The organism is Bacteroidota bacterium, assembly GCA_018266835.1.
GTDB lineage: Bacteria > Bacteroidota > Ignavibacteria > Tepidaquicellales > Tepidaquicellaceae > JAFDZO01.
In genome coordinates, this window is record JAFDZP010000002.1 from 1407190 (window position 1) to 1464860 (window position 57671).

The 57671-nt window shown below is 36.6% G+C and carries 57 protein-coding genes (2 of these 57 only partly in view); 33 read left to right on the plus strand and 24 right to left on the minus strand.

The window, feature by feature from the left end; translation table 11 throughout:
• Both JST55_07890 and JST55_07895 read right to left on the minus strand, forming a co-directional pair.
• A protein-coding gene (locus JST55_07890) for a hypothetical protein (GenBank protein ID MBS1493415.1) crosses the window boundary here: on the minus strand, positions 1-225 show its start. Its footprint begins 237 nt before the window's first position; 225 of the gene's 462 nt are visible here — the first part of the coding sequence; the start codon lies at positions 223-225; its stop codon lies off the left edge, out of view.
• Between the two features lie 26 nt (positions 226-251).
• Positions 252-923 carry a DUF2071 domain-containing protein gene (locus tag JST55_07895; GenBank protein MBS1493416.1) on the minus strand — a complete coding sequence of 224 codons (672 nt, stop codon included), beginning with the start codon at positions 921-923 and terminating at the stop codon, positions 252-254.
• Between the two features lie 129 nt (positions 924-1052).
• On the opposite strand from JST55_07895, the gene JST55_07900 reads away from it, so the two are divergent.
• Together JST55_07900 and JST55_07905 are read left to right on the plus strand one after the other, a co-directional pair.
• Positions 1053-2423, plus strand: coding sequence for a choice-of-anchor B family protein (locus JST55_07900; GenBank protein MBS1493417.1), 1371 nt, complete (start codon positions 1053-1055; stop codon positions 2421-2423).
• Between the two features lie 19 nt (positions 2424-2442).
• Positions 2443-3201, plus strand: a complete 759-nt coding sequence (locus tag JST55_07905; GenBank protein MBS1493418.1) for a hypothetical protein — start codon at positions 2443-2445, stop codon at positions 3199-3201.
• A gap of 54 nt (positions 3202-3255) precedes the next feature.
• Here JST55_07905 and JST55_07910 read toward each other — a convergent pair whose 3' ends face one another.
• Positions 3256-3720, minus strand: a complete 465-nt coding sequence (locus tag JST55_07910) for a hypothetical protein (GenBank protein MBS1493419.1) — start codon at positions 3718-3720, stop codon at positions 3256-3258.
• 258 nt (positions 3721-3978) lie between these two features.
• Here JST55_07910 and JST55_07915 point away from each other — a divergent pair, with 258 nt between their 5' ends.
• The 4 genes from JST55_07915 (at position 3979) to JST55_07930 (ending at position 10844) form a co-directional block, all read left to right on the plus strand.
• Positions 3979-4344: a methionine-R-sulfoxide reductase gene (locus tag JST55_07915; GenBank protein ID MBS1493420.1), complete on the plus strand. Its 366-nt coding sequence runs from the start codon at positions 3979-3981 to the stop codon at positions 4342-4344.
• Positions 4345-4609: 265 nt separating this feature from the next.
• Positions 4610-7585 (plus strand): TonB-dependent receptor, encoded by a 2976-nt coding sequence (locus JST55_07920; protein MBS1493421.1) that lies wholly within the window; start codon positions 4610-4612, stop codon positions 7583-7585.
• 277 nt (positions 7586-7862) lie between these two features.
• A complete protein-coding gene (locus JST55_07925; protein MBS1493422.1) occupies positions 7863-9506 on the plus strand; it encodes an alkaline phosphatase family protein in 1644 nt (547 codons plus the stop codon).
• A gap of 120 nt (positions 9507-9626) precedes the next feature.
• The gene (locus JST55_07930; GenBank protein ID MBS1493423.1) at positions 9627-10844 is read left to right on the plus strand and encodes a T9SS type A sorting domain-containing protein; all 1218 of its coding nucleotides are present in this window, start codon (positions 9627-9629) and stop codon (positions 10842-10844) included.
• Positions 10845-10961: 117 nt separating this feature from the next.
• Here the strand turns inward: JST55_07930 and JST55_07935 are convergent, their stop codons facing one another.
• The 4 genes from JST55_07935 to JST55_07950 all read right to left on the minus strand — a co-directional run bounded on the left by JST55_07935 (position 10962) and on the right by JST55_07950 (position 14143).
• Complete coding sequence (locus tag JST55_07935; GenBank protein MBS1493424.1) at positions 10962-11366, minus strand: hypothetical protein; 405 nt, start codon at positions 11364-11366, stop codon at positions 10962-10964.
• Between the two features lie 220 nt (positions 11367-11586).
• Positions 11587-12081, minus strand: a complete 495-nt coding sequence (locus tag JST55_07940; GenBank protein MBS1493425.1) for a GNAT family N-acetyltransferase — start codon at positions 12079-12081, stop codon at positions 11587-11589.
• Complete coding sequence (locus JST55_07945; protein ID MBS1493426.1) at positions 12078-12596, minus strand: hypothetical protein; 519 nt, start codon at positions 12594-12596, stop codon at positions 12078-12080. Before JST55_07945 ends, JST55_07940 begins: the two co-directional genes overlap by 4 nt.
• Positions 12593-14143: a hypothetical protein gene (locus JST55_07950; protein MBS1493427.1), complete on the minus strand. Its 1551-nt coding sequence runs from the start codon at positions 14141-14143 to the stop codon at positions 12593-12595. The genes JST55_07945 and JST55_07950 overlap by 4 nt, the downstream gene beginning before the upstream one ends.
• A gap of 549 nt (positions 14144-14692) precedes the next feature.
• Here JST55_07950 and JST55_07955 point away from each other — a divergent pair.
• Complete coding sequence (locus tag JST55_07955) at positions 14693-15343, plus strand: dienelactone hydrolase family protein (protein MBS1493428.1); 651 nt, start codon at positions 14693-14695, stop codon at positions 15341-15343.
• Here JST55_07955 and JST55_07960 read toward each other — a convergent pair.
• From JST55_07960 to JST55_08015, 12 genes are all read right to left on the minus strand, one after another.
• Complete coding sequence (locus JST55_07960) at positions 15333-16358, minus strand: amidohydrolase (protein ID MBS1493429.1); 1026 nt, start codon at positions 16356-16358, stop codon at positions 15333-15335. The genes JST55_07955 and JST55_07960 overlap by 11 nt on opposite strands.
• Positions 16355-16873: a 3-hydroxyanthranilate 3,4-dioxygenase gene (locus JST55_07965; protein MBS1493430.1), complete on the minus strand. Its 519-nt coding sequence runs from the start codon at positions 16871-16873 to the stop codon at positions 16355-16357. The genes JST55_07960 and JST55_07965 overlap by 4 nt, the downstream gene beginning before the upstream one ends.
• Positions 16874-16899: 26 nt before the next feature.
• Positions 16900-18672 carry a S8 family serine peptidase gene (locus JST55_07970; protein ID MBS1493431.1) on the minus strand — a complete coding sequence of 591 codons (1773 nt, stop codon included), beginning with the start codon at positions 18670-18672 and terminating at the stop codon, positions 16900-16902.
• 15 nt (positions 18673-18687) lie between these two features.
• Positions 18688-19182, minus strand: coding sequence for a DinB family protein (locus JST55_07975; protein MBS1493432.1), 495 nt, complete (start codon positions 19180-19182; stop codon positions 18688-18690).
• A gap of 11 nt (positions 19183-19193) precedes the next feature.
• Complete coding sequence (locus JST55_07980; GenBank protein MBS1493433.1) at positions 19194-19676, minus strand: DinB family protein; 483 nt, start codon at positions 19674-19676, stop codon at positions 19194-19196.
• A gap of 6 nt (positions 19677-19682) precedes the next feature.
• Positions 19683-21026 (minus strand): hypothetical protein, encoded by a 1344-nt coding sequence (locus tag JST55_07985; protein MBS1493434.1) that lies wholly within the window; start codon positions 21024-21026, stop codon positions 19683-19685.
• A gap of 4 nt (positions 21027-21030) precedes the next feature.
• Positions 21031-21612 carry a DUF899 family protein gene (locus JST55_07990; protein ID MBS1493435.1) on the minus strand — a complete coding sequence of 194 codons (582 nt, stop codon included), beginning with the start codon at positions 21610-21612 and terminating at the stop codon, positions 21031-21033.
• Between the two features lie 9 nt (positions 21613-21621).
• Positions 21622-22206 (minus strand): DUF899 family protein, encoded by a 585-nt coding sequence (locus JST55_07995; protein MBS1493436.1) that lies wholly within the window; start codon positions 22204-22206, stop codon positions 21622-21624.
• 208 nt (positions 22207-22414) lie between these two features.
• The gene (locus JST55_08000) at positions 22415-23737 is read right to left on the minus strand and encodes an NCS2 family permease (protein ID MBS1493437.1); all 1323 of its coding nucleotides are present in this window, start codon (positions 23735-23737) and stop codon (positions 22415-22417) included.
• 4 nt (positions 23738-23741) lie between these two features.
• The gene (locus JST55_08005) at positions 23742-24203 is read right to left on the minus strand and encodes a DUF3368 domain-containing protein (protein ID MBS1493438.1); all 462 of its coding nucleotides are present in this window, start codon (positions 24201-24203) and stop codon (positions 23742-23744) included.
• Positions 24196-24423 (minus strand): UPF0175 family protein, encoded by a 228-nt coding sequence (locus JST55_08010; GenBank protein MBS1493439.1) that lies wholly within the window; start codon positions 24421-24423, stop codon positions 24196-24198. The genes JST55_08005 and JST55_08010 overlap by 8 nt, the downstream gene beginning before the upstream one ends.
• 51 nt (positions 24424-24474) lie before the next feature.
• Complete coding sequence (locus tag JST55_08015) at positions 24475-25416, minus strand: hypothetical protein (GenBank protein MBS1493440.1); 942 nt, start codon at positions 25414-25416, stop codon at positions 24475-24477.
• Between the two features lie 116 nt (positions 25417-25532).
• Between JST55_08015 and JST55_08020 the strand changes: the two genes are divergently transcribed.
• From JST55_08020 to JST55_08040, 5 genes are all read left to right on the plus strand, one after another.
• On the plus strand, positions 25533-26006 hold the full coding sequence (locus tag JST55_08020; GenBank protein ID MBS1493441.1) for a DinB family protein: 474 nt from the start codon (positions 25533-25535) through the stop codon (positions 26004-26006).
• 9 nt (positions 26007-26015) lie between these two features.
• Positions 26016-26657, plus strand: coding sequence for an O-methyltransferase (locus JST55_08025; protein MBS1493442.1), 642 nt, complete (start codon positions 26016-26018; stop codon positions 26655-26657).
• A gap of 28 nt (positions 26658-26685) precedes the next feature.
• Positions 26686-27456 carry an FKBP-type peptidyl-prolyl cis-trans isomerase gene (locus JST55_08030; GenBank protein ID MBS1493443.1) on the plus strand — a complete coding sequence of 257 codons (771 nt, stop codon included), beginning with the start codon at positions 26686-26688 and terminating at the stop codon, positions 27454-27456.
• A gap of 13 nt (positions 27457-27469) precedes the next feature.
• Positions 27470-29203 carry a phosphoenolpyruvate--protein phosphotransferase gene (gene ptsP / locus JST55_08035; GenBank protein MBS1493444.1) on the plus strand — a complete coding sequence of 578 codons (1734 nt, stop codon included), beginning with the start codon at positions 27470-27472 and terminating at the stop codon, positions 29201-29203.
• Between the two features lie 423 nt (positions 29204-29626).
• Positions 29627-30568 (plus strand): NAD-dependent epimerase/dehydratase family protein, encoded by a 942-nt coding sequence (locus tag JST55_08040; GenBank protein MBS1493445.1) that lies wholly within the window; start codon positions 29627-29629, stop codon positions 30566-30568.
• Between the two features lie 47 nt (positions 30569-30615).
• On the opposite strand, the gene JST55_08045 is transcribed toward JST55_08040, so the two are convergent.
• Entirely contained in the window at positions 30616-31653 is a 1038-nt protein-coding gene (locus JST55_08045) for a hypothetical protein (GenBank protein MBS1493446.1), read from the minus strand.
• A gap of 149 nt (positions 31654-31802) precedes the next feature.
• Here JST55_08045 and nuoH point away from each other — a divergent pair, with 149 nt between their 5' ends.
• The 10 genes from nuoH to JST55_08095 all read left to right on the plus strand — a co-directional run bounded on the left by nuoH (position 31803) and on the right by JST55_08095 (position 42561).
• Positions 31803-32837, plus strand: a complete 1035-nt coding sequence (nuoH, locus tag JST55_08050) for an NADH-quinone oxidoreductase subunit NuoH (GenBank protein ID MBS1493447.1) — start codon at positions 31803-31805, stop codon at positions 32835-32837.
• A 45-nt stretch (positions 32838-32882) separates the two neighbouring features.
• Positions 32883-33368, plus strand: coding sequence for a TlpA family protein disulfide reductase (locus JST55_08055; protein MBS1493448.1), 486 nt, complete (start codon positions 32883-32885; stop codon positions 33366-33368).
• A 142-nt stretch (positions 33369-33510) separates the two neighbouring features.
• A complete protein-coding gene (locus tag JST55_08060) occupies positions 33511-35163 on the plus strand; it encodes a hypothetical protein (protein ID MBS1493449.1) in 1653 nt (550 codons plus the stop codon).
• Positions 35164-35245: 82 nt separating this feature from the next.
• Complete coding sequence (locus tag JST55_08065) at positions 35246-36010, plus strand: Omp28-related outer membrane protein (protein MBS1493450.1); 765 nt, start codon at positions 35246-35248, stop codon at positions 36008-36010.
• Positions 36011-36085: 75 nt separating this feature from the next.
• Positions 36086-37009 carry a hypothetical protein gene (locus JST55_08070; protein MBS1493451.1) on the plus strand — a complete coding sequence of 308 codons (924 nt, stop codon included), beginning with the start codon at positions 36086-36088 and terminating at the stop codon, positions 37007-37009.
• A 267-nt stretch (positions 37010-37276) separates the two neighbouring features.
• On the plus strand, positions 37277-38479 hold the full coding sequence (locus JST55_08075; GenBank protein MBS1493452.1) for an efflux RND transporter periplasmic adaptor subunit: 1203 nt from the start codon (positions 37277-37279) through the stop codon (positions 38477-38479).
• An 11-nt stretch (positions 38480-38490) separates the two neighbouring features.
• Positions 38491-39312, plus strand: a complete 822-nt coding sequence (locus tag JST55_08080; protein MBS1493453.1) for an ABC transporter ATP-binding protein — start codon at positions 38491-38493, stop codon at positions 39310-39312.
• Between the two features lie 27 nt (positions 39313-39339).
• Entirely contained in the window at positions 39340-40560 is a 1221-nt protein-coding gene (locus tag JST55_08085) for an ABC transporter permease (protein MBS1493454.1), read from the plus strand.
• 131 nt (positions 40561-40691) lie between these two features.
• On the plus strand, positions 40692-42035 hold the full coding sequence (locus JST55_08090) for a PhoH family protein (protein MBS1493455.1): 1344 nt from the start codon (positions 40692-40694) through the stop codon (positions 42033-42035).
• Positions 42036-42045: 10 nt separating this feature from the next.
• Positions 42046-42561, plus strand: coding sequence for a GNAT family N-acetyltransferase (locus JST55_08095; GenBank protein MBS1493456.1), 516 nt, complete (start codon positions 42046-42048; stop codon positions 42559-42561).
• A 5-nt stretch (positions 42562-42566) separates the two neighbouring features.
• Here the strand turns inward: JST55_08095 and JST55_08100 are convergent, their stop codons facing one another.
• Both JST55_08100 and der read right to left on the minus strand, forming a co-directional pair.
• Complete coding sequence (locus JST55_08100; GenBank protein ID MBS1493457.1) at positions 42567-44093, minus strand: YifB family Mg chelatase-like AAA ATPase; 1527 nt, start codon at positions 44091-44093, stop codon at positions 42567-42569.
• 173 nt (positions 44094-44266) lie between these two features.
• On the minus strand, positions 44267-45625 hold the full coding sequence (gene der / locus JST55_08105) for a ribosome biogenesis GTPase Der (protein MBS1493458.1): 1359 nt from the start codon (positions 45623-45625) through the stop codon (positions 44267-44269).
• A gap of 169 nt (positions 45626-45794) precedes the next feature.
• On the opposite strand from der, the gene JST55_08110 reads away from it, so the two are divergent.
• The 9 genes from JST55_08110 to prfA all read left to right on the plus strand — a co-directional run bounded on the left by JST55_08110 (position 45795) and on the right by prfA (position 52597).
• Complete coding sequence (locus JST55_08110; protein ID MBS1493459.1) at positions 45795-47036, plus strand: T9SS type A sorting domain-containing protein; 1242 nt, start codon at positions 45795-45797, stop codon at positions 47034-47036.
• A gap of 481 nt (positions 47037-47517) precedes the next feature.
• Entirely contained in the window at positions 47518-47934 is a 417-nt protein-coding gene (locus JST55_08115; protein MBS1493460.1) for a DUF1232 domain-containing protein, read from the plus strand.
• Positions 47935-48004: 70 nt separating this feature from the next.
• Entirely contained in the window at positions 48005-48802 is a 798-nt protein-coding gene (locus tag JST55_08120; GenBank protein ID MBS1493461.1) for a TIGR00282 family metallophosphoesterase, read from the plus strand.
• A gap of 60 nt (positions 48803-48862) precedes the next feature.
• Positions 48863-49558 carry a hypothetical protein gene (locus tag JST55_08125; GenBank protein ID MBS1493462.1) on the plus strand — a complete coding sequence of 232 codons (696 nt, stop codon included), beginning with the start codon at positions 48863-48865 and terminating at the stop codon, positions 49556-49558.
• Positions 49559-49699: 141 nt separating this feature from the next.
• Positions 49700-50119: a hypothetical protein gene (locus JST55_08130; protein ID MBS1493463.1), complete on the plus strand. Its 420-nt coding sequence runs from the start codon at positions 49700-49702 to the stop codon at positions 50117-50119.
• A 46-nt stretch (positions 50120-50165) separates the two neighbouring features.
• On the plus strand, positions 50166-50534 hold the full coding sequence (locus tag JST55_08135; protein MBS1493464.1) for a DUF4234 domain-containing protein: 369 nt from the start codon (positions 50166-50168) through the stop codon (positions 50532-50534).
• A 94-nt stretch (positions 50535-50628) separates the two neighbouring features.
• The gene (locus tag JST55_08140; protein MBS1493465.1) at positions 50629-50964 is read left to right on the plus strand and encodes a DUF2752 domain-containing protein; all 336 of its coding nucleotides are present in this window, start codon (positions 50629-50631) and stop codon (positions 50962-50964) included.
• Positions 50965-51044: 80 nt separating this feature from the next.
• A complete protein-coding gene (locus JST55_08145; GenBank protein MBS1493466.1) occupies positions 51045-51407 on the plus strand; it encodes a signal peptidase I in 363 nt (120 codons plus the stop codon).
• 113 nt (positions 51408-51520) lie between these two features.
• Positions 51521-52597, plus strand: coding sequence for a peptide chain release factor 1 (gene prfA / locus JST55_08150; GenBank protein ID MBS1493467.1), 1077 nt, complete (start codon positions 51521-51523; stop codon positions 52595-52597).
• Here the strand turns inward: prfA and JST55_08155 are convergent, their stop codons facing one another.
• Entirely contained in the window at positions 52598-53350 is a 753-nt protein-coding gene (locus JST55_08155) for a class I SAM-dependent methyltransferase (protein ID MBS1493468.1), read from the minus strand. It abuts the gene before it with no gap.
• A gap of 66 nt (positions 53351-53416) precedes the next feature.
• Between JST55_08155 and JST55_08160 the strand changes: the two genes are divergently transcribed.
• On the plus strand, positions 53417-55834 hold the full coding sequence (locus tag JST55_08160) for an immune inhibitor A (protein ID MBS1493469.1): 2418 nt from the start codon (positions 53417-53419) through the stop codon (positions 55832-55834).
• Between the two features lie 79 nt (positions 55835-55913).
• Here JST55_08160 and JST55_08165 read toward each other — a convergent pair whose 3' ends face one another.
• On the minus strand, positions 55914-56711 hold the full coding sequence (locus JST55_08165) for a DUF3298 and DUF4163 domain-containing protein (protein MBS1493470.1): 798 nt from the start codon (positions 56709-56711) through the stop codon (positions 55914-55916).
• Between the two features lie 167 nt (positions 56712-56878).
• On the opposite strand from JST55_08165, the gene JST55_08170 reads away from it, so the two are divergent.
• On the plus strand, positions 56879-57671 hold the start of the coding sequence (locus JST55_08170) for a carbohydrate binding family 9 domain-containing protein (protein ID MBS1493471.1). It continues 1640 nt past the right edge of the window; only the first 793 of its 2433 coding nucleotides appear in the window; the start codon lies at positions 56879-56881; its stop codon lies off the right edge, out of view.

The following is a 57671-nucleotide window of genomic DNA, read 5'->3' on the forward strand; positions in this document are numbered from 1 at the left end:
TCTTTTTGAAAATAGAACCATTACAACATTAACATAGTATGGAAAATTTGCAAGCCAGGCAAAAAAAGCGGATGGATTAAATACCAGAGCCATCCAGCCAAAACCAAGACACATAAATCCGTTCCATGAATTATCACTCTGCATACCGATATACGCAGGACTGAAAATAGAAATTAGATAAAAAAAGATTGATACTAAAACAAGAATTTTTTTAGCTGAAGGCATTGGGGTTAAATTTTATTTCTGAAAAATTAAAGTTTACATCCTTTACGGACGATTATCTCTGAGCCCTCGGCAAGAAAAACAGAAGAAGGGATTGTTTTATTTAAAACGGAAAATCTTTCACCGTAAAGTTTTCCGAAGTCGCAATTTATTTCGTGGTTCTTTACTTCATGCAGCTTCCATTTCGGATGCTCGACCTGATACTCTGATGTTTCGTTTTCATTTACCTTAGTATATCCCCAGTAATGCTCGGTAATAAATTCTTCTTCCGAGCACGGTTCAGCCATAAAGGATTTTTTATCAGCGCCGGTTTTAATATAATTCCATTCGTTTTCAAAATTCCAGAAGTAACCAACATTAATTGCTATATCTGAAATGTTTAATTCATTTTTCATTGGCATAGAATCGTACTTTTCGGCATATAAATTATTCGCAACGAGCTTAATTAAAGATTTCGGTACAATTTCTTTTATAAAAGTTACTCCTCGTTTTATTTCTGCACCTGCATCATATTTCACATAAAATCTTAAATTCACTTCTTCAAAATTTCGGTGAAAAGGAATTGGAAGCCCTAGTACTTTTGTATCTAAAAACATGAAGCCTACAAGACTTACAAAACATCTCGAATTATGGAAATCGAGCTCCGTTTTTTTGGGGACAAAATCTTTTAGCAGCTCCGGGTCAATCTCATAATTTGCCATTACGAGATTTTTCCAAAATGCAGTTAAAAATTTTGATTTTTGCGCCGTTTTTATCACTTATTAATATAATAATTGAGATTGATAATTAAAAAGAACTTACGGATATTAGTAACCATAATTAAATCAAAAATGAAAAAGTTTACAACTATTATTTTACTGTTATTAATAAATGTTTCCTTTGGTCAGTCAATAAGCAACATGACCATGCTGGGGAATAAAAGCGAATTTGTTTCAGGCGGAACACCAACCGGATTTCATTATTCATCAACATGGGGATATACTGCTCCTAATGGCAGAGAGTATGCAATCCTCGGCCACTATGCAGGAACAACTTTCTATGATATTACTGATGCTCCTACATTAATAAGAACATGCGGAACAGTTGCAGGTCCCGGCTCTCAATATAATTACCGTGAGTTCAAGACTTATTCTCACTATGCGTATATAGTATCGGAAGGCGGACTCGGCGTGCAGATTGTTGATTTACAATATCTGCCGGATTCAGTTCATTATGTTAAGAGTTTTACCTTCAGTGGTTACACACGTTCACACTCAATTTCAATCGAAGGAAAATATTTATATTGCAATGGCGGAAATTATAATAACGGCGGAGTTTTTATTCTTGATTTAACTGACCCTGTAAATCCTGTAAAACGCGGACAGTGGGGAACACGTTACGTTCATGATTGCCAGATAAGAAATGATACTATTTTTGCAGCTTGTATAAATAACGGATATTGCGCTATACTTGATGCAAGGAACAAAGATTCAATAAAGCTCATTAAAGAATTTACATATCCGGGAGCAGTAACGCATAACTGTGCTGTATCGGAAGACAGAAAATATTTATTTACAACGGATGAAGGCGGTTCAAATCATTGCAAGGTATGGAATATTCAGGATGTAATGAATCCTGTTCAGGTTTTTGATATTGCTCCTTATGACGGCGCTTCTATGGTTCATAATGTATATATAAAAGGAGATTCGTTATATATGGCTCATTATCAGGCAGGAGTTATAGTCATGAACATCGCTAACAGAAACGCTCCTGTGGAAGCAGGACATTTTGATACATACGTCGGTCAGGGTACTGCATATCAGGGTTGCTGGAATGTCTATCCTTATTTTGCTTCAAAGAAAATTATTGCAGCAGATATTGCCACGGGATTATATGTATTAAAAATGGGAACTGCATCTAATGTTACACCCAATCAGATTTCAGGAATAGCCGATAAATATACAATGTCTCAGAATTATCCCAATCCTTTTAATCCTGAAACAAATATTAAATTTTCCATTCCTGAAAATTCTTCTGTAATGATTAAAGTATATGACTTGCAGGGAAAAATAGTAGCAGACCTTGTAAACGGAAATTATAACAGAGGAAGCTACGAAATAAAGTTTGATGCAGACAAGTTCAATCTTGCCAGCGGAACATACATGTATAAAATTGAAACGAAAAATTATTCAGAAACAAAAAAGCTTACATTGCTAAAATAAATTATCTAAGAAAGTCAGATTGAGAAAAATATTTGCTGTTTTTATAATGTTGGGTTCCATCATTTCTTTTGCCGGAACGAAGGATACTACTTTAAGCGGAGATTTAAATCACGACAATATAATGGATGTTGTGAAAGTCTCCTTTGTTACCAATGACGGAATGTACAGTTACCTTGCAGGGGATTTTACAGTTGAGATAAACGGAAGCGTTTACAAAGATAAATGTGAAGAAGCGGAAATTTTTGAAGTAAAAATCGTTGATATAGATTCCGATACTCCTGCTTTAATGGTATCATGTTTCGGGACCGGTGACGTTGGAGAATATTTTTTTTACAGATTGAAGAACAAAGAAGTTTTTCCTTTAGGCAGCATTAAGCTTTGGGGAAGTGCTGAAGTTCCCGGAAACGGCAAAATCCTGAGCAATGACTTTATGGGATTCTGGACTTTGCACGGTGAATATATTATAGATAAAGGAACCGGAAAAATTGCAATGGTTAAAAAAGATACTTATGAAGTAAATGTTGATGGGACGGTAAAGACTTCGTTTAAGATTTTAAAATCACGGGATGATAATTCTGATGTTGTTGAAAGCGTGAAGCCCGGCACTAAGTTTACTTTGATGAAATGCGATACTTCACCCGTCTGTAAAAACGAAGGCGGCTATGACGATGAATATGAATGTGACTGGTATCTTTTGAAAACATCAAACGGTAAAGAAGGATGGGTAAGATTAAAAGATTTCAGAGAGAAGGTTGGTGATTTACCCTGGGCAGGATAAAAAGAATTTCGGGTTTGAATAAATTGAATTATACAAACCCGAAAAATTTTATAATTATAGAGCAGGGTTATTTATCATTGATAATCCCAGCAGTCTTTCTTCTTCCGGAGTAATGGAAGCATATCCCCACAATCCGCCTGATGATTTTGCTACTGAAGTAGCAAAAGTAAGGTAGCTTTTATATAACTCAGTCGCGAATCCTTTATCTAATTTCGGCAGTATCTCATTCAGCTTTGCAAGTTCTTCGCTTAATATATTTTGTCTTTCAATTAAATCCTTCGGCAAAGTATTTATTTGCTGGGCAATAGCATCGTGAATGAACTTATCTACTTCCAGGTAGTAATCCTGCAGCATAGATTCGTTGTTCCCAGCTCTGTAATGCGCTATTTTTTCCGAGTAATTGATTTCTTTTTCATCAATATTGTTATCAGCGCCTGCTATTAAAACAGCAATTAAGGCCGGTGCATCGAGCAGGGCAGTTTTTTCTGATTCGTTGAGATTTTTGAATTGTGGTATCATTTTTTATAAATTTTTAGCAATTTACCGATTATAGCACAAACACTAAAGATATAATTTTTTCCTTTTAATCTAAACATAGCATAGCTCAATTTAACCACAGAGAACACAGAACTTTACACGGAGTACACAGATTAAATTTGAATAAAAAAGTGAGTCGCACAATAAAGAATTTTCTGTGCTCTCTGTGAATCAACTCTGTGTCCTCTGTGGTTAAATTAGAAGTTGAATTTTTTAAACCAAAACTGAGTTTAATATTTCATGGAATACAACAGACTGACACCCGAAGAAGAAAGGGTAATACTTCACAAAGGCACAGAAATGCCTTTCACAGGAAAATATACAAACAACAAAGCAAAGGGCGTTTACACATGCAAAAGATGCGATGCGCCGTTATATAATTCGGATTCCAAATTCGATTCATTCTGCGGATGGCCGAGCTTCGATGACGAAATTCCGGGAGCAGTCCGCCGCGAGACAGATGCCGACGGTATGCGGACGGAAATACTCTGCGCAAATTGCGGAGCTCATCTGGGACACGTATTTACGGGTGAAGGTTTCACTCCGAAGAATACAAGGCACTGCGTGAATTCAATCTCAATGAATTTCAAACCGCTTGAAGATTAAGATCTGTAAAGTTATAAATTAAGAAAGCAGACTACGGTCTGCTTTTTTTGTATATTTAACACTCCTTTGCTTTCTTAGCAATTCTTTTCTATGCCTCTTTTTTTCTCCATCAATAATTCCTATATTTACAAAATTTCCCACCGTATAAGAAAAATTAAATTTTTACTTAAACTTTATATTAAGTTTAAGAGAGTTCTTAATATTTAAAATATTTCTTATCTAAAAAATTGCAGCTCAAAAATCTTCAAAGGAGAGGAGAAACTTAATGCAAAATTTTTACAAATTTATTCTGGCATTTTTATTTCTGGCAGCAGGATTTAATTATTCTAATGCTCAGGTAGTTTTCACTGTATCAGGCACAGTTACAAGTTCTGAAACGGGTGAAGCCATCAGCGGAGCAGTTGTTGCCGCAGGCACAAAAAAAGCCGCCACTGACAGCTACGGCAAATACAGCATCAGCGGATTAATGGCAGGCACATACACCATTACTGCCACTTACGTCGGTTATGTTACAGGCAGCGAAGAAGTTTCTGTTACAGGAAACACAACGGTAAACTTCAACCTGAAAACAGGTTCAGTTAACACCGAAGAAATTATCGTTGAAATTAACAGAGCGAAGGACAGAGAAACACCTGTTGCTTTCACTGACGTAACACAAAAACAAATTGAAGCCCGCATCAACGGACAGGATGCTCCGCTTCTTACAAAAAATGTTCCTGGACTTTATGCATATTCTACTGACGGAGTTGGTAACGGCGAAACTAAAATGCTTGTAAGAGGTTTCTCACAAAATTATGTTCAGGTATTGATAAACGGTATTCCTACAAACGACCCTGAATCAAACTCAGTGTTCTGGTCTAACTGGGGCGGAGTTTCTGCAAACGCAGGCTCAATACAGATCCAGCGCGGCGCAGGTTCATCACTTTACGGCGCAGGTTCATTTGGCGGTTCATTTAACATATTAACTGAAACACCAAGCTTAACTCCATTCTACGGAGCAAATCTTACTCTCGGAAGTCCTTTAAGTACAATGTACGGAATTAATATCGGTACAGGTCTTGTCGGCAAATTTGCCGGCGCGCTTAATGTTGATAGAAAAATCGGCGAAGGCTCACGTATTAGCGGAAGATATGAAGGCTACAATTATTATACTTCGATGTCTTACTACATGACTTCAAAGCAGACATTAAATTTAGTTTTACACGGCGGACCGCAGGAACACGGATTTTCAAACAGCGGTGATGCAGTTTATTTTGCAAAGTACGGTTACAAAGCAAATCCTTCTTTCTTCCTTCCTGTAGATGTTGTTACTCAGCTTCCTGCTAATGCAACAACAGGAAAAGTAAATTACGGATTGCAAGGCGACTACTCAAGGACTCTCGATGACGGAAAATTTGTAAACATTGCTACAAACTTTTTCCATAAGCCTCAGCTAGAACTTCACTACAACAATGATATAAATAATAAGAGCGTTTTAAGAACAACTGCATTCTTATCACTCGGAAGAGGCGCAGGTTCATCATTGAACGGCGGAAGCATAATTAATATCGGACCCACGCTTACAACTTCAGGAGTATTTCAAATCAAGAGACCTGACGTTGGTTACAACGGAACAACAATAGATACTCTTTTAATCAGCAGATTAAACGCAGACGGTTACATTGCCGATTCAAACACTGCCCGTCAATATTTATTGGCAAATGCAAATCAGAGAATCAGTTACTCACTTCACAGCCAGTACGGATTACTTACAAGTTTTTCACAGGATGTAAGCAAAACTTTCAAGTACACAGCAGGTGCAGAGTTCAGAAACTGGAGAGCTGACCACCCTGGGCAATTTACAAATTTATTCGGAAAGCAAACCATCAATCTTACTTATGCATCGGATACAAGTACAGTTGCAGGAGTTGTAAAGACGGCTACATTTAGTCGTCCTGTATATCAGGGTGATCTTGAAGGACCTGCCGGGGATTTAGGAAGTCCTTTCTCCTATAACCTCGCAACTAACGATCCTACATACAGAACTCAATACAGAAACTACAGAGGTGAAGTGCCTCAGCTTACACTTTTCGGGCAAGGTAATTTTATGTTCAACAAACTGAACATTATGACATCACTTCAGTACGTCTGGTACAAATATACATTGACTGAAAACATGCCTTCAGAAAATGCAATCGGTAAGAAACTTACAGCCGCTCAGGTTTCTGCTTTGGGACTTGTGAATGAAGGACCTGACGGAGCAGGAAAATTTTATATGAAAGGAACAGATAACAGATTTTATGAATTTACTCTGGTAAATAATTCACGTTCACGCGGATTCTTCCAACCGAAAATAGGTTTCAACTACAACGCAACACAAAATATAAATTTCTTTGGTAACTTTGCGCACGTTGAAAGATTTGTTGACCTTGGTGTTTATTACAATCAGGGAAGAATAAATGAAAACGCAGAAGACGAAAAATCAAATCAGTTCGAAGCAGGTTTCGGATTCGGTAATGACGATGTAAACTTTAAAGTAAACGGATACTACATGCTCTGGCAGAATAAGGCTGCAAGCATTCAGGATATCACACAGGCTGGCCAGCCCGGTTACGACAGAAACGGATTTAAAACAGAACTTGTAGGAACATCAGAACACAAAGGTGTTGAAGTTGAATTAAGTATCGGCATTGGTAAATTTATTAAAGTACCGGGACTTGGCTTAACCAGCTCATTTACTTTTATGGATAATACTTGGAAGGAAATTCTTGCAAGCGTAATTAATAATCCTGACGGCTCTTTGAGAGTATTTAACAACAACGCAAGAAATGCTAACGGCGATAAAATAAATGTTTACTATAATGATTTATTAGGAAAGCATCTTGCCAGCGGACCGCAGATGATGATTAACGCAGGATTGAATTATACATATAAATCTTTTTTCACAGGTGTTGATATGAACTTTGCAGCAAGAGATTATTTCTTAGACGGCGAAACATACGGCGCAATTACATCTGTTCTTATCGGAACAAACGGTTCAAAAGAAATTTATCAGACAACTTTTGATAACCAATTACCGACAAGAGCAATTGTAGGAGCATATGCAGGTTATAATTTTAATTTCAACAAGAAATTAAAAGGGCAGCTTACATTACAGTCAGCTAATTTATTTGATAAGGACTATCTTGCATCAGCCGACAGATTCGGTGTAATACCGGGCGAGAAAAGAACTTTCAGAATTAATTTAACTATTGGTTTATAATTGTTATATTATTGCGCCCTTACCTTAGGCAGGCAGGGGCGCAATCTTAAACACTTATCCCAATGTTTAAAGCACTATTTGCTGTTTTGGATTCAGTTGTTGCCTGGTCAATCATATTAATCTATGCCATTGTAATTTTAATAAAACTGGCAGACAAAATTTTTTAATTTGATTTTATCAGGGGCATAAAATCTAATAACAATTGACATAAATTTGATTATACGTTAACACGTTTATTATATACATTTCGTATTGTTGATTTAATTTTCCGATTACATTGAAACATCTACTCCCTCATAAAACAATACTCCTCTTATTATTTTTATTTCTCTGCGCAAATTCTTACTCTCAGACTTCCAAACAAAAATCTCAAAAACCAAAATTAGTTATAGGCATTGTAGTTGACCAGATGTCTAACGATTATCTCTCCCGTTTTGTTAATAAATTTTCCGAGACAGGATTTAAAAGATTACTAAGCAGCGGATTTTATTTTAAGAATTCTTACTATGAATACGTTCCTACCGTTACTGCTGCAGGACATACATCCATATATACAGGTACACTCCCTTCTTTAAACGGAATAATATCAAATGAATGGTACGACAGAGCAAACAATAAAATTGTTTACTGCGCCGATGATAAATCAGTCACAGCAGTGGGGATAGATTCTCCAAAAGAAAAAATGTCACCTGTAAATATTCTTTCTTCAACAGTTACCGATGAATTAAAAAAATCAGACTCGAATTCCAAAGTTCTAAGCATTTCAATAAAAGACAGGGGTTCGATTTTTCCCGGAGGACATCTGGGAAAATCTTTCTGGTTCAACGATGCTTCAGGAAAATTTATTACATCCTCTTATTACATGAATGAGCTTCCTATATGGCTTAATAATTTTAATAACAGAAATCTTAATGATTTTTATTTGAGTCAGTCATGGAATACTCTGTATCCTATAGAAACATATACTGAAAGCACTGCAGACAGCGTGCCATGGGAATCGTTATACAAAGGAATAAAGTCACCGGTGTTTCCCTATGACTTGCCGGCGCTGAGAAGTAAAAATCCTGAGCTGCTTGCTTATACTCCATATGGAAACTCTATTTTAAAAGAACTTGCGCTAACAGTTTTAGAAAATGAGAAAATGGGAAAGGGAAAATCCACGGATTTTCTTTGTGTGAGTTTTTCTTTCCCTGATAAAGTCGGCCATCACTTCGGACCCAACTCAATTGAACTGGAAGACACATATTTAAGATTGGATAAAGACCTCACTGAAATTTTTGATTACATTGATAAAAATATTGGTATGGAGAACACCTTGATATTTCTCACCTCAGATCATTCTGCTGCATCCGCTCCCGGATATTTAAAAAGCATTGGAGTGGAGGCGGGAAATATTAACACAAAAAAATTACAGGATTCAATTGAAACTTATCTTGGAAAAAAATATGGCGACGATGATTATGTGGTATGGATTCAGAATTTACAAATTTATCTGAATAAAAAAGTGCTGGATGCTAAAAACTTATCTTTGGAAAATATTGAAAATGAAATCTGTGACTATCTAAAAAATTATGAAGGTATAAATGAAACTTATACTTTTGCTGGAATAGATAAAGGAATCTACAGCGGTGAAAATTCTAAATTAATATATAACGGTTTTGTTAAAGAAAAATCGGGCGATGTGTTTATGGTTTTAGATTCAAACTGGATATGGAATATGAGCAGAGGCACAACTCACGGCAGCGTTTATAAATATGACAGGAACGTACCGCTCCTATGGTGCGGCTGGAACGTGAAGCACGGAGAGACCGATGAATATAACTCTCAGTGCGATATTGCTCCGACAGTATCGGAAATTTTGAATATACCGAAGCCGTCTAAGAGTGTCGGTAAGTCGCTGAAAAAAATTTTAATGAAATAAAATTCATCTTTCAAAATAATTTTAAATAAATTATTATTGAAGAGTAATAAGTAAATCTACAAGTTCATCCTCCCCGCAAAACGGATAATTTATCCGCCTATAATTTATTAAATTTTTTATATGAAATTTAAATTTATTTTTCTCATTCTCCTATTTGCAAAAATTTCATTTGCGGGATGGTTTCAGCAAAACAGCGGAACAACAAAAAATTTGTACGGAGTAAACTTCAACCACGGTAACGAAAATATAGTATGGGCTTGCGGTGAAGACGGACTTATACTTTATACCTCTAACGGCGGCACAACATGGATTCAGCAGAACAGCGGAACAACGAATACTTTGTATGCAGTTATTTTTATGGAGCAGACTACTTCGCCTATACTTGCTGTCGGTAAAAACGGAACAATAGTTCGCACTACACTTTCTTCACTGGTATGGAATGTAATTCCATCGCCGACAACTAAAACTTTAAAAGATATTTCAGAATTTAATTTTATTGCAGTCGGAGATTCAGGAGCAATGATACGAAGCACTGATCTCGGCTTAACCTGGGCGTTGCTGCCGCAGGTGACAAATGTAAATTTAAACGCAGTCACGGGAATTTTTAATCAGCTGGCAGTTGGAGATAACGGAACAATTTTGAGGTCAGCAGGACTCGGGCAGAACTGGTCATCTCTTGCAAGCGGCACAACGGAAAATTTGTACGGAGTTCCTTTGTTTAACTCTCCAATGATTTTTGTAGGGGCAAACGGACTCATAAGAAAAAGCACTAATGTAGGCGCTAACTGGATGACACTTCCAACAGGTACAACTGCTAAATTAAATGCAATAGAGTACTCGGTAAATAATGACAGCAGAATATATGTTCCCGGTAATAACGGATTGATATTAAAATCAACGAACGGAGGCGTTACATTCGGAAGACAGCAAAGCGGAACGAATGTAAACCTGAATGCAACATTCTTTTATCTTGATGATAACACGGGCTACGTTGTTGGAGATAACGGAACGATATTAAAAACAACTGACGGCGGCGGCACGATAACAGGATTTGAAAATGAAGTTACCGATGTAAAAAGCTTTATGCTTGAGCAGAACTATCCTAATCCATTCAACCCGTCAACGAAAATAAATTTTTCAATTCCTGAAACGGAATTTGTCTCGATAAAAATTTATGATGCACAGGGAAGAGAACTTGAAGAAATTATGAATGAAATGAAGGAGGCAGGAAGTTATAATGTTACATTTAACGGAGCTGATTTAGCAGGCGGAATTTATTTTTATAAAATAACAGCAGGGAAATTTTCAGAGACTAAGAAAATGGTGCTTGTGAAATAAACTTGGATACACATAAACTTTAAATGCAAAGATCGCAAAGAAGTATAGAAAAAAACATCTGAACTTAGCGTTCTTTGCGAAAAGTCTTAGCGTTCTTTGCGTTTAATTTTTTTAAAACTAGCTCCACAACCAGAATTTACTCTTCGAAAAAGTCGGATAGATTAAAGAAGAATCTTTTGCATCTATCTTCACCTGAATTGTATCGCCTTCTTTTATAAATGCAAGCTCGGAGTTATCAATCATCCATGAAGTGGTTGCGAGGTAAGGTTCTCCCTCCGGCGGTCTGACTTCAAGACGAAGGTCAACTCTCATTTCGCTTCTTCCCACAGAATAGGATTTAATCACGCTTACAATTAATGCCGTTGCAAAAATTGCGGATTGAAAATTTTGTTCGTAGTCATCGGCTTTTTTCTGAATGGCTTTTGTCTCGCTTGAGTTGCGTGTAAAAATTTTAATGAAGGCAATCGTAATGGATAAGGTAATTATGGTTGCGACAATTATTATTACGGTCTGTACGGGCATCGGACTTATATTTTAACAGATGTTTTTGATTAAAATAAAAATTAGAAAAAGTAATAAAAATGTTCAGATTTTGTTCAATTATTTTGCTGTTTTAATAAGAGATTATTTTCAGCTTTACATAATGCAAAAATAAAAAACTGTTTTCGCATGGAATTATTTTCACTCTTTAAATTTTTGCGAAACTTTTGTAATTCCGAGTCAAAATCAAAAGATTTTGGCGTTAAATTTCTTTTCTAACAATATAGTCATTCATAAAATATTTACCAATAGGAACATCAATTTCAGAAATGATTTTAAACCCCAGCTTCTCATAAAAAAATCTCGCAGGGTTATATCGGTTTACATTAAGTTCGATAGCCTCATATTTCCCTTTGCAAATCTCTTCGACCTTATCTAATAAAATTTTTCCTAAACCTTTCTTCTGATGTGAAGGATGAACATAAAGCTTCGGAATGCGAATAATATTTTCTACAGGTACAAACGATAAAAACGCAGCAGGAATTTTTTTCTCGTATAAAATAAAAAACCTGTGCCCCTCGGAAAATTGTTTGCGCAATGATTCATCTGAGTACATATCGTTATACATAAAATCAAACTGCTCCTGCGAAACAATTTTCAGATACGTTGCCTCCCATGCGGGGAAGGCAATTTCGGTTATAATTCTTATATCGTCTGTATTAGCCTCAAGAATTTCTATAGGTAAATCTGAACTCATTTAAAAATTTGGTTTAATTCTTTTCTGTTCTTAACTCTTATAATTTTTTTACTCTCTGAATATTGCTTGAGTAATTCCCTTAACTGCGGCTCATATACTTTATGCACCATCCACATTGCCTTTATCATTCTTCTTGTCTTCTTCCGGATGTTGCTGTTGGGCGGGTCATAGGGATTTTGTTTAAATGTATATTGAAGATGTCTCTTCAGCGCATACCAGTAACAAAGCCATATATTGAACTCAAGATATATAATTAAATCCGCTGCATCCGCTCTCATAGGAATTGTAGAATTGAATGACCATCCCTCTACAATCCATTGTTCAGTATTAAGAATACCTTTTAGCTTATCAATAAATTCCTTTTCCGAAATTGCAGTCCAGTTAGAATTAAATGTAAGCTGATCCAGATGATATACAGGAATTTTTAATCTGTTTGAAAGTGTATCTCCGAGGGTTGATTTACCGCTTCCGCCGTTGCCAAGAATAATTATTTTTTTATATCCGGAGATATTCAAGATTTTAACACTGACTGCACCTTTAAATCTTTGAATGATGCATTACTGAACTTGCTTTTTGCCCAGTTAACATAATCAAAAAATCTGAACGAAGTTAAATCTGTTTTTTTCTTCTGCAGCTGGGTTAAATTAAAGTACAGCTCTTCAAATGAATTTGTAATTTCTTTTTTTGTGATCTTATCGTTTATTGTGTTAAAAAAATCAAAGACAATTTTTTCAAACATTGTAAGTTTTTTTCTATCCTTAAAAAATTTATAAGTGCTTTTTACTAAATAGTCCAGATGCTCTTTGTTATCAAGCTCGTAATGAATTGCAAGATTATATAATTTCGAATGCATATACAAATCCTTTCTCTGGTCAGGCTCGCCGAAATTAATTAACTTATTAATCCACTTAAGAGCATTTTTAAAATCACCTATGCCAAAATAACAGCAGGATATAAAAAAATAAAACTGCATTATTTCTGTAGCCCGTAGCTTCGAACGCTGCGCTTCGATTTTTCTTTCAATAGATTCTGCCAGCGTTACTCCGTTCTCAAACTGTCCCGTCTCAAAAAAAACTATCAGCTCTAACTTGAACGAAAGAAACATATAAGTCTTTACGTATTCTGTACTGAGAATTTTATAACGCTCAGGAATAGTACGGAACCTTTCGAGATAATAAAAAAATTCATCATACTTTCCGCAATAAGTGCAGGCCACCATCATGTTATAGGAAACATTCAAAAGATTAGTTGCCTTCCTTTCTATCTGACGCGGATAACTCTCAACCATCTCAAGAAATTGTTTCATGTAAGTAAAAGTCTTCTCGAAATTTGTAATGATTGAATTATATGTAGTATGAATGTGATAGAAAAAAACTTTGAATGTATAGGATTCATTCTCATCCATTTTTTGCAGGTAAGGATGAGCCATTATCGCTTTAGCTTTTTTGAGCGCTTTTTCATCCTGAAGCAAACCGTTGTTAGCCATTAAAGAGGTTATCTGCGAGCTTATATTCTGAATCTCGGATTTTTTCTTTAAAGTATTAAGGCAGTGAAGCTCTTCCTGAAAAATATCGTTCTGAAGTTTTTCTATATTCGGATAAACTTTTTCAAAGTAAAGATTTTTTTCTATCTGAAGAATTGTATAAAGCTTTGTATAATTTTCGTATTCGTACGCAATCTTCTTTGCTTTTTTCAGCATCTTCATACTTTGCTCAAACAAAGTTTTATTCATAAGAAGCTCTGCCTGTGCAATGTACTTATCAAATTTATCATCAAGCGATTTTTCACTCTGTGCATTCAGCAGGCTCTTTAAAACAAGATCATACAAATAATTTTTCGCAACGGAGAGCTGATTAACATTTTGAATTTTATTTAGCTTCTCTTTTATAATATCTTCGTTGTAGTCCTCATCGCCTTCAGTTTGCTTTTCAATTTCTTCAAATAATCTTAACGATAAAGTATCTTCATCACCGAACCTCTTCGCATATTTTTTAAAATACGCCCTTTCCGCCTTAGTAAGCGTTTTTATAAGAAAAAACAGATCTGTGGATGAAGTTTTCAATTAATTTTTAAGTGTTTAATATAAATTATTTTACAAAATAGGCAGTAAAAATGTTAATCTAAATCTAATTTTTAGAGACATAAAAACTTGAAAAATAAGCCAGAAATTCAATATTTCACTTAAAACCCTGGTTTTTGCAATCTAATTTTAGCGAAATTTCGATTTTTAAAACGGAGATATTCTTTATATTTTTGAATCAATAAATTAAAATGATAATGGAATTGCTTTTAGATACGGTTAAGGTGAAAGTCAAGAAGACTCTGATAGATACCATTGTACTGAAGCTTCTGATTATTTTACTTTACATCTTTTATCTTTTGTATTAAAGTTTATAAAAAGGGGTAAGCACCGGAGCATTAGAAACTTAGAGGTTAAATTTACAATTTGTGCGAGGATTGTAAAAACTAGTCTCCGGTAAGCTTAAATCCAAAATCATTCTCTGCTTGCTTTGTATATTGTGCGAGAGTATACAAGCAGGCGGAGAATTTTTATTTTATAAAACCCCACGATTTACACTTCAAAAAAAATCCGTAATTTATAATTTGAATTATGGAAATCATTTCAAAAAATATTTCAGTAAAAAAATCCGCAAGATATTTTCTTTCATCACAGAATAAAAATCCGGATACATTAATGTTCGTTCTTCACGGATACGGTATGCCCGCTTTTCATTTTTTAAAAGAGTTTGAAATGATTGATGATGAAAATACTCTGATTGTTTCTCCTGAGGGACTGTCGAGATTTTATACAAAAGGATTTTACGGCAACATCGGCGCCTCATGGATGACTTCTGAAGACAGGGAGAATGAAATAAACGATTACGTAAATTATCTTGATGAAGTTTTTACAGAGGTATTAAATGATTTAGAAAAGAAACCGGAAAAAATTATTTTGCTGGGATTTTCACAGGGAGGCTCTACTGTCACACGCTGGGCAGCAACGGGAAAAGTATCAGCGAATATATTGATAATTCATTCCTCTGATATTCCAAAAGATATAGATTTTGATTTACTGAAATCAAAATCAGAAAAGATGAAAATTCACTGCGTTTACGGTGATGAAGATAAAAGCGTAAGAAAAGAAAATTTTGAGAGTAGCGTGAATTTACTGTACGAAAAAAATATTAAATTTGAACAGCATATTTTCAACGGCGGTCACAATATAAACATCGAAACAGTAAAAAAAATAACTATAGCTTAACTCCTAAAAACTCCACAGCATTTTTCCATAAAAGTTTTTCCTTCAGTTCATTTGTAAAATCCATTCCTTCAATAAGTTTTCCCGGAACATGTTCTCCCAATGGAAAAGGATAATCCGAACCAAGACAAATCTTGTTTTCTCCCATGAGGTTTACAATATACTTCAGAGCTTCCCTATCATGAACAAGTGAATCCAGATAAAACTTCCCTATGTACTCTCTTGGGTTTACGTTGTTATCGACTGCGCATAAGTCAGGCCTTACATTAAATCCGTGTTCAATTCTTCCGATTGTAAAAGGAAACGAACCCCCGCCATGAGCGAAGCAGACTTTCAATTTTTTTAATCGTTCAAAAACTCCGCCGAAAATCATTGAGCATATTGCTCTTGAAGTTTCAGCAGGCATACCGACTAACCACGGAAGCCAGTACTTCGGCATTTCCTTCTTTCCCATCATATCCCAGGGATGCACGAAGATTGCTGCGCCTAACTCTTCCGCTGCCTGAAAAAATTCAAAAAGATTTTCATCATTAAGATTCCACTCTCCCCTTTTATCATGAGGGTCTGCGCTTGCTTCTATGTGTGAACCGATTTCTATCCCTGCAAGACCAAGCTCCTTCATACATCGTTCCATTTCTTTTATGGCAAGCTTAGGTGACTGCATAGGAACAGTTCCCAGTCCTATAAACCTGTCGGGATAATTTTTTACAATATCCGCAATATGGTCATTTAAATATTTTGAAAGGTCCAAAGCATCTTCCGCCTTAGCCCAATAGCTGAACATAACGGGCACAGTGGAAAGCACCTGCATATTTACCTTATGCGAATCACATTCATGAATACGGGTAACGGGGTCCCAGCAGTTGCTTTCAATCTCACGGAAAAATTTTCCGTCAATCATCATCTTTGCGCAGCACGGTTTGTGGTGCTCAAGATTTACCCATCCGCCGTAGCCGTATTTCTCTTTCAGGTTCGCCCAGTTTTCAGGAAGAATGTGTGTGTGTAAATCTATCTTCATGACAGTTTCACCGGAGGTGACATAACTGTTCCGCAATTTTTACATGTTCTTAATTCTTCCGATGAATAAAACTCTTCAAGTAACGGCGGAAGCTGGTTTACAATATCAGTGAGCTTAAAAAACTTTTCGTATAATTTTTCGTGACAGTTTTCGCAATACCACTGGAAACCGTCGAGCTCATTTTCATTTCTTTTTCTTTCTATTACTAAGCCAACTGTTCCCGCAGGTCTTCTCGGTGAGTGTGGCACTCTCGAAGGTACGTAATAAACTTCCCCTTCTTTTATCGGAACAATTTTCTGAACGCCGTCTTCAACTATTCCAACTTCAATATCGCCTTCTATCTGATAAAAAAATTCTGGACCTTCCTGAAAGTGATAATCTTTTCTTGAGTTCGGTCCGCCCACAACCATCACGATAAAGTCTCCGTCGTAAATACATTTGTTCCCTACGGGCGGTTTAAAAAGATGACGGTTTTCTTCAATCCATTTTTGAAAATTTATTGGAGCGATAGACATTTTATTTCTCCTTATAGTTTAAATTTTTAATTTCCTGTTAAAGATTTTAAAGCACCGGGGATATTGAGCTTGCCCCAGCCCCATGTAATATTCGGAAGCTTGCCCATTTTATCTTCCTGTATTGCCGTATTTTTTATTATACTTTTTATCTGCGTATTGGTAAGAGTTTTATCATACTGAAGCATCAGAGCTATTAATCCGGTTACGTGAGGCGCTGCAGAACTTGTTCCGCTGAACGTCTGGTAAGAAAAATTTTCTCCTGTAGAAAAAGTTGAGTGCCCCGGCGCGCAGATATCAACTCCTAAATCACCTGTGATTGACCTTCCTCTTCCGCTGTAAGTCGCAACATCGCCAACCTTAGCATTGTCCCAAGCAAAATTTACAACATAAGCGCCGACTTTAATTGTGCTGTCAGCAGTTGCAGGAAATGTAAGCGTTCCTTCATTGGAGAATTTATATTTCCAGTGTGTTTCACCGCCCCATGACTGTCCCACATCATTTACATTGCCGCGCATTACAAAATCTTTTTTTGGCTCTATGTTAATCGTCCAGTCACCGTTTACTCTTGCTGAGTCTTTTCGGTAAAAGCCAAGAGAGAGCAGCATATTTCCCTTTTCACTTTTTGAATACTGATAAGAAATTCTGCAGTCTTTTTTTATAAATCCGCTGCCGCTTGTAGGAATGCTGTATGTCTGAAGGTCGGGACCTATAACATCCAGTGTTTTAAAATCACCCGGATTGCCGTTCCAAAGCAAAGACACAAAAACTCCGTCATTTGGCTTTCCGCTTACGCTGCCTGATGCAGAGACAGTGTAAGAATATTTTCCGTTTGTTTTTAATGAGTCATCAAATACACATCGAGCAGCAGCAAGATTTCCCGTTGCAGTTACAACAGGATAGCCTTCTTCGCAATACTGACGCGCAAGAACTTCTTCCGGAGTTGTGCCGTCCATCGGCTCCCATGACCATTCGCCGTCTTCAAATAACATTGTGTTTGCGCCTTCATCTTTTAAAAATTTCATTAGGTCAGGAAAGTTTTTTACAAATCGCGGAGTATAATCATAAGCAATATCTGCCATTACAAGTTCTGCATCGGGTGCAATACCGTGAAGCTTATGCAATCCTCCGATTCCCCCGAGAATTATACCTGCTACACCTGTTCCGTGATTGAAATCATCTTTTTCATTTTTAATAAGGTCAGTTCCTCTTCTTCTTATTGTCCCGTCCTTTTGTCTTACAGAAATTACTTTAGATGTTTTTAAGCCGATTATTTTTTCTCCGGCAACTAATTCTTTAGCTTCAAAGTTTGACGGAATAAAAAATTGTTCGCCGTAAGTGGGGTCGCTTTCGGAAAATCCCGCCTGCTCACCAAAATCTCTTTTGCCGTTTTTGTTTTTATCGTTGTAAAGAAAATCCATATCGGGATTATAAACACTTCTGTCCGATATTCTAAACGGACCAAAAGTCTTATCGGTAATTTCCAGATAATTTAATATTTCGTTGTCTGAAATTTTGCCGTCGTTGTTTAAGTCAACTCCGTCTGTTCCCGCCGTAAATTTCCCGTCCCCGTTTACATCTATCCAGTTAAATTCTCCTCCGTCTGCAAAGAAAAAGAACGGATGAAAAATATCGATGCCGGAATCCATATCTCCTACTATAATTCCTTTTCCCGTTAACGGATTACCTGACTTATCTAAAAATTTATCTTTTAATATAGTCGTAATTTCAGGGTCTTTTACCTGAGCAATTATTGATGAAAATGTTAAAAGAAATAAAATAATTAATTTATAAGATTTCATTTTTGATTTAATATTTTAATACGCAGCTTTGCCTGCTCTTGATACCAGTACTGATAACTGTCCTGCATGATACATCTGATGCAGCTGCCAGAACTTGGCAATATTTTCTTTTGTTTTAAAAAAATCGTTTTCAAATTCATCCACTTTTGCATGCGACTGTTTCAATTCTTCATCGGTAAGCTCTGCATATATTTTTTTATTTTTTTCAATTACTTCTTTCCATTGCTTTCGCAGCAGGGAGGCAGGTGCATAAGCTTCTACCGGTTGTAATTTACTCTTAGCACCGAAAATTTCGTAATACTCAGGAAACAATAAATCACCTTTTCCCATGTAAAGAGAAAAGTCATCATCGCTTACAATTAAATGCCCGAGTATCCATATACCGTGATTCTTTCCCGGAGATAATTCCATTTTTAACTCATCATCAGTAAGCGGGTCAATATTTCCGTTAACCCAGTTTATCATGGAATCGTATTGCGCTGCAAGATATTTTGAAACAGGATTTTCCATTTTAAATTTATCTATGATTTAGATTTAGGCATTAAAACACTTAACTGACCTGTATGATACATTAAATGTACTTGCCAATGGCTAGCGACATCTTCCTTTGTTTTGCAAAAATCATTTTCACCTGTTAATTGTGCCTGCGGTTCATTCAGTTCGGCATCGGTAAGTTCTGCATAAATTTTTTTATTCTTTTCAACCATCTCTTTCCATTTATTTCGCATCTCGGAAACAGGAGGGTAATTATCAACTGATTGCAGTTTTGTATTTTCAGCAAACATATTATGATAATCCATATAGGTTATTTCTCCCTTTCCCATGAATAAAGCAAAATCATCTTCACAAGTAATCAAATGACCCAGCAGCCACACTCCGTGATTTTTACCAGGATTAATTTCTTTTCTTAAATCTTCATCTGAAAGAGAATTTATAATCCAGTCTGCCCAGCCTGAAGAATCAGCATATTGCTTTGCGAGTATTTTTGAAGCCGGATTTTCCAATTTGTATTATTTAATTAAATTTAACATCCATGTAATGCATTCATCTGCATCTACAATTGACCATGAATGCGGATGCCTTAAGCCGTCTAATCTATACCCTTTGCCCAGGGCAGGAATAAATTCTGCGCGAGTGTTCCCGCTTATCTGTAAAAAATTTATCATAGCTGACTGGTCAACGCAGTTCATGTGATAATAATCCCTGGTTTTATATTTCATCTGCCAGGAAATATCGGGGTCAGTATATATTCTTATTGGAACATCAATTAAATATTTTGCATTCCCTCCGTCAGGATGATTCAGCGAGTATTGTGAACCTTCAACATATTTTTCAGGGACTTCCTTTGGCGAGCCGCCGTACAGTTTATCAAAGTAATCTATTAAAAAATAATCTTCGTTGAGTGCAGCTTTTTTTGAATCAGTCAGATTAGCGCTGTCTCTTGTATATAATGCTATTTCCTCTTTGGCTCTGTCATATAAATTTGCCATATCTACGGGAGGATCAACACCAATTGCGGCAAGCGGTTTAATGCTTGTATAAAATTTCCCGCTACGTGAAATCTCAGTATATTGAAGAGCATTTTCTCCTCCGAGAGAAAGTCCGCTTAAAATAAACTTATCAGCAGGCGCATTATATTTTTTTATTATATCGGAAAATGTTGTGTTCAAAAAATTCATCGCAGCAGTATCCGCTTCAAGACCTTTATTATAATTGGTTGAAAGAACCACTGACAAAATATTGTTATCATAACACAGATGCATAAGTTTTTTATTGCAGCTTATTACATTCTCCGCGCCTTCACCTGTTGAGGGCAGGAGAACTAAAACTCCTTTTACATTTTGAGGAGCCAGTGCGTAATAAAAAAGTGTTCCGTTACCTCTGTAAATCTCCTGTGTATCTTCTATTCCTGAATCTATTTTCTTAAGCTTGTTTAAGTAAGAGGCATCTAAATCCAACAGCTCTCCGTCAACAAAATTTCCTTCAAGCTTACCTCCTGTTAACATTAAAATTTTTCCGTTTCCCTGCAGAGTGCCGTTTACGAAATTTCCTTCAGCGCTTCCCCATCCTTCGTAAATATATTTTCCTTTTCCTGTTACGTATCCTTTCTGCATTTCACCGATGTAAGTGGCCACGATATTATTGTTATCGAACCACGTTAATGTTCCGCTGCCGTCTGCGTAGCCGTCTTTACAGCTGCCGCTCCAGGTTACAGTCATTGCTGCATCTACATCGTTCCATACAAGACATCCGGACTTAGTATCTTTTACAAATTGTCCGTTCTGTGCCTGTGAAAAACTATCTGATGAAATTAAAATAATTAACAGGAGTACTACCGGGATTATTATTTTCATTTAATTAAAAATCTTTTTTAATGTTTTCATCGGGAAGAAGTTCGAGGAAACGCCAGACCGAGCAATACATATCCGTTGGTCCGAAAAAATCCTGATTAATTCTTCTTATCTTTCCGTCGTCGGTTTTTTCTAATACAGATAAGCCCGGTTCTATTCCGCCTGCATTATTCTGAAATCCCATTTCTTTTGAAAAATCATTTTCAATTGCGGAGCAGCTTTGGAAAGTCCAGCCACGTGAATTTTTAAATTTCTTATGCGCTTCGATTTCATCACCTGCCATTAATACAAATCCGCTTTTGCCGCGGCTCTCAAGATATTTATACATTCCGTTAAAGCCGTCTGCCCACATAGTGCAGAACGAACACGCTCCTCCCATATTATGAACTACAAAAAGATTTTTATGTCCACCGAACATTTCCGATAGCTTTACTTTGCCGCCATCAGTGGAAGTGAATTCGTAGTCCTGTGAGACAATTGTATCTCCAAGCTTTGCAGTCAGTTCAATTGCTTTTTTTCTCTTTTCATGGATTTCAGTGTAAAGTTCTCTAAGCTCTTTATGTATGGATTTTTTCTCTTCTTCAGTCATTATTTTTATCTAAGAGTTCTCTGTTAAATTTTCATGGGGCAGCAGTTCAAGGAAATGCCATACGGGACAGTACATATCCGTAGGTCCGAACCACTCTTTATTTATTCTTCTTATTTTTCCGTCTTCTGTTTTTTCGAATACAGATACTCCCGGCCAGAAGTTCTCGTCATCGGGACTTTTGAAACCCATCTCCTTCGTAAAATCATTTTCCTTTGCAGAGTAGCTTGTCATAGTCCATCCGCGTGACTCTTTAAATTTTCTGTGAGTTTCCAGGTCATCACCTGCCATTAAAACAAAAGCGCTCTTCCCTCTTCCTTCAATATATTTATACATTCCGTTGAAACCGTCTGCCCACATAGTGCAGTACGGACAGCTCTTGCCCATGTTATGAATTACGAAAAGATTTTTTTTATCTCCGAACATTTCAGAGAGCTTTACTTTGCCGCCGTCAAGAGATGTAAACTCATAATCCTGAGAAACGATAGTATCACCCAGCTTAGCGCCAATCTCTACCATTTTTTTTCTTATTTTCTGAGATTCCTCTTGAAGGGACATTAATTCTTCATTAGCAGATTTGATTTCTTCCTGTGTCATGATGTTTTAGGTTTGGGATTTTTTACAGAAATATTTATAACATACCAATAAGGTAAAATAACCTCAAGAAATAAATTAGTGCGGAGAGAGAAGTTGTTAGTTGACCGTTGGTAGTTGCCGGAAAAGGCAAGGAATACGAATAATGAATTCTGAAATCTTCCGGAATTTGCGATTTTATGTTTTTCCCGATTTTTGATAGTCGGAAGAATTAATTATAAATCAGAAATATCACTGAAACTATATCCAGCACAATAAGCATTGGAGTGAGCTCTTTGTATTTACCAAGGACTAACTTTATAATTGTATAGCTCAGCAGTCCGAAAACAATTCCTTCATTTATTGAAAAAGAGAAAGGTATCATTATCATTGCAATAAAGGCAGGGAATGAAATTTCAAAATCTGTCCAGTCAAGTCGTGTCATCGGAATCATAAACAACGCTCCTACCACAATAAGTATCGGCGCAGTTGCAATGGCAGGAACGATAGAAAGCAGAGGTGAGAAAAACATACAAGGCAGGAATAACAATCCCCCAACAACGGCCGTCAGTCCCGTTCTTCCGCCCTCTCGGATACCCGTAGCTGACTCTATATAAGCAGTGCCTGCGCTGGTTCCGAACACTCCCGAGATAACGGAAGAGAAACCGTCGACAATTAATGACTGCTTTACGTTTCTTGGCTGACCGTCTTTATCAAGCAGGTTGCCCGCTTCGGCAATTCCCATAAATGTTGAAATGCTATCGAACATATCTACGAACACAAAAGTAAATATTACTCCGATGGCGGAGAACTTAAGCGCTCCGATAAAATCCATACTCATAAATAATGAAAAATCGGGTGGGGCGAAAATGCCGTTAAATGTAACAAGAGTCTTTGTCCCGAAGTTAACTGCTGAGGCATCTCCCCATAATCTCCCTATGGGAATTGATAGAATTGTAGTTATTACGATTCCGAGGATAAGAGAGGCCGGGACTTTTTTTATAACTAAAATTATAGTGACTGCAAGTCCGGCTAAGAACGTTGCCGTCATTGCATTCAGAGGAGCTTTGGAAATAAGAGTTGCTTTATTTGCAATAATGAAGCCTGAGTTTTCAAGTCCGATGAGAGCGATGAATAAACCGATGCCCGAAGCAAGACCCATACGAACTGAATGCGGCACTGCCTGAAGAATATGAACGCGTATATTGGAAAACGAGAGCAGCATTATAATAACGCCTGACCAGAATACAGTCCCCAGCGCTGCCTGCCAGCTCATACCCATACCGATAACAGCAGTGTAAGTGAAGAATGCATTTATGCCCATGCCGGGAGCAACGATGATTGGGTTGTTAGCATAAAGTCCCATTGCAACACTTGAAAAGAAGCAGACGAGAACGGTTGCAGTCAGTACGGCAGAGAACGGCATTCCTGCATCTTTTAAAATGGCAGGGTTCACGACTATAATATACATGCATGCAAGGAACGATGTTATTCCTGCAAGCACTTCAATGCGGATGGTTGTGTTGTTCTCGCGAAGGCGGAAGAAGTTTTGCATGGGGTTAAGATAATTCTTCAGATTCTTTTAAAGCGTATGATTCCAGTTCTTCAGATATAAAATAGTTATTGCTTTTAAGTTTTTCCAAAATAGATTTTAAAGATTTTATATGTCCATTCTTTTTAGCTTTTATTAATATTCCCAAGGTTCCGGAAAATTTTAAATCTAATGATTTCGCTATCTTTCTGGCTTTATAATCATCTAAAATTAAAACACTATCTTTTAATTCTATTGCGAGCGCAAGAGAACTTGCTTCTCCTTTTCCTAACTGAATTTCTAAAATTTGCTGTCTCGTTTTATCAATAGGTGACTGCACATTAAACCAGGGTGGAATTTTTAAGCCATATTCTTTAAGCACATCTTCTGTTATGTAAATAGTGTTATAAAGTTTTTTAAGGATTTCCAGCTCATTTATTTTTGATAGTAATATAAGACAACTGGTATCTGAAATTATAATTTCAGGCATTTTTTATATCGTGGGATAAATCAGAAGGGGGATAGTTAAATATAGAAACACCATATCTGCCAAGGAGCTCGGAAAATGTTTTAACCGAAAGACCGGCAAGTTCCGCAGCTTGACCCAGGGAAAGCTTTCCTTGCTCATAAAGTTTGGATGCAAGCATCATGCTTAATTCTTTATCATCTATGTCTAAGGAATCCGGTATATTTAATGTAAGAGATTTCATCTATAGAAATTAAACATTTTTATATATAGGTGCAATTAATGAAAATGTACTTTAGTTATTCTCGCATTGCTTTTTTATGTGCTCTAAAACTCTTGTATGAATTTTATGAACAATATAGTCGCTCCAGAGCGTCCAGTAAAAATCCGGCTTAATTCTGTTCGTGTACCAGGTAGTTCCTTCTAATAATGTATGACCGTTATCTAACTTTGTTAATTTGAACTGGCCTTCTTTAGAAACGAAATATCCATGCAGATGATCTGGATGTATATCGTAAGGGCTAATCTCTTTCATTGCGTCGGGCTGATTTGTAACACTGAATTTTAAAAGATTAGGTTCATTCCAAACAGTAATTGGTTCTACAAAACTTCCGGTAGAAAAATTACAATGTCTTATTGCTCCGACTCCGTTACCGTCAATTTCGGCATTGATCGGGTAAGCTATACCTGTTCTGAACAATAACTCAGTAGGTTCATCTAACTTCGGAAAAATAACTACGTTCTTCCAGACTTTTTCGGGAGAGGAGTTTATTTCAACAGAAGTTGTAACCGAAAAGACATCTTCATTATTAATCAATCTGCTCTCAAGGCTCATAAGCAACGGAATAATGATAATCAGAATCGTTATAATCTGAGGTTTCCTCTTTAAAAATTTAGAATTTGCAATTATATATCCAATCCATGTTCCCATAAGGACTGCAACGGCTGCGAAAGGAAAAGCCATCACGGCACAAATGATTCCTTCAATAGCAAACACAACAATACCGGCTAAAAATATTAACAGTGAAAAAATGGAAGTGCGGAATGACTCCCAGTATTCAGTATCGCTGTTATAGGATATAAGAAAAGATGACAGAGCTCCAATTCCGGTAGGTACTATTGCAAATAACACGACTCCATACTCTCTGAATAAATAAAAAGCAGCAAAACAAAACAGCCAGCCGATTGCTGCGGGAAGAAGAATGGCAAGAAGTTTCTTCGAAGTGAATACATTCATAATAAAAACTAAATAATATTTATTGATAAAGCAAATTAAAATTGATAACTTAATAAGATTATGTCCAAATTTTTTAATTAATTAAATTCATGAGCACTAAATCCGAGTGCAATATATTGGCGGATACTTTTGAATCTGTCCGCGCCCTCTCAAAATCATTCATTTCAAAAATTGAGGAAAAAGATATTCACGAAAACATTGTTGTGAACGGGAAGGAACTGAACTCTCCATACTGGATTGTAGCTCATCTTATATGGGCAGAAAGTTTTTTGCTTGGTAATGCTATTGGAAATCCAATGAATAAATATGAGTGGCTGAATGAATACGGATTCGGAATGAATCCTAAGAAAATAAAATCTAAACCTGAATACAGTGAAGTGCTAAGAGTTTTAGATGAAACTCACGAAGAAGCGATGAAGTATCTGAGAAGTTTACCTGATTCTTTTCTGGATGAAGCAAATAAAATGGGAATTAATTTTTCGGGCAAGACAGATAACAGAGTTGTAATTCACCACGCAATAAGGCATGAGCCTATGCATATAGGGCAGCTAACTTGGTTCATGAAATCAAAAGGAATGCAAACAGTTTAAAATATAATAATGGATTTTTTAGATTCGAAAATACAGGACTACGCCGATAAATACACATCACCTGAAAACGATGTATTGCGCGAGCTTAATGAAGAAACACATGCAAACGTTGCCTCGCCAAATATGCTCAGCGGACATATTCAGGGAAGAATACTTGCAATGATAAGCAAGATGATAAAGCCGAAGTATATTCTTGAGATCGGAACATACACAGGTTACTCTGCCATTTGTCTGTGTGAGGGACTTGAGTTCGGCGGTAAGCTTTATACTATTGATATCAACAGCGAGATGGAAGCTATCAATAAAAAATATTTTGATAAAGCAGGTGTTGCAGGCAAGATAAAAAAGCTAACGGGAAATGCGCTTGAGCTGATTCCAAAGATTGACCATAAATTTGATCTCGTTTTTATAGATGCCGATAAAACGAACTATGCAAATTATTATGATATGGTTTTTGATAAAATTAATGCGGGAGGAATAATCCTTGCAGATAACGTACTATGGAGCGGTAAAATTTTGCTCGATGAAAAAGAAATGGATGACGATACAAAAGCGCTAAGCAAGTTCAATGAAAAAATAATGAATGACAACAGAGTTGAAAATATTCTATTACCTGTGAGAGACGGGCTTATGGTTATCCGTAAGAAGTAAAAAACAAAATAAAAACAGTAAAACTAAAATGATAAAGAAACTTTTAACTTTTTTAATAATATTACTCGCAGTAAAGTTTTCCTATGCGCAGAGTGATACAGTTACAACTGCATCAGGATTAAAATATATTGTAGTCAGTGCAACGGGAGATAAACCTACAGTTGCGGGAATGGTTGCCATTGTTCACTACGACGGATACTTGCTTGACGGAAAGAAGTTTGACTCTTCACGCGATAGAAATGAACCGCTGGAATTTGTTCTCGGAGAAGGTCAGGTAATCAAGGGCTGGGATGAAGGTATTGCTCTAATGAAAATCGGAGATAAATACAGATTCATTATCCCTCCAAATCTTGCCTATGGTACTAAAGGTTCAGGTAATGTTATACCACCGAATTCAACTTTGATTTTTGATGTTGAAGTACTCGGAATAGATAAGGCAAGAAAATCCATCGGCGATGAAATGCTTGGAATAACTTTTGAAAAAAATGTTGACGAAGCTATTAAAAGATACTATGAAGCGAAAGAAAAATCATTTGATGATTATAATTTTAAGGAAGGACAGTTAAATGTGCTTGGATACGACCTTCTGCAGGGCAAAAGAACTAAAGATGCCATAAAAGTTTTAGAATTAAATGTTAAGATGTTTCCTAAATCTTCCAATGTATATGATTCACTTGGAGAGGCATATATGCTGGACGGCAATAAGGAGCTTGCAATAAAGAACTACAAAAAATCACTCGAACTTAATCCCGGAAACGAGAACGCCAAAAACATGCTTAAAGAGCTTGAAGCAAAATAAATGATACGAAAGAATGTCCAATAAAGAAATTATATATACAGGTATCGCAGCATCGCCCGGAATTTCCATAGGGCACGCTTACGTTTACACCCGTAATCAGATAAAAATTAACTCAGGAAATATTGCCGACGGAGACGTTGAGAAGGAGCTTGATGAGTTTAAGAAAGCGATAGATTTTTCGGTAAAGGAACTGAATAAAATTTATGCAATCTCCAAAGAAAGAATCGGAGAGAAGAAGTCGCAGATATTTGATGCACAGCTTGAAATCCTTAACGACAAATATTTTCTTGAAGGAGTTGTAAAACGAATCATAGGAGAAAAGAGAACAGCAGGTTATATTTTTGACGATGAGATATCGAAGCTCGGTAAAATTTTACTAGCTGCCGAAGATGAATATATGAAGGAAAGATTTTCCGATATAAACGACGTGAAGAACAGAGTTATCCGCAATATGAAACGCGAGAAGCTTGTATCAAAAGTTGAAGAGAACTCAATTATAGTTGCTCACGAGCTTACGCCTGCCGATACAATTTTATTCAGCAAAAGAAAAGTCCAGGGTTACATTACCGATGTGGGCGGCATTACTTCGCACGCTGCAATTATTTCCCGCGCGCTGAGAGTCCCTGCAGTTGTGGGTATGAAAAATATTTCCCACGCAGTAACTACCGGCGAGCTTATTATAATTGACGGTTACGACGGAGTTGTAATCCGTCACCCGAAAAATGATACAATTGAAAACTATGTTACAAAACTTGCTGAGTACAAAGAGTACGAACGAAAACTTTTTGAAGTAATCGATTTGCCATCGGAAACACTTGACGGCAAGAAAATTGAAGTAACTGCAAACATTGAGTTCGATGAAGAAATTGATTTCGTTACTACCTACGCGCATTGCGGAATAGGTCTTTACCGAACCGAGCATTTATTTATTGAGAAGGGCGACTTCCCCTCTGAAAAAGAGCAGATTGAAGAGTACACTCACATTGCAAATGTAACGCATCCTAACTCTGTCACAATAAGAACATATGATATCGGCGGTGATAAACTCTTACCTACATCCCACAAGGAAGCAAATCCATTTCTTGGATGGCGAGGAATCAGAATCTGTTTAGACAGAGTTGAAATTTTTAAAGAACAGCTTCGCGCAATTCTTGTTGCATCTGCAAAGAAGAATGTTAAGATCATGTTCCCGATGATTTCATCCATTCCGGAAATCCGTGAAGCAAGAAAGATCTTAAAAGAAGTAAAGAAAGAACTAAGCGAGCAGAAGATTCCTTATGATAAAAATATACCTGTCGGTATGATGATTGAAGTTCCCTCTGCAGTTTTCCTTGCAGAGGAGTTTGCTAAGGAAGTTGATTTCTTCAGCATAGGCACAAACGACTTAGTCCAGTACATACTTGCAGTGGATAGAGGCAACGAGCTTATCTCGGATTTATTCAAAGAGTTTCATCCGGCAGTGCTTAGAGCAATAAGCAAGATTGTAACGGCTGCACACAAGAATGATATTACAGTAAGTGTATGCGGCGAGATGGCATCTAATCCGCTTGCATCGGCAGTGCTTATCGGGCTGGGAGTAGATGAGCTTTCAGTTACACCAAATGTTTTCCCCAAGATAAAACAGATCATCCGCACAATTAATCACAAGGAAATAAAGGCATTCTCCAAAGAGCTCATTACGCTATCCAGCGAGCAGGAAATAAAAATGAAGCTGAACCTTTTCTATAAAGAAAAGATAGGAATTTAAAGTATTTTGTTTAAAAGAATTTAATTTTCATTGTATTAAATTCTGTAAAAACATACTGCGAAACTTTCGCCCCCTCGTAAGTTTATTGCTAAGCTATTGTTTTATTATTTATTGTGTTTTCCCTGGCTTTATGGGTTTTTGAAGTATTGTAAAGAACTTTTGTAATTTAATAATCTAAAAATTTAATTTATATACTTCACACCTCATTACTGCTAATAGTGAAATATTTTTTGAAATGGCATTGACACAAGGCTGAAAAAAATATGAACTGATATGTAATATTTTTCTGCGCAAAAATTACTTTTGCTAAAGCCATCATTTAGCGGTACTGCTTTTCCATAGCTTAAAAGTTATCAATTATCAAATCCCGCTTTAGCGGGACCGTGACAATTAAAACAATAGATGTTATTTAATTTATAAATCATGCAAACAATATTAGGCGGTAACGGAACAATCGGCAGTGTTCTTGCAAAAGAGCTTACTGCTTACACAGATAAAATAAGGGTTGTCGGGCGCAATCCTAAACCAATAAATGAAACTGATGAAATTTTTACAGCTGATGTGACTGATAAAAATAAATTAACTGAAGCTATAAAAGGCTCTGAAGTTGTTTATCTTCTTGTGGGATTTGAATACAAAACAAAAGCCTGGCAGGAGAAATGGCCGGCCCTTATGCGAAATACTATCGAGGCATGTAAAGAAAATAATTCGCGTTTGGTTTTCTTCGATAACGTTTATATGTACGATAAAAATTTTCTCGGCAATATGACGGAAGAGACCCCGGTAAATCCGCCAAGTGAGAAAGGGAAAGTCCGCGCTGAGATTGCGAAGATGCTTATGGATGAAGCGAAGGGCGGAGGCATTCAGGCGCTTATAGCGCGCTCGGCTGATTTTTACGGTCCCGGAAATGACAGAAGCGTATTAGTCGAAACTGTTGTAAAGTATCTTGCGAAGGGAAAGCGTGCGTTATGGTTCGGCAGCGGGAATAAGAAACATAATTTTACTTACACTCCCGATGCGGCGAAGGCAGTTGCAATGCTGGGCAATACTCCCGATGCATTCAATCAGGTATGGCACATGCCTACGGATAAAAATGCGTTCACGGGAAAAGAATGGATTGAGATATTTGCAAAAGAGATGAACGTGAAGCCGTCGACATCGGTAATTCCGAAGTTTGTGATTTCATTCATGGGATTGTTTGACCCGTTCATGAAGGAGTTCAGCGAAATGGTGTATCAGTATCAGACTGATTATGTTTTCAACAGCGATAAATTTAATAAGCGTTTTAACTTTACTCCGACTGATTATAAAGAGGGCGTGAAGAAGACGGCGGAATGGGTGAAGAATTTACCGAGCAGGAAATAAAATGAAGCAAAGTTATTTTTAGACGGAGAAGATAGGGATATTGGTTTCTATATAATTATTCCTTCTTGTTGAGCTTTGTATAAATAAGAGAATGAAGCCTCTCGCTCTTTAACTCGAGTTTTATTTTTTGCTTCAATATATGCTGTCGAAAGTTCAATTCCAGAATTAACACCTGTAGCAACAAGACCGGTAATTGGTTCATTAAGGAGAATTCCTCCAATACTTGCAACACTAGTCTTTGTACTAATAAGTGATTTTAAAGATTTACTTACCCATTCCATATTGTAATCTTTGTGCAATGCTTTTATATCATTTATGCCTACCTGTATATCTTCTTTAAATTGAATAGCTATTTCCTTTAATTCCGTAACGTTAGTTGTTTTTGAAATAGATTTTTCAAAGTCTAGTAATGTTTTTCTGAAGTGAAGTAGATTATCTTTGCGATTTCTCTTAAAATCAATAATTTTTTCAAAAGGTACGTTCTCCTTTGGCGTTGGTAAAATGTTTGTTAGATTACAACTTATAATTGAAAAACTATTTCCTTCAGAAGCTTTTTTAAAATTTAAACTTTCATATTCAATTCGATCTGTTGCAATAACTGTGTGATTTTTGTCTATAAAAGATAAATATTTCGCTATAAGAGACATATATATCAATCCAGTTTTTTCTTCGAAGGAGTAAAAATTATCATTAAAGTTTTCTATTATTAAATTATTGTCTTTAAGAAAATCAATTAATTCTATAGAAGTTTTGTCTTGATGAATAGGAATAGTTTTAGTTCCTTGTTGTATTCTTTTAATATGACCTTCTTGTAAAAAAAAATTGATTGTTTGAATAAATTCATTCTTGAATTCAATAAATTCAGTATTGTAATCACTCATTTGAATGAGGGTTTCTGGGTTTGTTATTGTAAATTGTTTTTCCTCAATCAAATAATTTATTTCAGGTGATAATTCTTCAAAGACTTTATCGTTATAATCCTTGGGAATAATTGAACTAACTTCATCCCAATATAATAATGCGTTGCGGAGCCAACGAGGATCTGAAATTTTTATGGAGGGATAATAAAGAATTTTTCTATTCATTGTTGTGTGTTATTATAACAAATATACTAATTTTTATTAATATTTTTTAAAAAATTACTTCTTATATTCTCTCCTCTTTTTCCATTTTATTTTTCCTTTTTTTAAACAATCTTTGTATTCCCCAAATTAACTAAACTCATTCTATATATATGCCTGAATGGTTACTAAATTTACTGATAATAATTGCTAAAATTGCAGTCGTGCATGGTGTATTGCTTACATGCGTGGCTTATACGGTTTATCTTGAAAGAAAAGTCTCGGCTTTTATGCAGGATAGAATAGGACCGAACAGAGTAGGACCTTTCGGACTTCTTCAGCCGCTTGTTGACGTTGTGAAGCTTTTGATGAAAGAGGACATTGTGCCTGTGAACGCAAATAAATTCGTTCACTCACTTGCTCCCGTGATTTCTATTTTAGTTGCGCTCTCTACATTCGCAGTTATTCCTTTCGGAGACCATATTACAATAGCAGGAAGAAGCATTCATTTACAGATTGCCGATGTTAACGTCGGAGTTCTCTACTTCCTCGCTCTCGGCTCACTCGGTGTTTACGGAGTTACACTCAGCGGATGGTCATCGAACAGCAAGTACTCGCTTCTCGGCGGACTTCGTTCTTCTGCTCAGATGATCAGCTACGAACTTGCTATGGGACTTGCGATTCTTCCTATAATTTTAATGAACGGTTCGCTTCAGTTAGATACGATTGTTATCAACCAGCACGGATGGCACTGGAACATGATCCTTCAGCCTGTCGGCTTTATAATTTTTATTACATCAGCATTAGCGGAAACAAACAGACATCCGTTCGACTTCGCAGAAGCTGAACAGGAGCTTGTTGCAGGATATCATACAGAATACTCTTCCATGAAGTTTGCGTTGTTCTTTCTTGCAGAGTATGCTAACGTTATAGTAATGTCAGCCATTATTACAACATTGTATTGCGGCGGATGGCAGATTCCTTTCATTCATTCAATGGGACTCTCAGAAACTCTTGTAAGTATATTGCAGGTACTGATGTTCTGCGCCAAGACATTCTTCTGGGTATTCTTCTTTGTATGGATAAGATGGACGATTCCGAGATTCAGATACGACCAGCTTATGAACTTAGGCTGGAAAGTTTTCATTCCATTAGGAATTGTAAACTTAGTTGTAACAGGACTTGTAATACTTTTAATGAAACATTAATACACAAGCAGAGGTTAAAAGAGTTATTTAAAACTAATAACAAAATTGAAAAAGTTAATAGCGGGAATTTTCTTAGTAATAATATTCTGTGCAAACGTAAAAGCGCAGACATATTATGAATTTACATCAAACGACCTTGACGGAAACGAAGTTTCGCTTTCGAAGCTTCTTGAAAAAGGTCCCGTGCTCATCGGTTTTTGGGCGACATGGTGCTCTCCCTGCAAAGAGGAAATGAAAGAAATGCAGAAGATATTTGATAAGTACAAAGCCAAAGGCTTCACTTATCTTGCGTTGAATCAGGACAGCCAGAAATCGTTATCGAAAGTAAAGCCTTACATTGAATCACACGGCTATACTTTTCCGGTTGCATTCGATACCGATAAAAAAATATATGAAGGTTACAGCGGCAGAGATGATATTCCTTATTCAATTTTAATCAATACCGATAAAAAAGTAGTTGCAGTTCATAAAGGATATCTTTCCGGCGACGAAAAGAAAATCGATGAAGAAATACAGGCATTAGTAAAATAATTTTTATATGAAGGCGGACTTTGCTCCGCCTTTTTATTTTGTAGTTAGAAATTCTTTCCTTCCTTGGAAAGCGGGAAAATTCCACAACAGGCGTTACAAAAATTTAGCAAACACAAATCATTTTCTTAATTATTTTTCAATAATGAAAAAAATCTTTTTACTTTTTTTTATTCTTTGCTGTGGTATATCATATTCGCAGATTGAAATCCCCAAGCTTACCGTAGATGCATCACTGAACAATTTGCTGCGATATGGAAACGGCTACGAATACACAGGGCTAAATAAAAACTCTAAGGAATATTTTGAAAATCTCACTGACGGCAGAATAAACATTAACAATATTATTCTCGGCTTCAGATATGAAATAAGCGACCCGATAGAATACGGAAGAAATTTCAAGGGCTTTAGAAAAAGATTTGCCGAATATAATCATGATATCGGAATCTCAATCCGCGCCGGTGATTACTGGGATATAGTTTCACGCGGTATGACTATGAATATCTTCGAGGACAGAACACTCGGCTACGATACAGGCATTGACGGAATAAGAGCTTCGTTTAAACACAACTTCGGAAAGTTCAAGCTGAAGACACAGTTCCTCGGCGGTGATATGGAGTACAGCGATTATCTGAACCCGACAAGAATTGAAACATACAAAGTAAGAGATGCAAATATTGAAGTTTCTCCATGGAAAAATGTAACAATTGGAACCAATTATGTTTTTGCAAAAGGCAGAATTCCGGGAGCGCTTGATACTACAAATATAAAAGCGGAACTACCTGAAGTTTATCTCGGTTTTAGCTTTAAAGATTTTAATTTTTATTCATCTTACGCTCATAAAAACGTAATGTCAGAGCCGAATAATTCACCTAACTACAGAGGGTTTTCATCGCAGGGCGATGGACTTTACTCATCGTTGTCTTATTCAAAATCAGGACTTGGTATTACGCTCGATTACAAAAACTACAGATTTGATTTAACAGGTCCCGATAACAGAGGAACAGACAGACCAACGAAATTATTACCGTTCCAGAATCCACCGACTGCGCAGAAAGAACATACATCGACTTTGATTTCAAGAAATCCGCACGTAACAAATTTCAACGATGAAGTGGGCGGACAGCTTGATATTATTTATGTAGGCTCGGAAAAATTCTTTATGAATGTCAATCTCGGCGTTGCATCAGAACACTATAAATACGCCGATGTAGATACGACTGCAGTAATTAATTATCAGAGAGTTGCGCGTGATAATAATTTTATTCCGAATATCACAGATGATGCCTTCAATCCTTTCTGGGAATATTTTGTAGAAGCTGAATATTATGCAACGGAAAAACTTTATACAAAGCTTGCTTTTTCAAGACAGAGCAATGTAGTTTATAATCAGATAAATCCAAATTCATCGGAAAAGATTTTGACATCTACAATTCCGCTTGAAGTAAGATATGAACTGAATGACAACTATGCATTGAAATTCAATTTTGAGCAGCAATGGGAATACAACTCAATAAGAACAGGTGAGAAGAATTTTATGAATGAATATGTATCCGTCAATCTTACAAAATCACCTTTTCTTGGCATAACTGTCAGTGGTGAGTTTACCAATGATAAAGAAGAGCCGACAGGAAAAAGCAGCTGGTTCCTCGGCGAAGTTATTTATAAGCTAAATCAGAAAAACCAGATTACGTTTTCTTACGGAAGTGAAAGAGGCGGACTGAAATGCACAAACGGTATCTGCCGTTATGTAAATCCCTTCGAAGGTTTCAGATTTGCATTACAAACAAGTTTCTAAATAAAATAAGGCATTCCCAAACAGTTCGCCTCGGCGAATTGGGAATGAGAACATAAAATTTTATCTCATAGGAGAATTTAATATGAAGTTCAAATTTTTATTGCCGCTTGCTTTATTGGGACTCTCGGTGTTCTTATATTCATGCGAGTCCAACGATGCGCCTGTTACATACTCAAGCTTTACAGGCAGCACCAATAAAGTACTGGTAGAGCTCTTTACAAATACAAGCTGCGTTCCTTGCGTTGCCGCAAACACATATCTTGACGGCATCACCGATACGAATATTGTTATTATAAGAACGCACACAACATTGTATCCGAACGACCCGTTCTATCTATATAACCCGACAGATAACGGAGCAAGGCAGACATACTATAATGCAGCTAATGCAAATCCTCAGGCGTTTTTATTCGGAACGTATATGGGAATCTTCAATGCAAACAACTGGACAAACCAGCTGAACGCAAAGTTGAACTCATCAAGAAATATGGGTGTGACCATTAACAGAACATACGATTCCACTTCACGCACAGGAAATTTAAACATCTCAATAAATCAGACATCCGGCAGTTCAGTCGGAGACCTTGTTTATTTTATTGCTATCACTGAAAACGATTTACACTATAACGCACCAAACGGAGAGACAGTATTTGAACAGGTACTAAGAGATATGCTTACAGGGCCGAACGGAGATGCTTTAACAATTTCTTCAGGGCAGACTGTAAACCTTTCGAAGAGCTTTACACTTCCTTCTGAAATAAATGACAGAAATGCTTCAGTTGTAGTTTATACTCAGTCGATATCAACTAAAGAAGTTTTCGGCGTACAAAGAGTGAAGATAAGATAAGTTTTTATTTTGATTTTGAATTTTAAAAAATAGAGATATATTGTTCAATATATCTCTATTTTTGTTTAAACCCCTATGAAATACATAGAAGAACAAAGAAAAAAAGCAATAAGAATCCGTGATGAATTTTTCAGAGATCCCGGACAAGGTTCTTATAAAAACAGTGACCGGGAATTCGTTCTGAAAAATCCTTTGCTGAATATATGGGATGGAATAAGAGAAGATGTTCTGCATTATTTCGGGAAAAATGAGATTCAGTTTTGGGATGCAGGAAAAATACCAACGGGACATTTATTGTCATCTCAGATTGCATGTATTAACCACCTGTATTTTTTAAGACAAAGAAAAGATGCTGCCACTGCTGTTTTAAAAGGAATAGACCCTGACATAAAAACGGCAATGGAATTGGAAAACGGATTTGTTGAGTTTGAAGTTATTGGAAAAAAAAATTATCTCGGAGAAATTAGCCATAGACGCGGCGCTAATTCAACTTCAGTTGATGCGGTTATGCTTGCAGAAATGAATGACAACTCAAGGAAGTTAGTTTTTATAGAATGGAAATATGTTGAGAGTTATGGAAAGGAAAGCAAAGCTGCCGGTGAAAGCGGAAAAACAAGACAGAGAATTTATAATTCATTTCTGGATTTTAACAATCATAATTGTCTGTTTAAGTTATGTTCAATTGATGGTCTTTTTACTGAACCTTACTATCAATTGATGAGACAGACTGTGCTTGCTCAGAAAATGGTTGATGCAAAAGAGTATGGTGTTTCTGATTATATTCACCTTCATATAATTCCTAAAGGTAATAAAGAATTGAAAGATGTAAATACTGCCGTGAACAGATTAACCGGCACTACACTTGAAAACACCTGGAAGAATATTTTAAAAGCACCGGATAAGTATATAGTTGTTGACCCGAAGGATTTTTTAACACCCGCAAAAAATTGTCCCGATACACTCGCTATTTTTACCTATTTGCAGAAAAGATACTGGTGATAACTATTGAAAGATTATATTTAAGATAGAAAATTCACTTTATTCTGCGTACCAAACCTTTTATAATTCAAAGCAGTAAAGATAACCACTCTTTACTGCTTTTGTTTTTTCACAGAAAATTAATTCGTTAGAATTAATACCTTTCTCAGTCTACAACAATCACAAATTAATTACATAAACCATAAATTATATTGGTTAACTATTTTGTTTTTAGTTTGTCATACTAAAGTATACCTTTCTCGGTAAAAACATATGTAATTAAAATAAATGAATAGAAAAAAATTAATAACTATAATTATAATTGTAGTTGTACTTGCCGCAGGAGTAACGGAATACTTTTTTTATAAAGGTAAACAGGATACAAAAATTGACTGGGTAACTGCCCGCGTTGAGAAAGGTGATGTGCAGATTCTGGTAACGGCAACGGGAACTGTAAACGCAGTTCAGACTGTGCTTATCGGTACTCAGGTTTCAGGTGTAATTTCAAAGATAAACGTTGACTTCAACAGTGTTGTAAAAAAAGGTCAGGTGCTTGCAGTGCTTGATACAAGAAATCTTCAGGTTGCATTAGACCAGTCAAGAGCAAATCTCACAAAGGTTCAGGCTCAGCTGGAACAGGCAAAATCTGAAATGGACAGGAATAAAATTTTAGTTGATAAAGGACTGGTTACACCAAGTGATTATGATTTACTTACAGCAAATTACAAGGTCGCACAGACAACAGTTGCAAGCGCGCAGGGCGATGTATCGAAAGCCGAAACAAATCTTGAGCTTGCTACAATAAAATCTCCTATAGACGGAGTTGTAATTTCAAGAGCAGTAGATGTAGGTCAGACAGTTGCTGCAAGTCTTTCTACACCTACTTTATTTACCGTTGCTAATGATTTAAGGAAAATGCAGCTGCAGGCTAATGTTGATGAAGCTGATATAGGACAGATAGAAACAGGACAGTCAGTATTTTTTAAAGTTGATGCTTACCCCGATGTAACATTTACGGGAGTTGTTCAGCAGCTCCGCATGTCGCCTATTACAGTAAATAATGTTGTAAGTTATGCAGTTATGATTGACGCTCCCAACGATGAATTAAAACTCCTACCCGGAATGAACGCAGATATTTCCATTATTACAAAGGAAGCAAAGAATGTTATAAAGATTCCTATGGCAGCTTTAAATTTTTCTCCGCCGAAATTACCGAATGTAATGGATAGTGTTACAGTGTTGAAATTAAAAGACAGTCTTGCAACATGGAATAAATCGTTAGTGTTTGTTTTGAACGAAGGAAACATTTCTCCTGTGTTTATAAAAACCGGTTTATCTGACGGAATAAAAATAGAAGTTACTGAGGGAGACCTTGCTCCTAAGTCACTCGTTGTAACAGGGGTGAAACAAAACGGAGTGACAACGAATGCGCAGACAAAAGGACTTATAACTACTCCGCAAAGACAGGGCGGTCAAAGACCTCCGCGTTAATTATTTGAAACATGACTGAACAAAAAAACATAAAAACAGAAATACAAAATATAAATGACGAAGCGCCTTTAGATAAATCTGATAAGAGGCAGCCGGTAATTTCAGTAAGGCATCTTGTTAAGATATATAAAGTAGGCAGTGAAACACTTGCTGCGCTTAACGATGTATCTATGGATGTTTACCAGGGAGATTATATTGCAGTGATGGGAACAAGCGGCTCCGGCAAATCTACCTTTATGAATATTGTCGGAATGCTTGATGTTCCTACTCGCGGCGAATATTTATTTAACGGCGAATCAGTCGGCAATAAAAATAAAGTTGAGCGCGCGCATCTGCGCAGAGACAATCTGGGATTTGTATTTCAGTCATTCAATCTTTTATCAAGAACTTCTGCCTATGATAATGTGGAGCTTCCTTTGATATACAGCAATATAGGCGCATCTGAAAGAAAAGAAAAAGTTGAGAAGGCTTTGATAAGCGTAGGGTTGAAAGAAAAAATGAAGAACACTCCGAATATGCTTTCAGGCGGTCAGCAGCAGAGAGTTGCGATTGCAAGGGCGATTGTAAATAATCCTAAAATGATCTTAGCTGATGAGCCCACAGGAAATCTTGACACAAGAACAAGTATGGAAATTATTCAGATATTTCAGGAGTTAAACGATAAGGGAATTACAGTCGTGATGGTAACACACGAAGATGATATTGCATCAACTGCGAAGAGGAAAGTTATTTTCAAAGACGGCAAGATGAGAAGCAGTGAAGAAGTTAAGGAGAGACTGATTGCTTCGGAGCAATTAAAAATAATCCCGAAGCCGGAAGAACTGTTCGTTTAAAAATTTTAGAAATTATTTTAAGTTGATATGAATATTTCAAGCAGCGCAAAAATTGCATTCAAGGCGCTGGGAAAAAATAAATTCCGATCCTTTCTTACGATGCTCGGCATAATTATCGGAGTTGTATCGGTAATTGTTATGCAGGCAATAGGAAAAGGTTCAAGCGCCGATGTAAATGCGCGTATAAGTTCACTTGGTACAAATCTTATTACCATTAGTCCTATCTCGGCAAGAAGCGGCGGAGTAAATCTCGATGCCGGTTCTGCAGTTTCATTAAAGAAAGAAGATGCAGATTATTTATTGAAGGAAGTCCCGACTATCGATGCAGTCTCGCCATTGGTGCGGACATCGGCGCAGATGAAATACGGAAATAAAAACTGGCGGAGCACAATTAACGGAGTTTATCCCGGGTATTTTACAATCCGCGTTTTGGAAATAAAAGACGGTACGATTTTTACTAAGGAAGATGAAAAAAAATTAAATAAGGTTTGTGTAATTGGAAAAACAGTGCAGGATAATTTATTTGGTCCCGGTGTTGACCCTATAGGAAAAACCATTCGCGTTGGTACAATTCCTTATCTTGTGATAGGAACAATTGTGAGCAAGGGAACAAGCGGCGGGGGACAGGACCAGGATGACATAGTACTTGCTCCGTACTCAACGGTGCAGAACAGAATGCTCGGCAGCGATAACGTAAATCAGATATTTGCTTCGGCAAAAACTGAAGGCGATGTGAACACTGCAGTGAAGCAGATTGAAGAAGCTTTGAGAGTTCAGCATAAGCTGCTGCCCAACCAGGCAAACAATTTTAATATAAGCACACAGCTTCAGATAAGAGAGACTTTGAATACAGTAGTTGATACAATTACTGTTTTGCTTTCAATAGTAGCAGCAATTTCACTGGTTGTCGGCGGTATTGGGATTATGAATATTATGCTTGTCTCCGTTACAGAAAGAACAAGAGAGATAGGAACACGTATGGCAGTCGGTGCAACAGGAATAGATGTGCAGTTTCAGTTATTGCTTGAAGCTATTGTATTGAGTTTAACGGGAGGAGTTACGGGAATTTTGCTGGGACTTCTGACTGCGTTTCTGGTTTCCAAGTTCGGCGGCTACTCAACTATTGTTGCGCCGGAATCTATTATAATTTCTTTTGTTGTAAGTACACTCATAGGAGTTTTCTTCGGATGGTATCCGTCAAGAAAAGCAGCGAACCTGAATCCGATAGATGCGCTAAGGTATGAGTAATAAAATAAATCGTTACGAGGCTTGTGCTTCGTAACGTAACATAAACTTTATATTATCTTTATTTTCAAGATTTATTTTTCAAAAATTTTGATATAAATTCAAATGGAAATAAACCTCTGAAAAAAATTTAGATGCCTCCAAAAAAATCTACTAAGGTTTTCGTTCTCGATACAAACGTAATTCTCCATGATGCAACCAGCATCCAGCAATTTCAGGAACACGATATAGTAATTCCCATAACGGTCATTGAAGAAATAGACCACTTCAAAAAAGGTAATCAGGTTATAAATCTGAATGCGCGTGAGTTTGCGCGCACGCTTGACTCACTTACCGGTGATGCTCTATTTGCAGGCGGAGTTTCACTGGGGAAAAAGATGGGAAAGGTTTCTATCTCGCTTCCGCAGGGATGGAACGACGAAATTAAAAATGTCTTCCGGGAAGATACTCCTGATCATAGAATTTTAAACTCAGCACTTGAGGTAAAGAAAAAGTACGGCGATAAGAGACAGGTGATACTTGTTTCCAAGGATGTGAATCTCAGGATGAAAGCAAAGGCGCTTGGTATTCCCGCCGAAGATTATACAACTGACAGAATTTCTGACCTTGAAGAGCTTTACAGCGGAAAAGAAATTATTGAGGATTATAATGATGACATACTTCAGGAATTGTATTCTCCTCCGTTTGAAATTCCTTTAAAGAAAGCTTTTCCCAAAAAGCAGAAGGATATCATTCCGAACAAATTTTATATTTTAAGAAATTCAGCCCGCTCTATATTAGCATATGTTGACCCCGTCAAAGAAATGCTTTTGAAAGTTGATAAGAATACTGTGTACGGAATAAAGCCGAGGAATGCCGAGCAGACATTTGCAGTTGATGCATTGCTGAACCAGAATATTCCTATCATGTCCATTACAGGCAAAGCCGGAACGGGAAAAACTTTGCTTGCGCTTGCAGCAGCATTACAGATAAGAAAAAATTACAGGCAGATTTATATCGCCCGTCCTATTGTTCCGCTCAGCAATAAAGATATAGGTTATTTACCGGGAGATGTTGAGAGCAAGCTAGCTCCCTACATGCAGCCACTGTGGGATAATCTGAAAATTATTCAGGACCAGTATAAAGAAACTGACCAGGCGCATCAGACTATTAATCAGATGGTGAAAGATGAGAAGCTTGTGATTGAGCCTCTTAGTTATATTCGAGGAAGAAGTTTGCAGAGAATATTTTTTATAGTTGATGAAGCGCAGAACTTAACTCCCCACGAAATAAAAACAATCATCACCCGCGCAGGCGAGGGATGTAAAATTATTTTCACGGGAGATATTTATCAGATTGACCATCCTTATTTAGATACTGAGTCAAACGGATTGACATACCTGATAGATCATTTCAAAAATCAGAAATTATACGCGCATATTAATTTAGTAAAAGGCGAACGTTCAGAGCTTGCCGAACTTGCCAGCAATTTATTGTAAAAATGTAAAAATGTTTGAGATAAAATTATGTAATATAAATGAAGCGGAAGATATTTTTAAAATTTATGATGACTGCAGGAAGGCAATGCAAAGTGCCGGAATTTTCCAGTGGCAGAATGATTATCCAACTTTAGAAACAGTAATACAGGATATAGAGAGTAATAATCTTTATGGATATTATGAAGAAGAAATTGAAGATGGTAAATGCATTGGAGCAATTTCGATTAACACTCATCAGGATGAAGAGTATAAGGGGATTGACTGGAAAGGTCCCGATGAAAATGTGATTGTAATTCACAGGCTTGCTGTAAATCCTGAGTTTCAGGCAAAAGGCATTGCGAGACTCTTAATGGATTTTGCCGAAGACTTGGCAAGAAAAGAAAATTATTCGGCTATTCGGTTAGACTCATATTCTCAAAACAAACGCGCATTAAAATTTTACGAGAACAGAGGATATCAGAAACGCGGCGAGTGTTTTTTCGCCGGAAGAGATAAACCTTTCCATTGTCTGGAATTAATTTTTTAATTCAATCACGTCCAGTTAGTTCTATCCAGACTTCTGTATTGAATAGCTTCCGATATATGTGCTGTAGTAATATTTTCTGCTCCTTCCAGATCTGCAATTGTTCTGCTTACTTTTAAAATTCTGTCATAAGCGCGGGCTGAAAGTCCCAGTTTCATAATTGCAAGCTTCATAAGCTTTTCACAATCTTCATCTATCTGACAAAACTTTTTTATTTCCTTTGAAGTCATGTTTGAGTTTGAATAAAGCCCCGGAATATTTTCAAATCTCTTCAACTGAATTTCTCTCGCCTTAATTACTCGTGCTCTCACATCTTCTGATTTCTCTGCATCTGTCTTGCTCGAAAGCTCATCAAACTTTACGGGATTTACATGTATGTGAATATCAATTCTGTCTAAAATAGGTCCCGATATTTTTGAAAGGAATTTTTGTATCTCATACTCTGAATACATGTCCGTTTCCTTCTGAGTGCCTGCGGGAGTAGGATTCATCGCAGCAACAAGCATAAAATTGCAGGGATACTTTACCGTCATCTTAGAGCGTGAAATTGTTACTTCCCTGTCTTCCAACGGCTGGCGCATAACTTCAAGAACGTTTTTCTTGAACTCGGTCATTTCATCCAGAAATAAAACTCCATTATGAGCGAAAGATATTTCACCCGGCTTTGCATTCTGTCCCCCGCCGACTATTGAAACATCGCTTGCAGTATGATGCGGTGAACGGAAAGGGCGCGTGGAAATTATAGCAGAACCTGAAGGAAGAATTCCAGCTATAGAATGAATCTTAGTTGTCTCAAGAGATTCCTCAAGTGTAAGCGGAGGAAGAATTGTCGGCAGTCTTTTTGCTAGCATCGTTTTACCTGAGCCGGGCAGACCTATCAGAATAATATTATGACCTCCGGCAGCGGCGACCTCCATCGCGCGCTTAACTTCAAGCTGACCTTTTACATCAGCAAAATCTACAGGATATTTCTGATGCTCTTCGAATATTTTCTTAACGTCTATTTTGTAAGTGGTTGGAGCTGACTGTCCGTTTATAAAATCAATTACTCCTCTGATATCTTCGAACGGATACACTTCTATGCCTTCAACTATAGCAGCTTCGGCAGCGTTTTCTATTGGAAGAATTATTCCTTTGTATCCGTTCTTTTTTGCCTCAAGCGCAATGGGAAGTACTCCGTTCACTTTACGGAGCTTGCCGTCGAGCGAAAGCTCACCGAGAAAAATATACTGATTAACAATATCCGGCAGTATCTGGCCAAGCTCACATAAGATTCCTATTGCTATGGGCAGATCAAAACCCGAGCCTTCTTTGCGAACGTCTGCAGGAGCAAGGTTAATAGTATATCTCTTTATAGGAAAAAGGTAGGCGTTATTTTTTATCGCAGCGGCAACGCGCTCTTTGGATTCTTTAACGGCGCTATCGGGCAGACCGACAATTGCGAATGCAAACAGTCCGTTCTCAACGTGCGTTTCTACTCTGACAATATAAGCATCTACGCCGAATGTTGCAGCAGAAAAAACTTCAGTTATCATAGGAGGAAAGTAAGATGATAAAAGTTATTTAATTGGTGTCTTAATTTTGTGACACTCTCGTTCCGATGCTCCAGCGTCGGAATGTACAAACCGATTTTATGATTTAGACCGCCACCTCAGTCCCCCTCCTTCGTAAGGAGGGGGAAGCAATGTTTAAATGAGGGTGGAAAAAATTAATTTTTCTTCTTAAATATTAATGATATCGGAACTCCGCCGAAATCCCAGAAGCTTCTTATTTTTCTCTCAAGAAATTTTTTGTAGTTCGGCTGTACGCCTTTATCATCATTGGTAAAAAATGCAAATACAGGCGGAGCAGTTTTTACCTGAGTAATATAATTTATTTTTATTTCTTTTCCTCTTAAAGAAGCGGGAGGAGATTTCTGAATTTCCGGAAGAAGTTTTTCGTTGAGCTCGCTTGTCTTTATCTCAGTATTTCTCAGTTCATAAATCTTTCTTCCGTCCTCGAGAATTTTATGTATTCGCTGTTTAGTCTTTGCGGAGATAAAAATAAATTTGAGAAAGTCGTAGCTTTGTAAATGCTCTTTTATTTTCTTCTCTATTATCTTCGCAGTGTTGGAATCTTTTTCAATTAAGTCCCACTTGTTAATTACTACAAGCAAGCCCTTCTTATATTTATAAACTTCCTCAATGATAATTGTATCCTGCTTATCAAGCTTAAACGTTGCGAGCTTGTAGTCAGAGGAAGATTCAAGATTTTCAATGATAATACTTACGTCAATAACAAGTATTGCAACATCGCATCTTTGAATTGCTTTATATGTTCTTACTGTAGAATAAAACTCAACGTCCTCGGATATTTTTGTTTTCTTTCTTAGTCCTGCCGTATCAATTAAAACGATATCTTCATTGTGATATTTTACAATTGAGTCGATTGTATCACGCGTTGTTCCGGGAATATCTGTAACAATATTTCTTTCTTCGTTAAGTAAGGCGTTTACAATGGAGGACTTCCCTGCATTAGGTCTTCCGATAACTGCAAATTTAATTCTGTTATCTGTTTCAGTATCATCTTCTTCAATGTCTTTGCAGATTATATCTAGCAGGTCTCCCGAGTTTCTTCCTGAGATTGCAGAGATAGGAAATGGCTCACCGAGCCCGAGCGAATAAAAATCAGCTACAAGATTTTCCTGTTTTATATCATCGATTTTATTGGAAAGTAAAATTATCTGTTTTGTGTTCGCATACTTTCTTAGCATGTTTGCGACTTCTTTATCAAGGGGATGCAAGCCGAGCTTGGAATCAACGACAAATAAAATTTTATCAGCTTCTTCAATTGCCATTTTCACCTGAGCGCGGATTGCCTCTTCAAATTTATCGTCTGAGTGCGGAACGAAGCCGCCCGTATCTATTAAAAAGAATTTTTTGCCTGTCCATTCGCCTTCTCCGTAGTTACGGTCGCGCGTGACTCCGCTGGAGTCGTGAACAATTGCTTCATTGCTGCTTGTTAACCTGTTGAATAGTGTCGACTTCCCTACGTTTGGTCTGCCTACTATAGCTATTATATTTTTCATATCACAAAAGTTACCTTTATTGAACCTAATTTTAAAGATACTTCTTTTATCCATAATTTAATAAGCCAATATATTATTTGCGAAGTGTTTGAAATTTTAATAAAGAATTTATATTTTGAAGTACTACAATAAGACTCCCCGAAAGTGTCTAATAATTAAATTTCATTTCATGAAAAAGTTATATCTTTTCCTGAGTCTGTTTATTATTGTATCAACTTCCAAGGCCGACTGGGTTCATCTAACATCCTTCCCTTCTTCTAATGCAGAGGATATTCTGGAAAAAAACGGAGTTTTATATGCAGGTGCATCGGGAAGCGGAGTTTACGTTTCCTATAATAACGGAGCGAACTGGGTACAGCGAAATAACGGGCTTACTACAACGCGCGCTACTACAATTCAGAGTATGGCGTATTTATCAACAGGATTATTTATTGCAACAACTGACGGAATTTTTAAATCAACGGATGAAGGATTAAACTGGACTGCAAAAAATAACGGTATTCAGATCGGTCCCGGTGCGATTTATTATTTTGCTTATTCAGTTTTTGAAGATGCAGGAGCGCTGTATGCGGGGACTTTTAATGCAATTTACAAATCGACTAATGATGGAGATAACTGGACTCCCGTAACGGCAATAATTGACCATAACGACTTCTGCGCATTCAATAAATACAACAATATGATTCTTGCAGGAACAAGCGGGAATCATACTCCTGTTATTTATTCAACAAATGCAGGAGCTAACTGGGTGAACATGCAGCTGAACGGAGGATTTCCTACCGGAGCATTTTGTATTTACAGTGAGCCCGGAAAAATTTATGTGGGTACTGCATTAGGAATGTATTACTCAACGAATAACGGAGCAAATTTCGTTAACAGGTCAGTCGGTCTGGGTCCAGACCCTTATGTTTTTTCTATAATAAAGTATGGCAACGTACTTTTTTCAGGAACAAATGCGTGGGTATATAAATCAACAAATGAAGGACTTACATGGGATACGGTTACATTCAGCGGACAGACATTTCAGGATGTAAACAAAGTTTTAATTTCCAATAACAGATTATATGCAGCAGCTTATACGGGACTTTGGTACAGAAATTTATCGGAGATTATTACCGGAGTCGAAAATCCGTCAGGTGGAATTCCTGTTGAATATAAATTGCTGCAGAATTATCCGAACCCGTTTAATCCTGTTACAAAAATTGAATATCAGATTCCTAGAGAAAGCCATGTGATGATACGGGTATATGATTTCACAGGAAAAGAAGTGCAGACATTGGTAAATGAAAGCAAAATATCAGGAAGCTATGCAGTTGAGTTTAATGCTTCGCAGCTTTCAAGCGGTGTTTATTTTTATAAATTAGAGGCAGCAGGTTTTAGCTCTACAAAAAAGATGACTATGATAAAGTAAGCACAAGTCAATAAAATAAATTTCTTCCTATTAGTAGTAATAGGAAGTATCCGGTATTAAATTACATTTATTCTTAATATATTAAGATCGGATTATTGTGTAAAATTTTTACACAATAATCCGATTTTTTGGGGGGGAGAAAAAACCCGACCAAAATCCGACTTTTTTTCTTAGTCCCAAACCCCCGTTTGGGACGAAAAGATGTCACCCAAACAGGGGTTTGGGTGACAGGGGAACTCGTAATTGACAATAGGTCGGTATTGTTTTTACAACACTGAATTTCAGGAATCTGTCAAAAACCCGTCAATTCAGAAAAATTTATTTTATGCAGTGATGAATTATTATTGTGAGTTTTGTAATTTAGTATAGTAAAGATTTAGCATAACTCGTAATTCGTAATTTGAAATTCGTAATTGAAAATGGGGAACGATATGAGTCTTTTTTCCGTTTTTTAGGAATAGGAGTTTAATTATATTATTTTATGACAGAGAACACATTAGACGAAATTAAAATTTACGATGAACTAAGGAAGAAATCTTCCAATGTAAGTAATAAGGATGTAAATAAAATTTTACGGACCGAAGATAACGTTAAAAAACGCTCGGATAAGCTGAATAAAAATGTATTCGGTAAGCTTTTAAATCAGTTATCATTATCCTATGAAATGATAAAAGATTACAAAACGAAGAGATATGTTGATATTCCGTGGAGAACAATAGCTCTTATTGTAGGAGCGGTTTTGTACTTTATAAACCCGTTTGATATTATTCCTGATATTTTGCCTGTGATTGGATTTACAGATGATGCGGTAGCTTTTGCTGCTGTATTCCGCTCGGTGCAGGGAGATTTGCTCAGATATTGTGAGTGGAAAGGTTATGACCCTGATAAGTATTTTTAATTTTTATTTTGTATATTTATATATTAGTTCAATAAACGAATTCAATAGAATTCTTAGAAAGAAGTACTGATTGAACAGTTCAATCAAAGTTTTATTTATCGGTGATATAATCGGAGAGCCCGGTTTTAATCACACAGAAACGTTCTTACCCGCTATAAGGGCTAAATACAAGCCCGATTTTGTAATTGCCAACGGTGAAAATATCACTGACGGCATGGGGATAATCGAAAGAGATGCCCTGAAATTACTTAGCCTGAACATAAATGTTTTATCCGGAGGCAACCATACTATGGATAAGATTCAGGCGCATAAGTTCATTAATGATACAAAAAACCTTCTCAGACCGGCTAACTATCCGCGCGGTGTTTATGGCAACGGATACGGAATTTATAAGGTCGGCAATTCAAACCACAAAATTGCAGTAATTAATTTAATGGGCAGAGTCTTTATGAAGGCTATTGAATGTCCGTTTAAAACATTTGACTGGATATATGAAAAAGTTAAAAACGAGACAAACATTATCTTCGTGGATTTCCACGCAGAAGCAACTGCTGAAAAAATGGCGTTCGGATGGCATTGCGATGGACGGGCGTCAGTAGTTGTCGGTACGCATACACACGTACAGACTGCCGATAACAGGGTATTGCCAAACGGCACTGCATATATTACCGATGTCGGGATGACGGGACCATATGAATCGGTTATAGGAATGAAGAAAGAAGCATCGATTAAGCGTTTTATGTTTGCAACTCCGCAAAAGCATGAAGTTGGTCAGAATGACTTACATCTGGCAGCAGTTTTGTGTACCATAGATACAGTGACCGGAAGAGGAATATCAATAGAAAGAATTTTCTATCCCGAATTTTAGGGAACTAAACACAGAAATTATCATTTATAATAAGTAGTATTACATAACTAAACAAACAACATGAAAGCAGCACTAAAACTTTTGTTACCACTTCTCTTTCTCAGCACAGCAATCGGTTCATTACTCTTCACAACCACAGGGTGTAATGACAATACCTTAACCACAGGCGACACGACAACAGTAGCAAACCCAAATGTAAGAGCATTTAAAAATGTACAAGTATATGAAGATTTTGGACCTTCTTCTTATAGCGGTGTTGATTTATACAACGGAACAACAGTTCTTTCACTTGACCCGTCCAGAGATATTGAAATGGCGGATTCTGTAGGACTGTCAGAAAGATATCTGTTAAGAAGCGGAACAGGAGACATATTTCTTGATCATCGCGCAATCGGAAAAGAAACAAGATTTGCTAAGCAATTTGCAAGCAGAAATATGACACAGGCTCAGTTTGACGCTTTGACGACAATAGAAGATACTAATAATAATTTAGATTCTACTGATTTTACAAGCTACTCAACATCTTACTTTGGCACATCATTTACTTCAAGTGATTACAGAGCTTACGGTGTTTTCTTAAAAGAAAGAAGCCAGGGTCTTTCCAGACCGATTTTCGGATTGGTATATTTAAAGTCACTTGAATATGTCACAGTAGGTGGAAACACAAGTCTGAAGCTTACATTTGACGTTAAGTTAAATACTAACGGTCAAAATGATTTCAGAGAAAGAATACCTGCAACAACAACAACTAACTAAGAATTTCAGAATTTTATAATCCCAAAACAAGAACCCCCTTATTTTATAAGGGGGTTTTTTTATTTATATTTTTGAAATAATCTTTAATTAATACTTGAATTTGTCTAAAATAGCTCCTAAATTTATATAGAAATCAAACCTATGAGGAAATCTTTACAGTTTTCAATTGGATTAATAACCATACTTACTTTCTCGGCGATTATTTTTGCTGCAGTATCATTACAATATTTTACTGCAAAAAATAATGCTGAAGGTATTTTAGTCGAATGGAAAACTGTAGATGAATCGGGAACGGTCAAATTTGATCTCGAAAGAAGCGTTAACACACCGGATAATTTTTTGAGTCTCCACGTAAATAATGCTACAGGAAATAATTCGTATTATTCTTATCAGGATAATTCTGTTGAAGCTCATAATCCGACCAGTTCAACAATTTATTACTACAGATTAAAATGCATGGATGCTGCAGGAAATTACACTTACACCAATCACATCACAGTTAGTCACACAGTATCAGGAATAAGAAGTACCTGGGGAAGCATCAAAGCAATTTTCCGGTAACAATTATTATTTCCGGTTTAAACCTATCCAATAAAATTAAATTCTTATGAACAAGCAAGAAATCCCTGTGTTTAAAAATGACCCGGTAATGGTTTTGATATTAGGTATAGTCACATGCGGACTTTACTTTATTTACTGGAACATGAAAGTAGCTGAAGTTTTTAATAAAATCACAAACCGTGAACTTATTTCCACACCCGTTGCAATACTCGGCGGACTTTGTTCACCGGTGCACATGTATTATTATTATTTAGTCGGGCAAGGTCTTGATGAGTTAGGTCAGATGATTGGCAAAGATAATTTAAAAGATAAAGCAGTATTATTAATGGTTCTCGGATTCTTTTTCCCTGCAGTTTCAGCTATGATTATACAAGGACACCTGAATGAACTTTACGACGAGACTCCGAAACAATAAAAAAAAACTCGGCTGGTTATTAACGTACATTACTATAATTGTACTGAGTTTTTTTATATCGCCGTATCTTGATCGCGGAGTAGAGATTTGCTCCATGAAATTATTGACGGGGCTTCCGTGCCCGGGATGCGGACTGACACATTCGTTCTGCGCAATTTCATCGGGGAATTTCGGTGATGCATTTAAATTTCATTTTTTCGGACCGTTCATTTACATAGCAGTTTTAATTTTTATTTTCGTTTTGTTTTCAGAAATATTTTTCGATAAACAATTTCCGAGGCTCAGAAAAATATTTTTTTCAAAAAGTTTTACATATGTGTTCGGTATTATTTTATTTTTGTTTTTTTCATTTAGAATATATAATTTAGTGCTCACAGGCGAATTCACTAAATTACTTCATAACTCAATACTATTAAAAATCTTTCATTAACCTAAAAAATAAAAACCATGCTGAAACCACTATTACTACTTTTACAAAATGATTATGAAACCACAGGAAGCGGTGGTATGATGGGCGCCATTTTTGGCGGTGCTTTAGGAATAGTATACTTTGGAATAATCATATTAATGATTGTTGCCTGGTGGAAAATTTTTGAAAAAGCCGGAAAACCGGGTTGGGCAGCTATTATTCCTATCTATAACATTATTGTACTATGTGAAATCGTAGGACGTCCATCGTGGTGGGTAGTTCTGTTTTTGATTCCATGTGTAAATATTGTTGCGCATGTTATGATCAGCTTAGATCTTGCTAAATCATTTGGTAAAGATGTTGGGTTTGGTGTAGGCTTAATTATTCTCCCCTACATATTCGGTTTGATGCTGGGCTTTGGTTCCGCTACTTATGTAGGACCTGCAGCAGCACAAAAAGCTTAGATATATATTTTTAACATATTTTCAAACGGTTGCATTATATTATATAGTGCAGCCGTTTTTGTTTATATATAAGAAATTAAAAAAATTTTAAAAGATTATAAAAGTTACAAATCATGTTTGATAAATTAGAAAAAGTTGTTGCAAGATATCACGAACTTGCAGACCTGCTTTCAAAACCGGAAGTAACAAATGATACCAATGAGTACAGAAAACTCACAAAAGAGTATGCAGACCTTCAGGAACTTGTTGAAACATTCGCCGAATACAAAAGCACTAAGAAAAGCGTTGAAGAAAACAGGCAGCTTTTCTTAGATACGACCGATGCTGAAATGAAAGAAATGGCAAGAGAAGAACAGGAGCAGCTTGAAAATAAATTAGAAGGAATTGAAGCAAAGCTGAAAGAACTCATCGTTCCTAAAGATCCCGAAGATTCCAAAGATGCTATAATGGAAATCCGCGCAGGCACAGGCGGCGAAGAAGCTGCATTATTTGCTGCTGACCTTTACAGAATGTACACTCGTTACTTTGAAACAAAAGGATATAAAGTTGAAGTAATGGACTTCAGCGAATCATCTACTCCGGGAGGTATAAAAGAAGCGGTGCTAAGCGTAAGCGGAAAAAATATTTACGGCGATCTGAAATATGAAAGCGGTGTGCATAGAGTACAGCGCGTTCCAAAGACGGAAGCAAACGGACGTGTGCATACATCAGCTGCATCAGTAGCTGTTTTGCCTGAGGCTGAGGACTTTGATGTGGAGCTGAATGATAACGATATGAAGATTGATGTATTCCGTTCAGGCGGCGCAGGCGGTCAGAACGTCAACAAAGTTGAAACAGCTATCCGTATTACTCACATCCCCACCGGAATAGTTGTGCAATGTCAGGATGAACGCTCACAGCTTAAGAATAAGCTGAAGGCAATGAAAGTTCTGCGTTCAAGATTATATGAGAGAGAGCTTGAAATAAGAAATGCAGCAGTTTCTGCAAACAGAAAAGGACAGGTGAAGACGGGTGACAGAAGCGAGAAGATACGGACATATAATTTTCCACAGAACAGACTGACAGACCATAGAATAGGATTAACACTTTATAATCTATCCGATATTGTAGAGGGAGATCTGGATGAAGTTATTGATAAATTGAAGACTGCTGACAGGGCAGCTAAGATGGCCGAGGAAGTCGGAATATAATTACTTTAACTGACCATAGAATATATTGGTGTCGTATTCAAATTTTACATTACCGTCTTTTTGGTATTTATCAAAAAGCTCTTTAAGTTCAACTATCATTACTTCATTCTCAGAGGGAACGTAAGAAGAAGATAAAAGTCTTCCTTTAAATCCTTCAAAATCAAAAAGCTGGTAATTGCTTATGTGTTTTGTTTTATATCCTCTCTCGTCAAAAAAAATTTTTATTTTCTCATTAACCTCTTCGTCTTTTTGGGAAACCTTATCGTAATCAGTACCAAATTTTTTGATTAAATTTTCATATTCGGTAAGCAAAGGCGAGTTTTCTGTGTTTCTTTCGTTCCATATCAGTACAACATAGCCGTTATTTTTTATAATACGGGTAAATTCTATTTTACATTTATCGGTATCAAACCAATGAAAAGCCTGCCCGCAAACAATTATATCCATAGAGTCACTCTCAAGCAATGTATCTTCTGCAGTTCCTGCAACACTTAAAAATTTATCATACTTCTCAAGATACTTTTCACCTGCTTCGCGCATTTCTTTGTTAGGTTCTATTCCGTAAACTTTATTTCCGTTTTGCAGGAAAAGTTCAGATGATATTCCTGTGCCGGAGCCGATATCGGCTATAATATTTTGAGGTGTAAGCCCGATCTCATTGGTTAGAAAAGTTATTATTTCCTTTGGGTAATGCGGCCTGTACTTCACATAATTTTCTACACGGTTTGAAAATCTTTTAGTAGAGTCTTCCATTGGTAATTAAATTATATTTTCTCTTAGAAAATGGAATTATTATATTACTAAATATAAATAAAAATTATGAAATTAAAATTAACAATTACTTCTTTATCATTAATTATATTAATAACATTTCTTGCAGGTTATAATGTGATTAACTATAACGAATCCAATACACCTTCAGAAACTTACAGTAAAGTAAAAATTCATATAAGCTCTCCTGAACAGTTGAAAACTCTGGCACAAAATGATATAACTATTGAACACTTCCAGGGAAATTTTTCAGAGGGAATAGATTTAGTTATTAATCAGAATGAAATAACCAGATTAAAATCCATTGGTATTCCGTTCGATGTAACTATTGCAGATATGAATGATTTTTATAAAAATCGTCCTCCTTCCACACAGGAAGAGTTAATGAAAAGTAAGAACATTCAGCAAAGTGATAATGTGACCGGATTCTCCTATGGCAGCATGGGAGGATTTCATACTTATGATGAGCTTGTTCAAAAACTTGATTCACTGCGTCTTCAATATCCTACACTTATAACCGTTAAACAGGATAGAGGAACAACAGCAGGCTCCAGAAAAATATGGTCTGTAAAAATTTCCGATAACGCCGATGTTAATGAATCAGCGACGGAGCCTGCAGTATATTTTGATGCGCTTCATCATGCGCGCGAGCCGATATCCATGGAAGCATTGCTTTATTATATGTACTGGCTTCTTGATAACTATAATACAAATGCTGAGGCGAAATATTTAGTTGATAACAGGGAAATTTATTTTATCCCGATTGTAAATCCTGACGGGTATGCATACAATCAGCAAACAAATCCTAACGGAGGCGGAAGCTGGAGAAAGAACAGAAGAAATAACGGAAGCTGCTTCGGAGTGGACTTAAACAGAAACTATAGTTTAGGCTGGGGATATGATAACAGCGGCTCAAGTCCTGACCCCTGCTCGGATACATACAGAGGACCATCAGCAAATTCAGAACCGGAATCTCAGGCAGTTAAGGGATTAGTAGATGCAGTGCATCCCAAAATTTCCTTTAGCGCACACTCAGTAGCGGGACGATATCTGAATCCGTTCGGATACAGAGACAGCTCGGTTGCCTATGAAATTTATTCGGACTTCAGCAGTGACTTCTCGGCGCAAAACGATTATTTGTACGGAACAGTGTGGCAGATGCTTGATTATCTTTCCAATGGAACGACAAGAGATTATTTACATTCAGTAGGAACATATTGCTGGACTCCCGAAATGGCAGGCAGCGGTTTCTGGCCAACAGTTTCTGAAATTATTCCGTTATGTAATGAAAATTTAGGACCGTTAAAATATCTGACATGGGTAGGAGGTGCATACGCAAAAACACAGAACTTTAAATTATTGGGTAAAGGTTACGTTGAAAAAACGGATACACTTTCACTTGAAGTAAGCATTAACAATAAGGGTTTATCAAAGACTTCTAAGAATGTAGTTGTAAGTGTTACATCACCTTATCCGAACTTAACTGCATTAAATGCATCTGTAAACTATGACAGTATCTCTGCAAGAACGATTAAAAAGAATACATCTAATCCCTTCAAATTTATTGTAGGAAACTCTGCAGCATTGATGGATGAGATAAAACTGATAATAACTGTAAAGCAGGAAAACGTTACGACTACAGTTGATACAGTAAAAGTAAATGTCGGCAAACAATCTGTGCTATTCTCAGATAACGCAGAGAGCGGCACAAGTAACTGGACTTCAGCCGGAACAGGAATTATGTGGGATACATCTTACATTTCTCCTTATGATGGAAATAAATCTTTTGCCGATTCAAGATATGGAAATTCCAGAAATTCATCGAACAATACTTTTACATTAATTAATCCAATTAGCTTAACAGGTACTTTAAATCCAAGAATAGAATTTGCAACGCGATATGCAACTGAAGCAGGATTTGATTATGCACGAATTCAAATCAGTTCAAACAACGGTTCAACATGGACAAGTCTTCCGGGAAGATACACCACAACGGTAGGCGGGCAGCCTTCTTACTCGGGAAATCAATCATGGGTTGTTGACCAGATAAATATTGCGGCTTATGCGGGGCAGTCTGTAAAAATCCGATTCAATTATGTTACAGATGCAGGACAGCCCGGTGACGGATTTTTCTTTGATAATTTTAAAGTGCTGAACTATACTGTAACAACGGGAGTTTCACAAATAGGAACGGAGGTGCCGGATAGATTTTCTCTGAAACAAAATTATCCTAACCCGTTCAATCCTGTAACGAAAATTAATTATGATTTACCTAAAGCAGGTTTTGTAACTTTAAAAGTTTATGATGTCACAGGTAAAGTTGTTGCTAATCTTATCAGGAGTGAACAAAAGGCAGGAAGATATTCAATTGATTTCATTGCAAATGAATTCCCGAGCGGAACTTATTTCTATAAACTTGAAGCGGGTGATTTCAGTGAAGTAAAACGAATGGTTCTAATAAAGTAAATTGTTTTAACTTTTATAAAAAGAAAAGCCTGAAAGATTTTTTCTCTCAGGCTTTTTTTTGTCAAAAATTTTATGAATTTTATTTTGAGTAATAGCTTGCATCCGGAAGAATATCTGCTAAGTCCTTCCATGATACCAATAAATCAGTAGGTCCGTAAACATAAGCAGCAATATCATAGCTGTTGTAATAAAACCTTATTCCTTTTTTCTCGATTGCAAAATTCTTTGAGTAAGTAATTTTATTTTCAAAAAGCCCTGCCTTATCCTGCAGGTTATCTGTAGCGCTTAAACCTTTCATCTTTCGGAAGTCAGTATCAATTACTTTGTTTAGTTTAGATTCAAACCCCGTTCCGAAAATGTCAGTTAGCGAAATCTGCTTTCCTGTCGCCTTATCAAAATTGTAATAAACTAAGTAGGTGTTTGGGTGCGCGCCGCCTGTGTACATTGACTGTGTTACTCTGTAAGACAGAACATTTTTTCTATTAGAATTTATTCTTGCATCGGTTTCAAGATACCAGTTAGCACCGTTAGTAGTTTCTTTAAGTGACTTTTCATACTCGCTTATAAAATTTGATGCAGCTTCTTTGAAGTCGGATGCTTTTCTGTTATCCCAGATGTTAACTGATTTTAAAAGAGAATCCTGAATTGCCTGATTGATTTCACTTCTTGCCTTGCCTGATTTTACTATCTGGTAATCAAGCTCGAAGTATGTGCAGCTTTCGCTGCTTTTCTTGCATCCGTTATAGGATTTATAAACTTTTTTTATTGTACTTGTTTTCTTTTTTGATTTTGTTGTATCAGTGGAAGTCTGTGAGAATGAGCTTCCTGCAAAAACAAAAAATATTGCAAGTACAAAAAATAATTTTAAAATTTTCATTTTATTAAGTTGGGTTAAGTTGAATTGGTTAGATTAATTAATCAAAAATAGTTTTTTTATAGTGAATAAAAAACAAGTTAATTACAGGGGTTTTTAAACTATAAATGTATCTCTGTTTTGAAACCTTTTCTTTTTACATCCGTTAATTTTTGAAAAAAGTAACCCTGATGTCTCTTTGGCTAAAATCTCTCTCAGTAGTTTTATTTGGTGTTTCATTATTCTGTAATGCATTTTCTCAGAATGCTGATTCACTTACAACCTACAAAAATTTTTCTGCTGATGTTGATTTAGAATTAAAAAAAGACTCTTCTGATATTTCAACAAAACCTGTAATAAATACCGAGCAGAAAAAAGATTCTTCGGCAGTTTTAACTTCATTTGTTCCTAACAAAGGAGAACAGCTTGAAGTTTATCCGTTAAAGATAGAAGATGGTAAAATAAAAGTTGACGGAGTGCTTGATGAGGCACAGTGGAAAAACGCAGTTAAGCTTTCTAATTTCAGTGAAATTTCTCCGGGTGATAACTGCAAGCCGCCGGTCCAGACAGAAGCGTATATAATGTACGATAACGATAATATTTATTTCGGATATATCTGTCACGATGAAGATATGAAAAATCTTCACGTAACATTTGCTGACAGGGACAAAATTTTTCAGGATGACTTTGCAGGATTTTTTATTGATACATATTCAAACAGCAAACAGGCTTATGAGTTTTTAACTAATCCCTACGGAATACAAGGCGACTTACTCTGGTCTAACGGAAATGAAGATGCAAGTTATGACGCAGTGTGGAGCTCAGGTGCAAAAATATATAAAGATAAATGGACATGTGAAATTGCTATACCTTTCAAAAGTATCCGCTTCCCAAACAAAGATATTCAAGACTGGAAATTTCATGTCTACAGAATCCGCCCGCGAAATAACCGTGATGAATATTTCTGGTGCCCTATTTCCAGAG

Coding starts and splice junctions, on each gene's coding strand:
- JST55_07895 (MBS1493416.1), bottom strand. CDS start 923: ATGGCAAATTATGAGATTGACCCGGAGCTGCTAAAAGATTTTGTCCCC.
- JST55_07900 (MBS1493417.1), top strand. CDS start 1,053: ATGAAAAAGTTTACAACTATTATTTTACTGTTATTAATAAATGTTTCC.
- JST55_07910 (MBS1493419.1), bottom strand. CDS start 3,720: ATGATACCACAATTCAAAAATCTCAACGAATCAGAAAAAACTGCCCTG.
- JST55_07915 (MBS1493420.1), top strand. CDS start 3,979: ATGGAATACAACAGACTGACACCCGAAGAAGAAAGGGTAATACTTCAC.
- JST55_07920 (MBS1493421.1), top strand. CDS start 4,610: ATGCAAAATTTTTACAAATTTATTCTGGCATTTTTATTTCTGGCAGCA.
- JST55_07930 (MBS1493423.1), top strand. CDS start 9,627: ATGAAATTTAAATTTATTTTTCTCATTCTCCTATTTGCAAAAATTTCA.
- JST55_07935 (MBS1493424.1), bottom strand. CDS start 11,366: ATGCCCGTACAGACCGTAATAATAATTGTCGCAACCATAATTACCTTA.
- JST55_07940 (MBS1493425.1), bottom strand. CDS start 12,081: ATGAGTTCAGATTTACCTATAGAAATTCTTGAGGCTAATACAGACGAT.
- JST55_07955 (MBS1493428.1), top strand. CDS start 14,693: ATGGAAATCATTTCAAAAAATATTTCAGTAAAAAAATCCGCAAGATAT.
- JST55_07960 (MBS1493429.1), bottom strand. CDS start 16,358: ATGAAGATAGATTTACACACACACATTCTTCCTGAAAACTGGGCGAAC.
- JST55_07965 (MBS1493430.1), bottom strand. CDS start 16,873: ATGTCTATCGCTCCAATAAATTTTCAAAAATGGATTGAAGAAAACCGT.
- JST55_07970 (MBS1493431.1), bottom strand. CDS start 18,672: ATGAAATCTTATAAATTAATTATTTTATTTCTTTTAACATTTTCATCA.
- JST55_07975 (MBS1493432.1), bottom strand. CDS start 19,182: ATGGAAAATCCTGTTTCAAAATATCTTGCAGCGCAATACGATTCCATG.
- JST55_07985 (MBS1493434.1), bottom strand. CDS start 21,026: ATGAAAATAATAATCCCGGTAGTACTCCTGTTAATTATTTTAATTTCA.
- JST55_07990 (MBS1493435.1), bottom strand. CDS start 21,612: ATGACTGAAGAAGAGAAAAAATCCATACATAAAGAGCTTAGAGAACTT.
- JST55_07995 (MBS1493436.1), bottom strand. CDS start 22,206: ATGACACAGGAAGAAATCAAATCTGCTAATGAAGAATTAATGTCCCTT.
- JST55_08000 (MBS1493437.1), bottom strand. CDS start 23,737: ATGCAAAACTTCTTCCGCCTTCGCGAGAACAACACAACCATCCGCATT.
- JST55_08005 (MBS1493438.1), bottom strand. CDS start 24,203: ATGCCTGAAATTATAATTTCAGATACCAGTTGTCTTATATTACTATCA.
- JST55_08010 (MBS1493439.1), bottom strand. CDS start 24,423: ATGAAATCTCTTACATTAAATATACCGGATTCCTTAGACATAGATGAT.
- JST55_08015 (MBS1493440.1), bottom strand. CDS start 25,416: ATGAATGTATTCACTTCGAAGAAACTTCTTGCCATTCTTCTTCCCGCA.
- JST55_08025 (MBS1493442.1), top strand. CDS start 26,016: ATGGATTTTTTAGATTCGAAAATACAGGACTACGCCGATAAATACACA.
- JST55_08030 (MBS1493443.1), top strand. CDS start 26,686: ATGATAAAGAAACTTTTAACTTTTTTAATAATATTACTCGCAGTAAAG.
- ptsP (MBS1493444.1), top strand. CDS start 27,470: ATGTCCAATAAAGAAATTATATATACAGGTATCGCAGCATCGCCCGGA.
- JST55_08040 (MBS1493445.1), top strand. CDS start 29,627: ATGCAAACAATATTAGGCGGTAACGGAACAATCGGCAGTGTTCTTGCA.
- JST55_08045 (MBS1493446.1), bottom strand. CDS start 31,653: ATGAATAGAAAAATTCTTTATTATCCCTCCATAAAAATTTCAGATCCT.
- nuoH (MBS1493447.1), top strand. CDS start 31,803: ATGCCTGAATGGTTACTAAATTTACTGATAATAATTGCTAAAATTGCA.
- JST55_08060 (MBS1493449.1), top strand. CDS start 33,511: ATGAAAAAAATCTTTTTACTTTTTTTTATTCTTTGCTGTGGTATATCA.
- JST55_08065 (MBS1493450.1), top strand. CDS start 35,246: ATGAAGTTCAAATTTTTATTGCCGCTTGCTTTATTGGGACTCTCGGTG.
- JST55_08070 (MBS1493451.1), top strand. CDS start 36,086: ATGAAATACATAGAAGAACAAAGAAAAAAAGCAATAAGAATCCGTGAT.
- JST55_08075 (MBS1493452.1), top strand. CDS start 37,277: ATGAATAGAAAAAAATTAATAACTATAATTATAATTGTAGTTGTACTT.
- JST55_08080 (MBS1493453.1), top strand. CDS start 38,491: ATGACTGAACAAAAAAACATAAAAACAGAAATACAAAATATAAATGAC.
- JST55_08085 (MBS1493454.1), top strand. CDS start 39,340: ATGAATATTTCAAGCAGCGCAAAAATTGCATTCAAGGCGCTGGGAAAA.
- JST55_08090 (MBS1493455.1), top strand. CDS start 40,692: ATGCCTCCAAAAAAATCTACTAAGGTTTTCGTTCTCGATACAAACGTA.
- JST55_08095 (MBS1493456.1), top strand. CDS start 42,046: ATGTTTGAGATAAAATTATGTAATATAAATGAAGCGGAAGATATTTTT.
- JST55_08100 (MBS1493457.1), bottom strand. CDS start 44,093: ATGATAACTGAAGTTTTTTCTGCTGCAACATTCGGCGTAGATGCTTAT.
- der (MBS1493458.1), bottom strand. CDS start 45,625: ATGAAAAATATAATAGCTATAGTAGGCAGACCAAACGTAGGGAAGTCG.
- JST55_08110 (MBS1493459.1), top strand. CDS start 45,795: ATGAAAAAGTTATATCTTTTCCTGAGTCTGTTTATTATTGTATCAACT.
- JST55_08115 (MBS1493460.1), top strand. CDS start 47,518: ATGACAGAGAACACATTAGACGAAATTAAAATTTACGATGAACTAAGG.
- JST55_08125 (MBS1493462.1), top strand. CDS start 48,863: ATGAAAGCAGCACTAAAACTTTTGTTACCACTTCTCTTTCTCAGCACA.
- JST55_08130 (MBS1493463.1), top strand. CDS start 49,700: ATGAGGAAATCTTTACAGTTTTCAATTGGATTAATAACCATACTTACT.
- JST55_08135 (MBS1493464.1), top strand. CDS start 50,166: ATGAACAAGCAAGAAATCCCTGTGTTTAAAAATGACCCGGTAATGGTT.
- JST55_08140 (MBS1493465.1), top strand. CDS start 50,629: ATGAAATTATTGACGGGGCTTCCGTGCCCGGGATGCGGACTGACACAT.
- JST55_08145 (MBS1493466.1), top strand. CDS start 51,045: ATGGGCGCCATTTTTGGCGGTGCTTTAGGAATAGTATACTTTGGAATA.
- prfA (MBS1493467.1), top strand. CDS start 51,521: ATGTTTGATAAATTAGAAAAAGTTGTTGCAAGATATCACGAACTTGCA.
- JST55_08155 (MBS1493468.1), bottom strand. CDS start 53,350: ATGGAAGACTCTACTAAAAGATTTTCAAACCGTGTAGAAAATTATGTG.
- JST55_08160 (MBS1493469.1), top strand. CDS start 53,417: ATGAAATTAAAATTAACAATTACTTCTTTATCATTAATTATATTAATA.
- JST55_08165 (MBS1493470.1), bottom strand. CDS start 56,711: ATGAAAATTTTAAAATTATTTTTTGTACTTGCAATATTTTTTGTTTTT.